Here is a 57136-nt window from a genome sequence, read left to right as displayed (position 1 = left end):
AGTCTATCTCGTTGGTACTTACATACATCGCAATAGTTTATTCGATAATCGCTCAGGTTAACCACTTTCAACCTAACACTGCCCCTCGCTGGCTTCATAAGCCACCAGATCCTTGCCGTCCTCATCTTCGAAATACGTGTCACACAACTCTAGCGAGCGCATGCGGTCTAGGCGGAAATGGCGAAAGTCGTTCCGCGTCTCACACCAAGCCGCCAACACCCAGACCGGGCTGAAGAACACCAATGCTATTGGGCGCAGGGTGCGCGATGTGCTGTGTTTTTCGGCATCCGCATACTCAATGCGTACAAAACGTCTGGCGCGGATACTCTCGCGCAGGTCCGAAAAACTGACAGTCCAGGGGATCATGGATTCGCTGGGTCTGGAGTAGGTGGTGATCTGTTGCATCTCACCTTGCAAGTTGGTGGGCAGCACCGCCAGAATACGCTCAAAGGCGCTGTTGGCCTTGTCGGCAAAGCGCTCATCCGTCCATTGGCGGACCATGTTGATGCCCAGGCCAATCGCCTCCAACTCGTCCGGGTCAAACGCAATCGGTGGCAGGTAATAGCTTTTGTCGATGATGTAACCAACACCGGCCTCGCCACTGATGGGGGCACCCGAATTCATCAACTCCTGAATATCGCGATAGACGGTGCGCATGCTGATATCGAATTCTTCGGCAATCCGCTCGGCGGTGACGGCACGGCGACGACCGCGCAGAAAGTGGACGATTTTCATAAGACGGTCTGCACGTGACATTCGGTGATGATCCTTGGCTTAGGTAAAATCAGTTTGCCGCAACCTTACTGACACAAACTGTCAGCAGGGGGCTTCTAAGCAGAAATCCCAAACACAAATCAAGACAAATACCGGAATAAGGAAACCCTGTTCATGAAGCGTACACCTGTCAATCCCTGGCCCTGGTCCCTGCAACTGGGATATCACCAAGCAGAAATCATCGAAGACACGACGCGTCAGCTGGTCTGCGCGGGACAGACCGCTGTTGATGGCGAAGGCAACCCGCAGCATCCTGATGATATGCGTAAACAGATCGCACTGGCGCTGGATAACCTTGAGGCAGTGTTAAGTGCCGCAGACATGGATCTGACCAATATCACCCGGCTTAGCATTTTCACCACAGATGTCGACGAAGCCATGAAGAACTTCGATCAATTGGGCGCCCGATTTGGACCGGTCAATGCAGCGCCTCCGATGACCCTGGTGGGTGTCACCCGGTTGGCGCTGCCGGGGCTGATGTTCGAGATCGAGGCCACTGCGGCAGACTGAACCGTAGAGCTAAGCCCTGACCGTTCTTTCGGTCAGGGCTGGGTTTGCAACGGTAACACTGCTGACGACTAGAGCTTGCGAGGCAAACCCACAGCCAACCATCACCCCTGGTTTTGCGTAGATGCGGTCAAATCAGCGTATAACTCCTTCAAAACCCGCGTGCCTTCACGTGAGGTGGATATCAAACAAGGATCATCCCGTTCGTTCTGAAATACAAAACGGCTGCCTGCGAAAAAATACTCGGTGCATATAATATGCGGCTTTTCTTCCGGGATGCCATATCGAACAGCAATTGTTGCGGCGACGGTTGGAATGTCCGCCGTCTCAAACTCCAACGAGAATTCGCCATCTTTGATGTCCAGCAATCTGTAGCCCATGCATCTTGGATAGGTGGGCTGCATCGCAGGGTCAACAAATCACACAACTTTGTCGGATGTCTCAAACGAGGCAATGCCCCTGCCTCTCTTTCCCCGGAGCTGCGCTTGCAATTGCAGCAGCCCCCCCGCATATCCTAGGGACAATTCAAGTTGGAGCCAAAATGATCCGCGCAGCCCTTATTGCCCTTGTCGTTGCAACCGCATCGCCACTCACTGCCGAGACCCGCGTGCCGAGCTCGCAGGCTGAAATCAGCCTTGGCTTTGCGCCGCTGGTAAAGGAAGCATCCCCGGCGGTGGTGAACATCTACACAAAAACCGTCACCGAAGCGCGGCAGCGCTCGCCGTTTTCCAATGACCCGTTCTTTGACGATTTCTTTCGCGGGCTCAGCAAGCCGCAGCCCCGGGTGCAGAACTCGTTGGGGTCCGGAGTGATCCTGTCGGCGGATGGTATCGTGGTGTCGAACTATCACGTGGTGGGTATGGCCACCGAAATCAGTGTGGTGACAACAGATCGGCGCGAATACAATGCGCGGGTTATTTTGGCGGACCAGGCCAGCGACTTGGCGATTCTACAGCTGGATGACGCCGCCGATCTGCCGTTTCTGGAACTGCGCAACAGCGATCAGGTTGAGGTGGGCGAATTGACCCTGGCCATCGGCAATCCATTTGGTGTGGGGCAAACCGTCAGCAGTGGCATCATTTCCGGGCTGGCGCGTACGGGCACCGCAACTGGAGAAGGCTTTGGCTATTACTTGCAAACCGATGCAGCGATTAACCCCGGTAACTCAGGCGGGGCTTTGATTGATGTGAATGGGGATCTGATTGGTATCAACACCCGCATCCTTAGCCGTTCGGGCGGATCCAACGGTATTGGCTTTGCCATTCCGGCCAATCTGGTTCGTGAGTTTGTACATCAGGCCGAACGCGGTGCCGAAGCCTTTGAGCGCCCTTGGGCTGGTATGTCTGGTCAGCCGGTAGATGCCGATATGGCAGCATCGCTGGGTATGGACCGTCCCGAAGGCATGCTGATTTCCGACCTCCACACCGAAAGCCCGTTTGTTGCAGCTGGTTTCAAAGTTGGCGATGTGGTGACGTCGGTAGATGGCGAACTGGTCAATTCCCCTTCGGAAATGGCGTTTCGCATGGCTGTGTCCGGGATGGGCGGCAAAGCGCAGATTGCGCGGCTGCGAGGAACCGCGGTTGAGGTTCTGGACGTGCTGATGATGCAGGCCCCTGACAGTCCACCTGCTGCGCCAATCCAATTGAACGAACAGTCGGCACTGCCTGGTTTGACCATCGCCCGTATCAACCCTGCCGTGATCACCCACATGGGGCTGCCGCTGAACGCCGAGGGTGTGGTGGTTACTGATCCAGGTCGCTATGGCGCGCGCGCAGGACTGCGGCCGGGGGATGTGCTGGAAGAGATCAATGGAAGCGCCGTTTCCACAACCACCGATGTGCCCGAGTTCCTGGCCGAGTCTGGCCGACGGGTAAAGATGAACCTGCTGCGCGGTGGCCAGCGCATCAACCTTCGGTTCCGGCTGTAACCATGGCAGATCTGTTCGACAGCGGCATAGCGCAACCTGATCAACCTGAACCGAACCGGCCCCTGGCGGACCGGATGCGGCCCAAGTCATTGGGTGAGGTGATTGGCCAGGCGCAGGTGCTGGGGCCGGATGCACCTCTGGGTGTGATGCTGGCCTCGGGGTCGCTGTCGTCGCTGATTTTCTGGGGTCCGCCGGGCGTGGGGAAAACCACCATCGCCCGGCTATTGGCGGATGAAACCCATCTGCATTTTGTCCAGATCAGTGCGATCTTCAGCGGCGTTGCAGATCTGAAAAAGGTATTTCAGGCCGCCAAGATCCGGCGGCAAAACGGGCAGGGGACGCTGCTGTTCGTGGACGAGGTTCATCGTTTTAACAAAGCGCAGCAAGATGGGTTCCTGCCATATATGGAAGACGGTACCATCTTGCTGGTCGGTGCCACCACTGAAAACCCGAGTTTCGAGCTGAACGCTGCGGTGCTCAGCCGGTCGCAGGTGCTGGTGCTGGAACGCCTGTCGTTGGTAGATCTGGAGTTGATGACCCAGCGCGCCGAGAAAGAGCTGGGTCGCGCGCTGCCTCTGGATGGCGAAGCGCGGGATGCGTTGCATGAGATGGCTGATGGCGATGGTCGCGCCCTGTTGAACCTGATTGAACAGGTCGCCGCTTGGAAGGTGGAAACGCCGTTGAACCAGGACGCACTGGCCACTCGGCTGATGCGGCGCGCGGCCAAGTTCGATAAATCTGGGGATGAGCATTACAACCTGATTTCGGCCCTGCACAAATCCATTCGCGGATCAGACCCAGATGCGGCGTTGTATTGGTTGGGACGGATGTTGGAAGGCGGCGAGGATCCGCGGTTCCTTGCTCGTCGACTGACAATGATGTCGACCGAAGATATCGGCATGGCGGATCCGCAGGCCAACACAGTCTGCCTGAATGCCTGGCAGACCTATGAACGCCTTGGCAGCCCAGAAGGGGAGTTGGCACTGGCCAATGCCGCCGTCTATCTGGCTTTGGCGCCAAAATCGAATGCGGTTTATGTGGGCATCAAGGCGGCGCGGCGATTGGCCAAACAAACCGGCAGTGCGCCACCCCCCAAACACATCCTGAACGCGCCGACATCGTTGATGAAGGATCAGGGCTACGGTGATGGTTATGCCTATGATCACGATGCCGAGGATGGCTTTTCGGGCCAGAACTACTTCCCGGATGGCGTCAAACACCCCGTCTTGTACAAGCCGGTCGAGCGCGGCTTTGAGCGTGAGTTGAAGAGGCGGGTCGACTATTTCGCCAAACTTAGGGCGCAACGCAATTCCTAAGGAGACAGCGTGACATTCTATCCATCTCTTTTCCGACTTTTTCTTCTTTCCCTAACTTTTTTGTTCCCTCTCTCCGGCCCAGGTCCTGCACTTGCCGACATCTATGATGATGCCCGTGAAATTTTGCGCACCAAGGAGGGCAACACGCGAAAGTGGGACTACACGCCGACCATTGCTGTTGTGCATAGTGGCGAATTTGATTTCGACGTGTTGGATGAAATGTTGCGCGACTTACGAACAGCGACCGCCTTGGATTTGCGTTCTCCGTCAACTGCGCGCGTAATAAACCTCTCGGGGGCCTTGGACAGTTACCCGGGCACGATCAAAATGCGCTGGAGAAAGAAACTAAACGATAATCCAGAAGACATCACGGGGCGAATGACCTGGGAGGAGAGGGCCCAGCCGGTGTTTGGAGATATTTTCATTTTTTCGTTGCCGACAAAGGACCTGACCTACTTTGGGGCACTTAGCCATCCAATGTTCAAATCCGGAATCTTGATGCGGCAGTTAGCCGAAGGAGCAGGGCCATGTTTTTTCCTGATGAGATCCAAGCATGACCGGCTGCAACAGGTTCATATATATCTACGTGACGACATCGGACCTGAGGATTTTCGCATCTGTCTGTGGGAGGAGTTGAGCCAGTCAATGGGTTTGCTCAGAGATGCCGAGGGCACTGAATATTTTACCTATGATGACAGAGCAGATGAAAAAGACATAACCAATGATCTGCTGTTGCTGAGAGCGCTTTACGATCCTGACTTACCATCAGGCACCGATGTTGAAACCGTGGTGGGTCGGTTCCAAGAGTTACATCAGACGCAATAGCCCAGAGACCCTGCTACGCTTGACATCCGGCCCCCTACACGCAAAAGACCGCCAATGTTTTATACAGTCCTATATGTTGCCCTAGGGGGCGCGATCGGCGCGACGGGTCGGTATCTGGCAGGTTTGGGGATTATCCGCCTGCTGGGGCACCACCCGTTTCCAGTGGCGGTGCTGACGGTGAATGTTGTTGGCTCGTTCCTGATGGGGGCCTTTGTGATTTTGGCAGCCCATCGTGGGCTGACCCACCTTAGCCCCTTTGTGATGACCGGGATGCTGGGTGGGTTCACCACGTTTTCAGCGTTTTCGCTGGAAACCGTCACCTTGATGGAGCGCGGGGCCTTTGGGTCTGCGGCGCTATATGTGGCGATGTCGGTGATCCTGTCGATTGCTGGACTGTTTCTTGGCCTGATGGCCGCAAAAGGGGTGCTGACATGAGTGGCGTTCAAAAGATTATCGTAGCAGACGACGACACGGACCAGCGCCTGGATCGCTGGCTACGGCGGCTGTTCCCACATGTCAGCCAGGGCCGCATCGAGAAGATGTGCCGCAAGGGTGACCTGCGTGTGGATAGTGGCCGGGTGAAACCCTCGACCCGTGTTATAGCCGGGCAAACTGTGCGGGTGCCGCCATTGCCAGCCAGTGACCACCGTCCCAACGAGACCCAGCGACGGATCTCGGATGCGGATATCAAGATGATCCAGTCCTGTGTGATCTATCGCGACGATCATGTAATTGCGCTGAACAAGCCGCATGGGCTGGCAGTGCAGGGTGGCAGTGGCCAGAGCCGTCATGTGGACGGATTGGCCGAGGCGCTGTGCTTTGAGCTGGATGAGAAGCCTAAGCTGGTGCACCGGTTGGACAAGGATACCTCGGGTGTGCTGCTGCTGGCGCGGACCCGACTGGCGGCCAAGTCGCTGACAGCGGCGTTCCGTCACCGCGAAACCCGCAAGATTTACTGGGCCGTTGTTGCCGGGGTGCCGCATCCCAAGTCTGGTATGATCAAGACCGGGCTTGTTAAGGCACATGGCCACGGACCGGGTGGCGAGGGTGAGAAGATGTACAACATTCACCCGCGCGACATCGACGACACGCCGGGAGCCAAGAAAGCAATAACTGATTACTCGCTGTTGGAGGCCGCCGGTAAACGTGCGGCTTGGATGGCGTTGAGCCCTGTTACAGGGCGCACCCATCAGTTGCGGGCGCATATGGGGGAACTGGGCCATCCAATTGTTGGCGACGGCAAGTACGGTGGCTCCGGTCAGGAAAACCTTGGCGATGGCTGGGGCTCGCAACTCGGCGATGAGATTTCCAAGAAGCTGCACCTGCACGCGCGCAGCATCAAGATTGAGCACCCCGAGAACAAGTCGGTTCTAAACATCACCGCGCCGCTACCCAAGCATATGCAGGATACCTGGGATTATTTCCAGTGGGACCCAAGGGATGTACCCGAAGATCCGTTTGAGGAGCTGGAATGAGCGCAGACCTGCGGCTGATTCTGTTCGATATGGATGGCACCCTGGTGGACAGCCAGGGCGCCATCACGGGTGCCATGGCCGAGGCTTTTGCAAAAGTTGGTCATGTCGCGCCGTCGCGGGACGCTGTCCTGTCGATTATCGGACTCTCGCTGGATCTGGCAATGGCCGAGCTGGCCCCCGATGCGGATGCCGACACACGAGACGCCTTAGTTGAAGGCTACAAGTCTTCTTACATGGTGTCGCGGCAGGCTGCGGGTAAGGCGCATTCACCTCTGTATCCGGGAACACTCGAGATGTTGTTGGCACTGCATGCGGTGCCTGAATATTTGCTGGGTGTCGCCACTGGCAAATCGCAGCGCGGGCTGGATGCGGTGATCGCATCCCATGGCCTGAGCTGTTTTGTGACCCGGCAATCGGCTGACTATCACCCGTCAAAACCACATCCTTCGATGATCCATACCGCAATGGCCGAGACTGGAGTGGCACCAGAACATACGGTGATGATTGGCGATACCTGCTATGACATCGATATGGGGCGAACGGCAGGCGTCAGGACCATTGCGGTGGACTGGGGATACCATCCCGCAGACCAGTTGAACGCGGATCATACCCTCAACAATTTTGCTGAATTGGCACCTTTGTTGCGTGAAATTTGGAAGGCTTGAGACAATGAGCACATGGAAGAATAAACGATTCTGGGAACAGGTCTCGGTGACCGAATCAGATGAGCGATTCGCGGTGGAACTGGACGGTCGGCAGGTCAAAACACCTGCCAAAACGCAGCTGATTCTCCCAACACGTGCCATGGCCGAGGCGATAGCGACGGAATGGCGGGCTCAGGAAGAAATTGTTAATCCAAATACGATGCCCTGCACACGCTCGGCTAATGCCGCTTTGGACAAGGTCCAAACGCAGCACGCCGAGGTGGCTGATATGCTGGCGGACTACGGCGATTCCGACCTGCTGTGCTATCGGGCTGAGACCCCCCGCGAGCTGGTGGCACGTCAGGATGAGCAGTGGGATCCTGCCTTGGATTGGGCCGAATCGGCCCTAGGTGTGCGACTGCATAAACGGCAGGGGCTATTGCATAAGCGGCAGGAGCCTGAAGCGCTGGAAGCTCTGCGCACAAAAGTTCATGCGCTGACGGCGTTCCAATTGGCAGCTTTTCATGACCTAGTCAGCATGTCGGGCTCTCTGATCCTTGGATTTGCGTCCGCCGCCGGTTGGCGTGGTGCTGACGAGATCTGGACCCTCTCGCGTTTGGACGAACTGTGGCAGGAAGAGCAGTGGGGGCCGGATGACGAGGCCCAATCCGAAGCTGAGATCAAAAGGCAGGCCTTTCTGCATGCCAAGCGATTTTATGATTTTTGCTGACCGAAAAAAATCATTGTTTGCAACGCTGGTTGTTGGGCCCTGAAATCGGCTTGCAAGGACTAAGTTCGCATTCCGACCATCGAATTTCATGATCCTGCACTTGACGTCTGCTGATGAATTAGCACAAACTTAGCGACGAATTAGGGATATACCCTTTTTCACTCTCATTTCCGACATTGCTGGTGTCGGGAAAAAAACCGCCATCTAAGGCGGGAATATCAGGAAGAGGTAAAAATGAAAAAAACTGTATTTATGGGCGCGCTCACAGTAGCCGGTCTGGCTGCTGGCGTTGCCGCTGCTGGTACACTTGACGACGTCAAGGCCCGCGGCAAACTGAACTGTGGCGTGACAACTGGTCTGGTTGGTTTTGCTGCTCCCGACGCAAACGGCGAATGGGCTGGCTTTGACGTTTCTGTCTGTCGTGCTGTCGCAGCTGCTGTTCTGGGTGACCCAACGGCTGTTGAGTTTGTTCCGACAACCGGTAAGACACGCTTCACCGCGCTGGCCTCTGGCGAAATCGACATGCTGGCTCGTAACACCACATGGACCTTCTCGCGCGACGTTGACCTGAAGTTCACCTTTGTTGGTGTGAACTACTATGATGGTCAGGGCTTCATGGTTCCAAAAGACCTGGGTGTTTCCTCGGCTAAAGAACTGGACGGCGCGACTGTTTGTATCCAAACCGGTACAACAACCGAGCTGAACCTGGCGGACTTCTTCCGCTCGAACAACATCAGCTACGAGCCGGTTCCAATCGAAACCAATGCTGAAGCTCAGCAGCAGTATCTGGCTGGCGCTTGCGACGTGTACACCACTGACGCATCCGGCTTGGCTGCGACACGTGCAACTTTCGAAGCACCTGCTGACCACGTTCTGCTGCCAGAAATCATCTCCAAAGAGCCTCTGGGCCCATTGGTACGTCATGGCGACAACGAGTGGGGTGACGTTGTTCGCTGGACTCTGAACGCAATGGTTACAGCTGAAGAGCTGGGTGTGACTTCGGCAAACATCGGTGAGATGTCTGCTGGCACAGACAACCCAGAAATCAACCGTCTGCTGGGTACCGAAGGTACTCTGGGCGAGATGCTGGGTCTGTCTGCTGACTGGGGCAAGAACGCCATCATGGCTGGCGGCAACTACGGTGAAGTCTTTGCCAAGAACATTGGTGAAGAAACACCAATCGGTCTGGCCCGTGGTCTGAACGCACAGTGGACTAACGGCGGCCTGCTGTACTCGCCACCGTTCCGCTAAGAACCGCAAGGTTAAGGGCGCAGGTAACCCCTGCGCCCTTTTCCTATCTGCAATGCAAACTCGATCACAGGAAGCAGGGACAAACCTTGCTCAGATAAGATCGAGGGAGTCACGGGGATCATTAAATTATGACCACTATAACCGACCCACCGCAGGGGTCGTTCCGGCTGTCGATGCTGTTGAGCGACACGCGCTACCGGTCTCTGACGCTTCAGGCCATCGCGGCCCTCTGTTTGGCGCTGGCGATCTTGTACCTTGGCAACAACGTTGCTACGAACCTAGCGAAACTAGGTCTGAACATTGACTTTGGGTTCTTAGGCGTACCTGCCGGGTACGACATTAACCAACGACTAATCGAATACAGCAGCCAATCCACCAACTTACGCGCAGCGTTTGTGGGTATTCTGAATACATTGCTGGTGGCTTTCCTTGCTTGTATTCTGGCTACAATATTTGGCGTTCTCGCCGGTGTTTTGCGTCTGTCCAACAACTGGATCGTCTCAAAATTAATGGCGATCTACGTCGAGATCTTCCGCAATATCCCAGTGCTCATCTGGATCGTCATCATCTTTACGATCATGACTGCCGTGTTGCCTGGTCCACGTGCATTCCGCGGCGACGAAGCTACGGCAAGCATGCTGTTTGACTCATTCGCCTTTACCAACCGCGGTATCTATCTGCCTGCTCCGGTTTGGGGTTCCGGGTCGATGGTTGTGGTTGTGACTTTCCTGCTCTCCATCGTTGGCGTCATTGGCTACCGTCGTTACGCGACCAAGCTGCTTTACGATACAGGCCGGTTGCTACCAACTTTCCTGCCAAGCCTCGCGATCTTCTTCCTGCCAACAATCCTGATGTTCTTCATCATGGGCATGCCAATCGGCTTGGAATATCCAGAGCTAAAGGGCTTCAACTTCAAGGGTGGCATCAAGATTGGTGGTCCTCTGATCGCAATCTGGTTTGCTTTGTCTATCTACACCGGCGCTTTCATCGCAGAAAACGTGCGTGCGGGTATTCAGGCTGTATCCAAGGGTCAGACCGAAGCTGCTGCAGCCTTGGGTCTTCGCTCTGGACGGATCATGAGCCTTGTTGTGCTGCCACAGGCACTGCGCGTGATCATTCCGCCGTTGATCTCTAACTATCTGAACATCACCAAGAACTCGTCTCTGGCGATTTTGGTGGGCTATGCCGACGTTACGGCCACGCTGGGCGGGATTACCCTGAACCAGACAGGTCGCGCAATCGAATGTGTTCTGCTGCTGATGTTGTTCTATCTCGTCATCTCGCTGAGCATCTCTGCTGTGATCAACGTCTACAACAATGCAATTAAGTTGAAGGAGCGGTGAGCATGTCTGATCAGACAAATAACTCTATCGCCTTCGTGCGCACCGAAGAAGTGCCTGCTATGCCACCGCCTTATACGGCGTCTGGCCCGGTAAAGTGGGCGCGCGATAACCTGTTCTCGACACCGGCTAACGCGGTTCTGACCCTTGTCGCGGTCTACGTGATCTATGTGATCCTAAGCGGTACGATGCCTTGGATCCTGAACGGGGTTTGGGATTCACCAAGCCTGGCTGTTTGCCGCGAAATTCTTGATGGCAAATCAGCCGCATGTTTCGCGGTGCTCACTGAGCGGTGGAACCAGCTGCTGTTTGGGTTCAAGTACCCCACAGATCTGTACTGGCGCCCGGGGCTTGCCTTTGTGCTGTTTTTCTTTGCAGCTGCACCGGTGTTGTTCTTCGATCTGCCACGCAAGTTGCTGATTTTTACAGGACTGTTCCCGTTCATTGCCTTCTGGCTGATCTGGGGTGGCTCAATCATGACACCATTGCTTGCCTTGGTCGGCATCGTAGCAGGGTATACTGTCTACAGTCGTTTGGTTGCGAGCAATTTTGCCCTTGGCTTCTTTGGTGGCATCATTACAGCCCTAATCATCTGGTGGCTGGGCGGAGCAATCCTGCCTAGTGGAACGATCGAAGAAGGGGCCATGCGGTCTGTGCCATCCCGTGATCTTGGCGGCTTTATGCTGAACATGATGCTGGGTGTAACCTGTGTGTCTTTGTCGGTGCCAATCGGCATTGCGCTGGCGCTTGGACGTCAATCGGACATGCCGCTGATCAAATACATCTGCGTTGTATTCATTGAATTCATTCGCGGTGTGCCCTTGATCACCTTGCTGTTCGTGGCAAGTGTTATGCTGGCGTATTTCTTCCCGCCAGAGGCCACGGTTGATCTGTTCCTGCGTGTGGTGATCATGATCACATTGTTCTCGGCGGCCTATATCGCCGAGGTGGTCCGTGGTGGTTTGGCGGCATTGCCCAAAGGCCAGTACGAAGCGGCTGACTCTCTTGGGTTGGACTATGCTCAAAGCATCCGGCTTATCATTCTGCCACAGGCGCTGAAAATCTCCATTCCTGGCATCGTGAATGTGGCTGTTGGCCTGTTCAAGGATACAACGCTGGTTTCGGTCATTTCGATGTTCGATCTGGTGGGTATGATCCGTGGTCCGATCCTGGCGTCTACCGACTGGAATGGCGTCTACTGGGAGCTCTTTGGCTTCGCCGCACTTCTCTTCTTTGTCGTCTGTTACGGCATCTCACAATATTCGCAGTGGCTGGAACGCCGTCTTGCGACAGATCACCGATAAGGGGGCCGCACCATGGCTGAACAATCAAAATTGAAGGTGCACGACGAAGTCGCGATCACCATTCAAAACATGAACAAGTGGTACGGCTCATTTCATGTGCTACGTGACATCAACCTGACCGTTAATCGGGGTGAGCGGATCGTAGTATGTGGGCCGTCGGGATCTGGTAAGTCGACGCTGATCCGCTGCGTCAATGCGTTGGAAGAGCATCAGCAGGGTAGTATCGAAGTTGACGGTACCCTGTTGTCATCTGATCTAAAGAACATCGACAAGATCCGATCTGAGGTTGGCATGTGCTTCCAGCACTTCAACCTGTTCCCGCATCTTTCGATCCTGGAAAACTGTACACTGGCTCCGATCTGGGTTCGTAAGACACCTAAGAAAGAAGCCGAAGAGCGTGCGATGCACTTCCTGGAGAAGGTGAAAATCCCTGATCAGGCCAATAAGTACCCTGGTCAGCTTTCCGGTGGTCAGCAGCAGCGTGTGGCGATTGCCCGTAGCTTGTGCATGATGCCTCGTATCATGTTGTTTGATGAGCCGACCTCGGCGCTGGACCCTGAGATGATCAAAGAGGTGCTCGACACCATGATCGAACTCGCGGAAGAGGGCATGACCATGATCTGCGTAACCCACGAGATGGGCTTTGCCCGTCAGGTGGCGAACCGCGTGATCTTTATGGATGCGGGCCAGATTGTGGAGCAGAACGAACCAGAAGAGTTCTTCAACAACCCACAAAGCGAACGTACTCAGCTGTTCCTGAGCCAGATCCTGGGTCACTGATCCAAGTTTTGCAGGAATAAGAATTGGCCCCCGGAATTCCGGGGGCCTTTTTCGTTTTAGGGTGTGAAACTTAACTCTAGTACCGGGTGCCCAAAGAAGGGATCCATTTTCTCGATCCCCTCAACGAAGCCATAAGAATTATAAAACTTGCGACCGATGGAATTATCAGTGAAGACCTCGAGGCTCAGAGATCCTTTGGCTTTGACTGCGCGGTCCATCAGGGCTGTTCCAATGCCACGACCATGCAAGGATGGCCGTAGAAACAGCCCGCCAACCTGGTTACCAATTAGAGCAACAAACCCAACCGGCTCGTCGTGTAGTTCTGCAACGTAGATTTCAGCCATATCCAGGAACTGGTCCCGGATCATGGCTTCGGCCTGATCCAATTGCTCGGCTGTGAGAAAGGGATGTGCCAGTTCACTGGCATCGCGCCAGATAGATAAAACAGCCTGTTTGTCTGTTGAAGTATAAGGTCTGATCATTGTCAGGAGATCCTGTGTGTGCCGCACACATGCGGCGAGTTGTCTGTATAGAATGGTCACGCCGATCAAATCACCTGCCTAGTGAGCTAGACGGTGTTAGGTAGATGCGGGGTGAAGGAGCCAAGGGACGGCTCCGCTCTTAACGGGACATAAAATCTCCAGATCAGTCACGCGCAGCCTATCCATGACCGGTTAGATTGGCAATCGAAGAGCCGTTAAAGGAGGAGGCTGATTGACAAGCCCAGAAAGTTTAGTCGACCAGTAATTCCCTCGGAACAATGAAATCAACAAGTTTCCCACTGCCCCATTGTAGGTCTCGCCAGCGGGCAATGTCGAATTCAAGCACCAGTGTGGCTCCGGTTGGATAGTTGAAGAAACGTGGATTATCTGGCGTTTTGGCGGCGATCGCCCGGGCAAATGTACCGATGCCAGGGTTATGGCCAAGGATCATGGTGCGTGGCTGTTCTGCCTCGCTGAGCACCTGGAAAATGATGTCTGCATGGGCGTGGTACAGCCGTTCGACAAACACAGCCGGGGCCGCAAGGTTCATACGTTCATAGGTTTCACGTGTGCGCTGGGACGGGGACGAGATTACCTGGTCGGGCAGGTGGTCTCGTTCTCGTAACCAGTGCCCCAGAGCGGTGGCCGAATGGCGGCCGCGCCTGTTCAAAGGGCGTGCATGGTCGCTGGGTGCATTGCTGTCCCAAGCGGATTTGGCGTGGCGGGTCAGAATCAATGTGTGGGTCATGGGGAATGAAAATAGTGCATATGATGCGAAGATTGAGATTTTTTTCGATTAGCCCCCGCACTAAGCGGACAAGCGCGCCTTGCTTTGCAGCCTGCCTCCATACAATTGGCGCCGTCTGGCGTATCCAAGAAATCGTGACAGGCGTTTAAATCGTAGGGGTTAGCCGCCGTTAGGGCCGCAACCGGACAGGCGGTCAGGCAGGGTTTATCTGGGCATATCTCACAGGGAGATTTTTTACGGTAAAGGGAGGGAATGTCGATTTCCTGGTCGAAATGCAGTGCCCCGCGGAACGAAATCATCAATCCCACCTGATCATGTACCATCATGCCCGATGGTGATGAAAACGCCCGCCCCGAAGCCAGTGCCCAATTGATAAACGGCGCATAGGGCGGGCCGCCAAAGGGAAAATAGGGGGATGCCGAGAGGTGTTCGGCCAAGGCGCCAACTACGCGTATCGACCAGCGATCTATTGGATCATGATTGCCGTCATTGGCCTCGGGCGAGGCCTTGAAAACCGGCCAAAATGCCCCGGTGGTGCCTAGCAGGACCAGTGTGCCGTTGTTCACCTCCTTAACAGGTGTGAGGCGGGGATGCAGTGTGCCCTGTACCTCAAGCCCCTGTGCCTGCACCGCTGTTGCGATCTGATCCAGTGTCATTGTCGTCTAAATGGCAGCAGCAGGCTCCATCCCAGTTTGCTTGGGCGTTTATCCTGCCAGCGCAGACCGACGGTCATGTCGTCGTGGCCTAGGCTGGGCTGAGCGACATAGGTTCCAAACAGACGGTCCCAGATCGCCAGGGCAAAGCCATAGTTGCTGTCATGCTCTTCACGCAAGGTAGAATGGTGGACACGGTGCATGTCAGGCGTGACCAGCACCAAACGAATGATGCGATCCACCTTGGCTGGGATACGCAGGTTGGCGTGGTTGAACAGGGCGGTGCCGTTCAACAGCACCTCGAACAGAACCACAGCCACAGCTGAGGGGCCGAGCAGATAGACAAGCCCGATTTTCAACAGCATCGACAAGGCCACTTCGAAGGGGTGGAACCGCACGGCGGTGGTGACATCCATGTCGCGATCGGCGTGATGCACCCGGTGCAGACGCCATAGGATCGGAATTTTGTGGGTCAGCATATGTTGCAGCCAGATGGCAAAGTCGAGCACCAACACCGCCATTACCAGTTCGACCCAGCTAGGCAGGGTGACGGCGTTCAACAGCCCCCAGCCCGTGGCTTGGGCATCCAGTGCCGCGCCAACAGCCAGCAGAGGCAAGCCAATGGCCATAGCGCGCAGGGTCAGGGTGTTGAGCACCGTGATAGCCATATTGGTGGTCCAGCGCCGTGGGCGGGACAAGCGGCGCGCCCGGCGCGGGGCTAGATGCTCGACAACGGCGAACAGGGCAAACAGGCCAAGGAAGATGGTCAGGCGGAGGAGGGCTTCGTGTTCCATGCATTCAGAAATGCGCATGTGAAAGGCAAACGCAAGTCTGTTGGCAACAGGATTAAGGCTGAAAACGGCAGATGGCGGGAAAATCCCCGCCAGTTCCACTTAATCGGGTCGGATCATCGAACCGGCACCGTGATCGGTGAACAGCTCCAGCAGGACCGAGTTCTGCACCCGACCGTCGACGATGGTACAGGCCCGCACACCACTACGCACCGCCTGCAGCGCGGTTTCGGTCTTGGGAATCATACCGCCAGCAATCACGCCTGTACGGGTCATCTCTTCGACATCTGCGGCCTTTAGCTCGGTCACCACTTCGCCGCTGTCGTTCTTGACCCCGGCTACATCCGTCAGCAACAGCAGGCGGTCGGCCTGAAGGGCCGAGGCTATGGCACCGGCGGCGGTGTCACCGTTGATGTTGAAGGTCTCGCCGTTGCGGCCTGACCCGATGGGGGCAATCACCGGGATGATATCCTTGGCGAACAGATCGTGCAGCACGGCTGGGTCCATATCGGCAGGGGTGCCGACAAAGCCCAGTTCCGGGTTGGTCTGGTCACAGGTGATCAGGTTAGCGTCTTTGCCCGACAGGCCAACGCTGCGCCCGCCCTGGCGGTTGATTGCCTGTACGATGCGTTTGTTCACAACACCCGACAGCACCATTTCCACCACTTCCATGGTGGCCTGATCGGTGACGCGTTTGCCATTCACAAACTCGGATTGGATGGCCAGCTTGTCCAGCATGGCGTTGATCATCGGGCCGCCGCCATGCACGATCACCGGGTTTACGCCGACTTGTCGCATCAGAACCATGTCTCGGGCAAAGGTATCCATGGCCTCGTCGCTGCCCATGGCGTGACCGCCAAGTTTGATGACAACAATGGCCCCATCATAGCGCTGCAAATACGGCAGTGCGCTCGACAGGGTGGCGGCAGTGGCAATCCAATCGCGGTTCATGTTCTGTTTCTTCATCGCTGGTCCCTCTGTCTGCCCGTGTTACGCGGTTATCGGCGTGGTGCCAAGAGTGCCATTGCAGCCAGCGGTGCTGGTGATAGGGTCGGGCCAAAGAAACCTGATGAGGGCAGAAAAATGAGCCAGAAAACCCTGTTGCTGACTGGCGCTAGCCGCGGCATTGGCCATGCAACTGTTCGGCGGTTTCATGAGGAAGGCTGGCGGGTCATCACCTGTTCGCGCAATCCTTTGCCGGAAGGCTGCCCATGGGGAGGTGAAGACCATGTGGAATTGGATCTGTCTGACCCGTCTGACACCATCAATGCGGTTGGAGCGATCCAGGAAAAACTGGGTGGCAAGCTGGATGCGCTGGTCAATAACGCAGGAGTTTCGCCCAAAGGCCCCGATGGCGAGCGGCTCAGCACGCTGAACACGGATCTGATGCAGTGGGGCAAGGTGTTCCATGTCAACTTTTTTGCTTCGGTGGTGCTGGCGCGTGGGCTTAAGGATGAACTGGCGGCTGCCAAAGGCTCAGTTGTCAACGTGACGTCGATTGCGGGCAGTCGGGTGCATCCATTTGCCGGGGCGGCTTATGCCACCTCTAAGGCTGCCCTGGCGGCGCTGACGCGTGAAATGGCGCATGACTTTGGCCCTTTGGGGGTGCGGGTCAACGCGATTGCGCCGGGAGAGGTGGAAACCGCGATTCTGAGCCCCGGAACGGACAAGATTGTCGAGAAGTTGCCGATGCAGCGTTTGGGCCAGCCCGAAGAAGTCGCAGCTGCAATCTATTTCCTATGCTCAGGGGACAGCTCGTACATCTCGGGGGCCGAGATCGAGGTCAATGGCGCGCAGCACGTTTAGTGCGGCATGCCTGAAAATGGTGTGTGCCGCACAGTGGACGCATAGCGCCACACACCTTGGGCCCCGGAAATGTAGGAAAACCGGGGCCCAATTCTGCGCTTATGAAAGCGCGCGTTTGATGACTGGGATGTTGCCCAAGATCAGCACGTCAAAGGCCAGCACGGCCAGCAGAGTCAGCCCAACCAGCGGGAAGGCCAGCGAAGTCAGCACGCAGATTAGCGCAGCGCCTTTCCACAGCGGTTGATCCTGGATCACTGGCGGGGCGGCCAGACGTAGCGAACCCGCGGGGCGGCGCTTGAGCCATATCACGGCACCGGACACACACACAAAGATCACCGCCAGGCAGAACACCAGGTTCAGGATAAAGCTCCAGGTGCCCATCAGGCCCATGTGGAAGGGGATACCAACAGCCATGGCCTTACCCATCCACGAGTAGTCATCATATTTGACGTCCGCCAAAATCTTGCCGGTGTATTGGTCCACGTGAATGGTGCGGTCGACAAACGGGTCATTGCTGTCGCCACTCATGCTGTCACGATTGATGGTCCAGACACCGTCTTCTCCACGTGGGAAGGCAACACGGAAACGGCCGTCCATACCCAGCACACGGCCCAGGATCACAACGCTGTGCAGGTTGATTGCGGTGTCACCGGGAATGCCGTTCACGCCGGCATCCGAACCGGAGGCTGGCATTGGGGTCTGCTCCAGCGCCCAGGGCACATCGTTGGTGTGGCCGTGGTTCATGCTGGCATGGGTTTTGTCCGACAGAGGGACGTTGTCCCATTTCTCCGCCGGGAAACTGGACCAAGGCTGGACGATCTTACCGCCCCAGACACCAGCCCAGGACAGACCGGAAATCAGGAAGACAACCAGCAGGGCTGAGATCCAGAAACCGGTGACGGCATGCAGGCTCTTCCACAGGGCGCGGCCGCGGGCTTTGAAGTTGGGGATCAACATGCCCAGGCTGTTGCCACGCGGCCACCACAGGTAGACGCCGGTCAGCACCAGAACCAGCCCAAGGCCAGCGGCGATCTCTAGAATTCGGTCGCCGGTATCACCGATCAGCAAGGTGGAGTGTATGTTGTCGGCAAAGTCGTACCAGCCTGCGCGACGGTCCCAGCTTTCGATCACTTCGCCGGTGTACTGGTTCAGTGCGACCAGGCGCTGGCCTTCTTCGGTTTTGATACGGAACACTGTGGCCAGATCTGGCGCCTTGGGGCCGATCCATTCAACCAGAGTACCGGGCACAGTGTCTAACGCGGCTTGGGATTGTTCGGTGATTGTCAGGGCGCTGTCCTGCATGGTTACAGGGATCTTTTCCCCATCACGACCATCGGTCTGGGCGATCAGCATCATCATGAGGCCGGTGACGGCCAGAATAATCAGGAACGGAATCACAAATAGTCCGGCATAAAAATGCCAGCGCCATACGGCGAAATAGAATTTCTCAGATAGCGAGCGGGAAACACCCGCAGTTTGGCTGTCGGTGGCCATTGTTCTCTCCATATCGGAACAGGTCCGGACGCAGGAGCGCCGGTGTCAAAAGTTTGGGAATGTTCAGAAAGTCAGGAGAGTGCGGGCGGGCCGCGAGCATCATAGCGCCAGTGGAAGCCGGCAGTATGATGGGTAAAAGCCTCTTGGTCCCAGCGGGCGGTCATCGAGGCATCAAGGGGCAGGGTGGTGAATGATCCTGCCAGCAAAGCAACGGTCGCCACCGCTGCAAAGGGGCAGCTGCGATCATTCATTTGTTCAACTGGGGCAGTGTCTCCGCCCATGTCGACCCACTGTTCCTGCAGGCCTTCGGTGGTACAGATCACCAGCAGCACCTTGCCATCTGCATTGGTCGCAGGCATCCAACCCGCCGGGATCAACCCGGCCAGCACAATGGCCAGCAGCACCAGATATGAGGCAACGTGTCTGATCATTAAGTCAGATTGCAGATGATCGAACGCAGGGTTGCAATACCATCGCCCTTTTCAGACGAGGTCAGCACCATTTCGGGATAGGCCGCAGGGTGGTTGGCCAGTTTGCTGCGCACCTGATCCAGCATCCGGGCCATGTCTTTTTCTTTGACCTTGTCGGCCTTAGTCAGCACGCACTGAAAGGTCACAGCAGAGCTGTCGAGTAGTGACATGATTTCCTCGTCGACGGGTTTTACCCCGTGGCGCGCGTCAATCAGCACAAAGGCCCGGCGCAGGGTCTGGCGACCGGACAGGTATTGTTTCAGCAGGCGTTGCCATTTTTCCACCACCGGCAGCGGCGCGTTGGCAAAGCCATAGCCCGGAAGGTCGACCAGATAGTGATCGGGACCTTGGGTGAAATAGTTGATTTCCTGGGTGCGGCCCGGTGTGTTCGATGCCCGCGCCAGACCTTTGGTGCCGGTCAGCGCGTTGATCAGGCTGGACTTGCCGACGTTGGACCGACCCGCAAAGCAGACTTCCATTCGGTCAGCAGGTGGCAGGCCAGACATCGCCACCACACCTTTGACAAACTCGGACTGGCCGGCAAACATTTTGCGGCCTTTCTCGGTTGAGAAGTCATCAGGCGTTTCCGCCAAGGTAAATTGCATTTGCATCAGAGCACCTCGAGTGTGTCGCCAACAGCGACATCACCATCATTTTGGACAACGGCCAGAATGCCGAAATCGGTGTGGCCCCAATGGTCACGCAGGGCCTTGAGCGTGTTTGCGTCGCGTTCGCCGGTGTCCGGGTTGGCCTCGGTGGCGCGGCAGCGGGTGATCCGGTCGATCACCTTTAGGCGCACGTCACCAATTTGCAGCTCGCGGTCAATCCAGTTGAACTCTTCGAACGAAGTACCGCCATCGATCCAGAGGTTGCCTCGGAAACGGCGTGGGTCAAGGGATTGTCCCAGTTTTTCACCCAGTGCATCAAGCGAGCTGAGCGACATGATTGAGATAGCAGAAGTCTCAGCATCGGCCATGCCGCCCTCGGGCGACTTGATCAGTGTATGTGGCGCCGGACGTTCGGCAGGATAGATAGCGCTGATCCAGTCTACCAGCTTGGCGCTGTCAGATGCTGGATCAATGGTGATTGGGTCCTGCTTGGGATGCTTCAGCGTGATTAGCCCGTCATTGGTGCTAGCAGTCACACCCATCAGTTCGGGGCCAAAACAGCCACGGGCAAAATTGCGGCAATGCTGCCATTCACCAGTGTCAGTCGACTTGCCTGTCAGCAAGGCCCAGGCGCGGTCCAACGGCAAAGGCCCGCCTGCATTCAGGCGGACCTCTGTTAGTGGCTCGGCCCCGATCGCTTTGATCGGGTGCCGCCATATTTGTTTAACTTGGTTGGTCATTCTTTGTCCGTTTTCGGGGTCTTCTTGAAACCGGATTTGATGTTGCCAAACACGTCAGGTTTATAGCCCTGACTGCGCATGATCAGATACTGCTGAGTGAATGTGATCGTGTTGTTGGCGATCCAGTACACCACCAGTCCCGAGGCAAAGCCGCCCAGCATGAACATGAACACCCAAGGCATCCAGGCAAAGATCATCTGCTGGGTTGGATCTGTCGGTGCCGGGTTCAGCTTTTGCTGCAAGAACATCGAGATGCCCAACAACAGCGGCAGAATACCGATGAAGACCAGTGCCATCATTGATCCTGCTTCAGGGCCAGCCCAAGGCAGGGCGCCAAACAGGTTCATGATCGAGGTTGGATCAGGCAGGCTGAGATCCTGGAACGGGCCAAAGAACGGAGCCTGACGCAGTTCGAAGCTAACAAAAATCACCTTGTACAGCGAGAAGAAGATCGGGATCTGCATCAAGATTGGCAAACAGCCCGCGGCGGGGTTCACCTTTTCCTTCTTGTACAGCTCCATCATGCCCTTTTGCATCGCTTGACGGTCTTCGCCGGCCTTTTTCTTCAGCTCTTCCATCTGCGGCTGCAGTTCCTTCATCTTGGCCATCGAGACGTAGGATTTATAAGCCAGAGGGAACAACACCGCCTTGATGATCAACGTCAGAGCGATGATCGCAACGCCCATGTTGCCGATCAACTGGTTGATATGGTGCAGTAGCCAGAAAATTGGCTTGGTCAAAATTTCGAACCAACCCCAATCGATACTGTCGATAAAGCCGTCGACGCCTGCCGCTTCGTAGGCGCGTAGTGTTTCCCATTCCTTGGCACCCGCAAATAGCTGAGTTGTGACCTCGGAGGTCTGGCCTGGGGCAACGTCCATGGTCGGCAGTACGATGTCGGTTTGATAGATGTCACGACGCTCGTCATATTTGGCGCTGGAGCGGAAGGGGTGACCGTTCGCCGGGATCAGTGCCGACATCCAATAGTGGTCGGTGAAGCCGATCCAGCCAGTTTTCTCTGCCTCATAGACCTCGGCTGGTACGCGCTCACGTTCGTGAACATCCAGATCAGGCATTTTGCTGTACTTGATCTGGTCCAAGATGCCGTCGGTCTTGCTGATGGCGCCTTCGTGCAGGATGAAGAAGTTCTTGAGGTCTGCGGGTTCACCATGGCGGGCAAGGGTGCCGTAGGGCGCCAGTGAAACAGTTTCCCCAGTGGTGTTCTCGACAGACTGTGTGACCTCGAACATATAGTTGTCGTCCACCGCGATGGTACGGGTGAAGATCAAACCGTTGCCGTTGTCCCAAGTCATCGAAACCGGTGTTTCCGGTGTCAGAATGCCACTCCCCTGCGCCTGCCAGATGGTATTTGCTCCGGGAACCTGCTCGGGGGCGACACCCGCACTGGGCGCCCAGCCATATAGGGCGTAATAGGCGCCGTTGTCTCCGACAGGAGACAGCATTTTGACGATCTCGGCCTCAGGATCAATCGAAACCCGATAATCTTTCAGCGAGAGGTCGTCGATCCGGCCACCCTGCAGCGAGATGCTGCCGGTCAAACGGGGCGAGTCGATTTCAACGCGTGCGGCCTGCGGGACCTCGGCCTCGGCGGCCTGAGCAGTTGCGGTTGCATCTGCTGTGGCTCCGGCGGCCGATGGGGCAGAGGCGGAATCGCCTTCAACCACGGCTTCAGCTACCGCGGGATCGACCTCGGGCAGCGGCTCTGGCTGCGGGACCAAGGCATACCAACCGATGATCACCAGGAAGCTGAGTACGGTTGCGAGTATTAAATTTTTGTTCTGATCGTCCATTTGGGACTGCCACCTTGTGCATGGAATGACAGGGTGTGGTTCAACAGAGGTGTGCCCCAAAGGTCAAGTGGAATCGGGACACTTGGGGCGGCAATACGCCCTAAGTGGTAAATTCGCGTGTGCTTAGTGTCGCTGAGTGCCGATCTTTGGAGCGTCTTGCAGTTTGGCCAGATGCGCGGTGATCCAGTCCAGTGTCTGGTCAAATGGCATTGGGCGGCCAATTCCAAAGCCCTGCACGTGGTCACAGCCTAGCTGTGCCAACAGCGCGTGTTCGCCTACGGTTTCTACGCCTTCGGCCAATGTTTCCAGATCCAGCCGTTCAGCCATGGTCAAAATGGCACCTATCAGTTTCTGTTGTTCCGGGTCACGATCAGCCTTCATCACAAAAGATCGGTCGATCTTGATGCGCGAAATATTAAAGCGGCGGACCGAGGCGATAGAGGCATGACCTGTGCCAAAGTCATCCAGGTCGACCTGACATCCCAACGCGCCAAGTCCAAAGATGTTCCGGGTGATAACGTCATCCGGAGAATCGCTGACAACAGTTTCCAGGATTTCGACCGAAAGACGTTCGGGGGGCAATTCGAACCGTTCCATTTCCCATTTGATGCGGTCGACCAAGCCTGGGTTTTGCAACTCGTCCGTCGCAAAGTTTACTCCAACGGTTGGGACTTCGACACCGGCGGCATCCCATGCCTTAAGTGCCGTCAGCGCGTGATAGAGCATCACCTGGCTGAGTTGTTCCATCAAGCCAGCCTCTTCGAGGGCGGGCAGGAAAGTTGCAGGCGGGATCATTCCATGTACAGGGTGGGACCAACGGGCCAAAGCTTCGAAGCCGGTGACCTTGCCGGTGTCAGTTGAAATCTGCGGTTGGAACCAGGGTTGGATTTGTCCCGCTTCCAATGCCGCTGCTGCGTCTTCGCGCAGATCACAGCGGGCCTTGGTACGGCGGTGAATGTCGTTTGAGTAAGCGCGGATACCGGATGGGCCGTTGTGCTGTGCTTCGCCTAAAGCGGCATTGGCTGCAGTCAGCCAGTCGGCCGCACTTTGACCAGGGGAACGACTACGCATGCAGAAGCCGACCGAGCAGGACTGATAGACCGAAGCCCCATCGAGAGAAATTGGTTCTTCGATTGCGGATTGCAGTCGTCCTGCAAGTTGTACAGTTAGCTCAAGATCCAGTTGTTGAACTGGCGTCAGGCAAATTGCAAATTTACTGTCACCGATTCGGGCAACTGTGTCCTTGTCACGCAGAGTCGCGACGATCCGTTCGCCACATCGCTGCATTACAGTGTCACCGGCGGACTGACCATGCCGTGTAACAAGCTCTTTGTAGTCGTCGACTTCTAGGATGAGTGCCGCTGATCGCAGGCCGGTATCGTCGGTTTCGTCGTAAACGCTTTCCAGCACCATTTCGAAACCTTCGCGCAGCAACATGCCTGTTACACTATCGCGTGGCACATAGGACATCTTGGAATTACCAAAGGCACCCATGGCGGCAAACAGCACTGGCAGGCCCAAGGCAATTGTGAGCAACGCAACCTCGCCACCCAACCAGAAGGTTGCAAGTGTCAGCGCAGGCAAAAAGGCAAGGATCGGCGGCCCAAGCAGGACCGGAGTGACCTTGTTTCGAATTCGCATCAGCAGATCTGAATTCGGTTTGAGCATGAAATGACCTTTCGCCTAGACGCACCTAACGCGCTGACGTGAGAATAAGGTCGTGGGTCTGACTCGAGAGTTAACGCAGAACGGGAATCTTGTCAGAATCTGGCTCGGATTTCATTTTTTTACGCTCTAGCCCTGAAAAATCGAACAGTTTCGGGTCCAGCAGGTGCGAAGGACGGGCATTCATCAGCGCGCGGAACATGACTTGGCGTCGTCCTGGGCTGTTTGATTCCCACCCGTCGAGAATCTGTTTTACCTGCTGACGTTGTAATCCGTCTTGGCTGCCACATAAATCGCAGGGGATGATTGGATAGTTCATCGCCTTGGCGAATTTCTCGCAGTCGGCCTCGGCCACATGGGCAAGGGGGCGATACACAAAAAGATCGCCTTCTTCGTTCACCAGCTTGGGTGGCATGGTGGCCAAACGCCCACCATGGAACAGGTTCATAAAGAAGGTTTCCAAGATATCGTCACGGTGATGGCCCAGCACCACAGCCGAGCAGCCTTCTTCGCGAGCGACGCGATAGAGGTTGCCACGGCGCAGGCGGGAACAGAGTGCACAGAAGGTGCGGCCTTCTGGCACCTTATCCATCACGATGCTGTAGGTGTCCTGATATTCGATCCGGTGGGGAACGCCCATTTTCTCCAGGAATTCTGGTAAGACAGTCGCGGGAAACCCGGGTTGCCCTTGATCCAAGTTGCAAGCCAACAGATCTACCGGCAGCAATCCGCGCCACTTGAGTTCGTACAGGACCGCAAGCAGGGTGTAGCTATCCTTGCCTCCGGACAGGCACACCAGCCATTTCTGGGGTTTTGCATCAGGACCACGTGCCCCTTGCTCGATCATGCCGTATTGCTCGATCGCTTCACGGGTGTAGCGCACAATACGCTTGCGCAGCTTTTTGAACTCGGTGGTCGAGGGCGCGCCGGCAAACAGCGGATGGATATCGTCAAGGTCTGTATCAAGCATGTCGGCCCACTAGCGGCTGTCGCGCAATTTGCCAAGGAAAAACGGCGGGGGACCGGAGTGTCAGCCTTGCTATATTGGCGCAGGGGGCCGTCTATAGCTGAATCGTGTTGCCCGTGATTTAGGTGTTCGGTGAATCTTCATTGTCGGGCACTGGATCGTAACCGTCCCTGCCAAGCGGATGACAACGACCTATACGTTTGGCAGCCAGCCAACTGCCTTTGATCGCGCCGTGTTTTTCAAGCGCTTCCAGGGCATAAGCCGAGCACGTTGGCTGATAGCGACAGTTGAACCCGACCCAGGGACTGAAGATCAGCCGGTAGGCGCGCACGGGTAGAGCAACGATATGTGCCAGTGGGTTCATATTTGGCTAGATAGGGCGCCGGGCGAAGGTCTGCAACAATCGCCTCAGGTATGGTGGGAGTGAAGCTGGCGAAGTGATCCGGAATTTTCGAAAATTCTGGTCCGTAAGATTTGTACTTTCCAGCTATAGCGACTTAGGGTTTTGCGTGGATCTTTTTCAGCGCGTAGATCAGGTCGCTTTGCAATTGATCAAACGGGCGTTGCGCCGTTTCATTGGCACGGCCGATCAGAACGTAATCCCAGCCGGGTTTCCCGTGGAGGGCCAGAACGATCCGCGCCACTTCGCGCAGGCGGCGTTTGGCACGGTTGCGGGCCACGGCATTGCCGACTTTCTTGGAACAGGTGAAGCCAACACGGACGCCGCCGTCGTCCTGACGGTTGCGTCCCTGAATCATCATGGCCTTGGTGCCCTGCCTGCGGGCGCGGGCTGCGGCCAGAAATTCGCTGCGCTTGGAAAGAACTTGCATTTTGACCTGTTGATACAATCAAGGGCTACGCAAACGGAAACCGCCGGAGGTATGTCCCCAAGGCGGCAATGCCATCCATGGGGGCCTCCGGCGGTGTCAAATCCGTCAGAAAACTGAGTGCGCTCTTATGCGCTCAGTTCTTTGCGGCCGTGTGCACGACGTGCATTCAGGATCTTGCGGCCTGCCTTGGTGGCCATGCGCGCACGGAAGCCGTGGCGACGTTTACGAACCAGGTTCGAAGGCTGAAAGGTGCGTTTCATCGCTCCGGTCTCCATCTATTTGTGTCGAAGGCATACACAAGCCCTCGAAGTGTCTATCTCGAAGCCCGGTCATTAGAAGGGATTTGCAACCGAGTCAAACCCTGTAGGGCTGGTTTTCGGCCAGAATACAAAATTTTTCGCAACTAATTCCAGTTGCGCGTCGTCATAGGTTGCCAGACTAGACCCGTTGTGGCGGATTTGAAACCAATCTCACGATTAGGCTCCAGCTGATCAAGGCAACGTGATCTGTATGGGGCATGTCTCGCCTAAATCATATTTTCTGCGTAGCAAAGGGAACCAGACAAAGACAGAAGCGACATGACAGAAACACCAGATTCCCCGAAACATCCTGTGCTTAGGCATCTTCCATTGCTTGTCGTGTTGTGTGTAGCGCTGATAGGGACCTTCACGCTGCGCGATTATCTGAGTTTTGAAACCCTGCGAGACAATCGCGAATCGCTTTTGGAGTTTCGAGACCAGAATTTCATCGGCATCGCCTCACTGTTTATCGGGATCTATATCGTCATTGTGGCCTTTTCGCTGCCAGGCGCTGCGGTGGCCTCGGTTACTGGCGGGTTCTTGTTCGGGTTGGTTGCAGGTACGCTGTTCAACATTACGGCAGCCACCATTGGTGCGGCGGCGATATTCTTGGCGGCGCGTTGGGGGCTGGGAGAGATGCTGACAGTCAAGCTGGAGGCCTCTGAAGGGCGGATGCAGGCCTTTAAGAACGGTCTGCGCGAAAACGAAGTGTCGGTGCTGCTGTTGATGCGACTGGTGCCTGCGGTGCCGTTCTTTGTTGCGAACCTGCTGCCTGCGCTGGTGGGCGTTAAATTCCGTACATTTTTGTGGACCACGGCGCTGGGCATCATTCCGGGCGGCATTGTGTTTACCTGGATTGGCGTCGGGTTGGGCGAAGTGTTTGATCGGGGGGAAGACCCGGATCTGTCACTGTTATGGGAACCACATATCATCGGCCCGATTTTGGCGCTGTGTGCCCTTGCAACACTACCGATCATCCTTAATTCAGTTCGAAGCAGGAAAGAGGCGCGGGAATGAGTGACATTAAATGTGACTTGCTGGTCATTGGCGCTGGGTCCGGTGGGTTGTCGGTGGCCGCTGGGGCAAGCCAGATGGGCGCCGATGTTGTGCTGCTCGAAGGGCACAAAATGGGCGGCGACTGCCTGAACTATGGCTGTGTGCCCTCCAAGGCTTTGCTTGCCAGTGCCAAGGCTGCACATGCGAAACAGCACACAGGCGATTTTGGCGTGGCCAATGCCGAGCCTGACATTGATTACGCGGCAGCGATGGATCACGTGCGTGATGTCATTGCAAGCATTGAACCGATGGACAGCCAAGGCCGGTTCGAAGGTTTTGGTGTGCGGGTGATCCGCGAGTTTGGCAGTTTTATTTCCCCGACACAGGTGAAGGCAGGTGAGCATCTGATCACGGCGCGCCGGGTTGTTGTTGCAACCGGGTCCTCCCCCTTGGTGCCTGCGATCCCCGGCCTGAACACGGCGCCCTATGTCACCAACGAAACCCTGTTTGATCAGCGCGAAAGGCCGGATCACCTGTTGATCATAGGCGGTGGGCCCATTGGCATGGAGATGGCGCAAGCCCATGTACGGCTGGGCAGCAAAGTGACGGTGATCGAAGGACTACGGGCGTTGGGCCAGGATGACCCTGAGCTGGCGTCGGTTGTACTGGGCAGCCTGCGGGATGAAGGCGTGGAGATTGCCGAAGGCGCCATGGTCAGCGCGGTGCGTGGACATGCCGGGGCTATCGAAGTCGAGACCACGGATGGCAGTATATTTAAAGGCTCTCATCTGTTGATGGCGGTGGGGCGTAAGGCGAATACGGGGCGGTTGAACCTGGATGCCGCCGGTATTGCCACCCATCGGGCCGGTATTCAGGTGGACGACAGTCTGCGCACCAGCAACAAACAGGTTTATGCCATTGGCGATGTGGCCGGGGGCATGCAGTTCACACATGTGGCGGGGTATCAGGCTGGCGTGATCATCAAGTCTGCTCTGTTTGGACTGCCTTCTAAAGCCAAGAGTAACCACATCCCCTGGACGACTTATACCGATCCCGAGCTGGCACAGGTGGGGATGACCGAGCTTCAGGCGCGCGATATCTACGGCGCCAAGTTAGAGGTGGTGCGGTTTGACTATCACCACAACGACCGTGCGTTGGCGGAACGTAAAACCAAAGGGTTTATCAAGGTTATGGTGGTCAAGGGCCGCCCGGTTGGGGCCTCGATTGTGGGGCATCAAGCCGGTGAGCTGATCAGCACATGGTCACTGGCGCTGGCCAATGGGCTGAAAATGGGCCAGATTGCAGCCATGGTCGCGCCTTACCCAACCATTGGCGAGATCAATAAACGTGTGGCCGGGGCCTATTTCTCGCCTCGGCTTTTTGATAGTCAATTTGTTAAACGCACAGTGCGGCTTGTGCAGCGCTGGACCCCCTGAGCCGGAAAGGGCGTAATGCTAAACTCGCTTTCAGGCCGTTTCCTGATCCTGACCACGGTGTTCGTGATGTTGGCCGAAGTTCTGATCTTTGTGCCGTCGATTGCGCGTTTCCGCGAGGATTACCTGCTGGCGCGGCTGGAGCGGGCGCAGATCGCATCGCTGGTGCTGTTGGCCGATGACATGCTGGAGACCGAGCTGGAAGCAGAGCTGCTAGAGAATGCAGGGGTGTTCAACGTGGTGCTGCGGCGGGACGAGATGCGCCAGTTGATGCTGTCGTCACCGATCCCAAGCCCGATTGAAAACACCTATGATCTACGTGACGCAAGCGCCTTTGTGTTGATTGCAGATGCGATGCGGCGGTTTGTGACGCCGGGCAATCAGATCATCCGGGTGATTGGCGCACCTGTGCGGGAAGCCGGATTGCTGATCGAGGTCACAATGGAAACCGCGCCGTTGCGGATGGCGATGATCGACTATGGATTGCGCATTCTGGTGCTATCGGCGGTGATCTCGATTTTCACCGCTGTTTTATTGTTTGTGGCTGTACGGGCGTTTCTGGTGAAGCCGATCAAAGGTGTGGTGGGCTATATGCAGCGCTATGCCACAGCACCGGAAGACGCTCGAGGCATCATTCACCCCAGTGCAGGCGTGACCGAGCTGCGCGAGGCCGAAGAGGCCTTGTTTCAGTTGCAGACTGAATTGACACAGGCGTTGAAACAGAAGCAACGATTGGCACAACTGGGTGAGGCGGTGGCCAAGGTGAGCCATGATCTGCGCAATATCCTGACCTCTGCCCAGCTGTTCACCGACCGGATCGAGATGAGCGAAGACCCGGTGGTGCGCCGACTGGCACCCAAGCTGGTGAATTCGATGACCCGTGCGATTTCTCTTTGTGAGGGAACACTGGCCTTTGGCCGTGCAGAAGAGCCCGCACCAACTCTGACCATGATGAATTTGGCTGAGGTGGTAGAGGATCTGATTTCTGCCGAGCAGATTGCAGACAGCAATGATCTGGTCAAGTTTGTCAGCGATGTACCCGCCGAACTGATGCTGCGGGCTGATCCCGAGCAGATTTATCGTATTGTTATGAACCTTGCACGCAACGCCCGACAAGCTGTTGCAGGGGCGGGCCAAGAGGGCAGGGTGACGATTTCCTCGCACGAGGATGCCGAGGCCTGGTGGATTTCAGTCAGCGACACAGGTCCAGGCTTGCCGAAGCGAGCGCAAGAGAACCTGTTCACCCCGTTTCAGGGTGGCGCACGTAAGGGCGGCTCGGGTCTGGGGCTGGCGATTGCCGCCGAACTGGCACGTGGCCACGGCGGATCAGTCAACCTGCGCAGCACCGGCTCTGAGGGTACAGTTTTTGACGTCTGCCTGCCCAAAGGCGATGGTACGATTTAAATGCGTTTTTGGGGTTGCGACTCTTCGGTCTTAGGCTTACATCCCGCCCTCAGTGGACCGATAGCTCAGCTGGATAGAGTACCTGACTACGAATCAGGGGGTCGGGGGTTCGAATCCTCCTCGGTCCGCCACTTCCATACATAAAGTGTTGAAATCACACCCTAATATCTTGACGTGAATTTTCTGCCCGCCAAACAACCAGCCTAAAATCAAGTGTTGTTTTTTTGGCGGGGTTGCCCTGTCCCTTAAGTGGTCAAAACATTGCTTTGCAGTGCAAAAATCGTGGTATGTTTCGATTCATCAAGCACAGGGAGAACCTTTGCATGTCGGATATTGCTATCAAAGCTCGGATCACAGGACGTGTACAGCGTGTGGCGTTCCGTGCATGGACGCAATCAGAAGCGCAACGACGTGGTCTTACGGGTTGGGTCCGCAACGAGCCTGATGGGTCTGTCCTTGCTTTGCTCATTGGGCCAGCTAACGGTGTAACGGAAATGGTGCGAGTCTTGAACCAAGGTCCTCCTGTCGCATGTGTCTCCGATGTCATCACTGAGGTGGTCGAACCTGTTTCCGAACTGACTGATTTTCAGATCATCCGATAGCAGCTCAACACTTCAGGGCGATTGAATTTGTCGTCGTTGCGACGGGCATAACCGTGCAGGATTGCTCGGGAAGGATGGTTGCTCGGATTGGCCAGCGGTTTTGGCCAAGCCCTATCTTGTTCAAGAAGTGAAAGTCGATATCCACCATCTGTCTGACAACCCGCCTAAACGTAACGGTATCATAGCGAATTAGGCTTAGGTTTGGTTGCTGGTCCAGCGTATATGCCCTTAACCCTAGTGCGCCTTCAAGTGCACGAAGATCTGATCCGATTAAAATTCGAACGGCATCAACATATTCAGCGGGGTAAACGGCGCGATAAGTGGCTTCATCAGGTTTCTGGTGCGTGGCAACCATATAGCCGGCCCCGTCTCCCCACAGCCTTGAACCAAGAGTGCCATCGCCCAAATTGCGCCAAACACCTGTATTCTTTGTGGAAGACCATCCAAGACTAAAATCTGCCGTATTCCGATAACCTAGTTTGTGTAAGTTTTGTAGGTGGGCTGCCAACATTACACCGGTCATGTACTTCTTCTCATCCAGGTGCGGATAGTTGTCCATTTTTGTCCAAGTTAAATCCCCCTTAAGAGCCCGCATCGCCCAATTTCGCACGATAATCAGGTTCACAGCATCTGTAGGGTTCTCTGAAAATCCTTGCTCCTTGGCCAAGTCCTCGAGGAAACGCTCCGTTTCGGGGGAAGGGCGTCTTGTTCCAGTGCCCGTGAAGAACGCAATGTCTGTCACGACTGGGTTTCCAGGCGAACTCGTCGAAGGGCGTGAAGTCCTTTGGTCAAAGAACCCGGGGGCAATATTAGCGAGGGCTATGAAGCTAAAGAAAAATATTGGCCACACTATGCCCCAGTTTATCCCTGACTTTGTTTGCGCCGGTGGTGGCGACATGCGCCGTTTTCCCATGAAAGTGGCAGCAAAAAGGAACCGGTCAAAACCGAGAAAGCGGTTCTGCATGCGCACTTGGTCTGACATCCAACCGAACGCATCATCCAGTTTGTCGATCAGCTCGGGCAAGCGCGGCGAGTCTGGTGGGTTTCTTGCGGCCCCGGTTGTTCCGCGCAGGAAAAAACCAGGGTAGTCGCAATCTTCGTCTTCAATCCGCTCAAACAGAAAATAGTAGATTTCCTGCTCGATGGCTTCTGCGGTCATGGGATCAGATACAAGCGGGTCCTCTAGGATGGAAATCAACCGATCAACATCTGATTCTGGAGAACTAAGCTTCGTTACTCTTTCCAAAAGCTTACTTGCTGACTGCGTTAAGTGGTGGTGATCGGCATCAAACTCTTGATTGGTCAATGCATCTTTGACCAGTTCACTATCGATATCCGCATATGGTTGGTTGAATTCGGCATTGAATTGGTCCGCGGTATCCGCTTCTTGAGCGCTCAAATGTGGGGCATCACATATTGTTAATGCCATTTCATAGGCTTGGCGCAGACGCTGGAATCCTTCACGATCGTTGTTTTGGTCGATCTTTTTCAACGCCTTGGCGTAGGTCCTTTTGATTTCAGCCTTGGTGGCTTTCGAGTCTGCTATGCCAAGTACACCGTAGGGCCAATCAGTACTATCGGACATAACTGTTCTCAAAATGATCCAGTTGCTCAGTGACCTGGGTAGAAAGGGCTTCAATTTCGCTGAGGTTCTGTCGATCCAGCGCAACTTGGAACGTCAGCAGAAGGTCCTGGATGTGGCTCCGGTCTTCGGCCAGGGCCATCGCATAACACCGTTCAAGCCTTGCGATCGTCGCTATGTTCTTCTCTTGATCTTTGGGATGCACTTTTAACGCTGCCAGCGCCTTCTTTCTGGACGCAATATCTTTCTTCGTCAGTCCGCCTGTCAGGTCGGTTATGACAACCGATTTTGTCTGCTGCGTGGAAAGTACGGTTGTATCAATTTCCAAAAGCCCCGATGTATCGTAGCTGAGGCGTACCGCGATTGCCTCGTACTCTTTGGTGTTTCTAGGTACCTGTACAGCCATCGTCCCAAGTTTGACATTGTCTAGAACGCGCGGCGATTCCCCCTGGTAGAGTTCAAACACAACTTCTGTCTGACCAAGTTCCATCGTTGAGAAAATGTGTTCTCTGGAGGCCGGAATAACGGTGTTGCGCTCGATCACGGGCTCAAAGAATCCATGTTCAGCTCGATTCCCGAATTGTCGACTAATGGCAAACCCAAGAGAGAAGGCTGACACATCGGTCATCACCACGTCTTCGAGGGCGGCGTCATTTGCGGTGAGGGCAGCCTGAATTGAGGCTCCCAAGGCAACAACATGATCTGGATCGATGCCCGACTCTGGAAGCTTGCCAATCATCCGCGAAATTTGACTGCGCACAAGCGGCATTCGGGTCGCGCCTCCCACCAGAACCACTCTGTCAATCTGTTCGCGGGTCAGCCCAGAATCATAAAGAGCGCGTTCAACTGGCAGACGCAGTTTCCGTACAAGGGAGGCGGTAATCTCGGCAAATTTGTCGCGCGTTACAGAGAGTTTGGCAGTCTGGTCTGACCAGGCAAAGTCGCACTCGGCTTCATGCGAAGACGAAAGGCGCAGTTTTAGCGCTTCGGCTGCGGTCCAAAGTCTGGCCTTGATGTCTGGAATATCGGGCGGAGTTCCATGTTCCTTGGCTAGATGATCGAATAGGGCCTGCGTAAAGTCCTCTCCGCCCAAGAATGCGTCGCCACTGGTTGCCTTGACTTCCAATACCCCCTCGAACACCTCGATAATCGAAACGTCAAAGGTCCCGCCTCCGAGGTCGAAAACCAGAATGTGACCTTGCTCGTCTATGTCCTGAAGACCATAAGCAATTGCCGCGGCTGTGGGTTCGTTGATCAAACGCAGTGGATTCAAATCTGCAGCCAGCGCAGCGGCTTTGACAGCATCTCTCTGCAACTGATTAAAATAGGCGGGCACCGAAATGACCACGTCGGACACATCAGCGCCAGTTTCCTCCTGCGCCATGGTCTTCAAGTGAGACAGCACCATCGCCGACAGATCAATGACCGACAAGCGCTTTCGGCCCAGTACAAAAGTCTTTTCGGCCCCCATTGCGCGTTTGAACGCCGCTACAGTATCCTTGGGATGGGTTGTACGTCTGTCACGGGCAATATTGCCAACTACAGGTGATCCCCCCAATAAAGATACTACAGAGGGAACCAGCGGCTCTCTTCCTATGAGTTGAGCTTTTCCATCCTTAAAGACGCTGATTAGGGAGTTGGTTGTTCCTAAATCGATTCCAAAATGCACTTTTATTCCAATCGTTTAACTATCAGTAGTCTTGGTAAGGATAAATCGGAAATATTCTCAACATAAATAAGCACTTGCACATATAGTTCGCTACTGGATTCTAACAAAATTGTCGAGCTATCAACAAACTCTAGCCAGATCATTGCTCCAAATCGTCAATAAGTTCAGTGCTCTGGGGGAAATGTAGTTGAGCGGAGGCTTGGCGTCAGCAATCATTTTCCGCTCGAAAAGCTTACGGGGAGGCTGAAATCTCTAAAGGCTAATTTTCCCACGACATTCATTCATCTGGAAATGGCGTCGGGTGAGCGTATTCTCCAAGAAGAAAATCTCCGGACATCGGGATTCTCGATGAAGCCTAGAAATGGTACGTTACAGATTTGCACGCAAAGAAGGCACTGATTTGTGCGGGCCTTGGCCGGGGGTGGCGTCCGCATCACTTTGCCGAGCCGGAAATATCCAATGGAAAACTCGCGGAGCTTAGCACCTCGGGTGTGATCCCTGTCCGCACACACTGATTAACCGCGTTGCAAAGAGCGGGGCTTGACATGTGGAATAATTATATCCTATTTAGTTATTACCATTATGGATATAAGATATGAATGAACTCGAGAAATATTCCGAGCCTAGCGTCGCCGTTGATCTTGCAATCATGACCATCATCAACGGCCAGCTGAAAGTCTTGCTGATCAAGCGCGCGGTGGGTGACATCCCTGGTTGGGCCTTGCCTGGTGGGTTTGTACACATCGACGCCACGCTTGAGGCAGCGGTTGAACGGGTGCTGATAGAAAAAGTCGGATTGAGCAACGTGCATTTCGAACAACTCGCAACCTATGGTGCGCTGGATCGAGACCCCCGTGGGCGGGTCATAAGCGTTGTGTACTTGGCGCTTTGTCCGGCAGAAGTTCTGGCTGACATTCCGCTCGCAAGCGTGGTCGTGGACTGGCCCGGTGAGACAGGGGGTAGTGCAGTGGCTGTGCAAAACGACGAACCCTTGCCGCTTGCTTTTGATCACGCCGCGATCCTTGGAGATGTGGTTAAGCGGTTACGGGGCAAGTTGGACTATTCCCGCCTGGCGTTTGCGTTTCTTCCCGACCGTTTCACCCTTCGCGAAGTGCAAGAGGTGCATGAAGCGATCCTTGGTCGACCGCTGAAAAAGCCGCCGTTCCGGCGCAAGTTGCTGGATCGTGGAATGATTGCCCCAACAGGTGAATTTGAAACCGGGGGCGCATACCGTCCCGCTGAATTATATCAATTAAAGCCAGAGGAAAGGACATGGCACAGATCAAAAAATATTTAGTCCTCAATCAATTGCGGGCTGAGGCATCGCAGCACATTCATTACTTTCGCAAAGGAACCCTTGCAAAGTCGGGTCGTGGTTTGTCGTTCTGGTTTGATCCAAATGGCGCCTCGTTGACTGAGATCCCAATGAACGACCGCGAATTGATTTTTATGATCAAGGGGCAGTCTGCGGATTTTCAGGACCTTGCAGTCCAAGGCTCTGTCATCTGGCGGGTCGGCGATGCGGATCGTCTTGGGGAGCGCGTGGACTTTGGGATAGACGTCAAAAAAGGCGTTCAGTTGGGGAAACCTGAAGAACAAATCAAATCTGTCCTGACTGGCCTCGTTCGTGAGTTCGCCGACGTCTACTTGAAAGACAAAGGCGTGCTTGAACTGTTGGAGGCAGGTTTGTCGCCAATACAGGCTGCTATTTCGACTGGTTTCGGCGCTGATCCGACTTTGGAGGCAATGGGGCTTGAGGTTGTGAGCATTCGTGTGTCTGCCCTTTCCCCTAGTTCCGAATTGTACCGCGCTTTGCAGGCGCCAACTTTCGAAAGCTTGCAGCAAAAGGCGGATGAGGCGACATTCTCGCGCCGCGCTTTGGCGGTGGATAAGGAAAGGGCGATTGCAGAAAATGAGTTGCAGAACCAGATCGAGTTGGCCTCCCGGCGGAAGGATCTGATTGCGCGGGATGATGCAAACGCCCGGTCTGAGGCTGAAGCCAAGGCCGCAGCGAAGCGGATCATGGTAGAAGCTGACAGTGAGGACAAAATCATTGGAGCCGAAGCGGAAGCCAAGCGTATCCGTTCGGTTGAGCAGGCCGCGGCGGATATGGAAAAGGCCCGGATGGCTGCAATCGCGGATGTGCCACCTGCTGTGATGTTTGCGTTGGCCGCGCAGGAGTTTGCCGGCAAATTGGAAAAGATCGATAGCTTGAATGTCAGCCCTGACATGCTGGCCGGTATTGTGCAGCAAGCCAAGTTGCTGATGGCTCCACAGGCGATGGAAAAGTAATATGAGCTTGAACCCGCGTGTCGTCTTGGTCAGTCGTGAAACTGAGTTTGCCACCCTTTTGGCCAAGCATGGCACGCGGGGGCAGGCTGAGTTCTTCCTGTCGACACGCGGCCAATACATTGCAGACCTAGAGGTCAGGGATGCTTTGCAGGCCCAAGCCTTAGCTGCCGCAAAAGTGGCGGTTCCTGGCGAATGGTCGTTTGTGCATGTCATGCGCGAAGATCTGAACAGGTTCTTGTTTGGTCCTGAAGATATCGTTGTGGCCATTGGGCAAGATGGATTGGTCGCAAACCTAGCGAAGTATCTTAGTGGGCAGCCGGTGATCGGTGTCTCCCCAGACTTGGCATCGTCCGAAGGTGTGCTGACCCGGCATGGCGTTAATCACTTGCCTGGTTTGCTCAGGGCTGCCGCCAGCGGAGAGGCCGACTTGCAAGGGCGCGCAATGGTCGAAGCCACTGCTGGCGAAGGGCTGTCTTTGCTCGCACTCAACGAGCTTTTTATTGGCCATCGGTCACACCAATCGGCTCGCTATGTTGTTCAAGCTGGCGGAGTGGAGGAGTATCAATCGTCCAGCGGGATGATTGTTACCACGGGCACTGGTATGACAGGCTGGGCCAAGTCGATTATGGCGGCGACGCATCGAAATTTTGACATCCCACCTGAAAGTAGGAGGGCGGCGTTCTTTGCCCGTGAGCCTTGGCCGAGTCGAACATCGGGGTGCGAAATTGCGGCCGGAGAGATTGCACAGGATTCCAGCATCACGCTTTTGTCGCGGATCAACGAGGGTGGGGTGATCTTCGCTGATGGTATCGAGCAGGATTTTCTGCCCTTCGACTGGGGCGTCTCGGCAGAGATTAGAGTTGCCAAAACGCGGCTGTCTCTGGTGGTCTAGGAGCCAGTAGTCATACCGAGGCAAACTGGTTCATAGGGGCAGCGTAGCGCTGGCTCGCTTAGTTTTGGTCGTGCAGGAAAAGTGGCGCGTGTTCCCGCGCCACTGATTTTAGTTTGGAAATGGGGCCAAACTTGCGATTGTCTGCCAGGGCTTTCTAAGCCAGCAAATCAAACACATCGCCACCGATCTTCAGATTGATCTCATCCTGACCGCCGCCATCCACCAGGGCCCAGATGATTTGCCCTGTGGGGCGGTAGATCACAAAAGCCTCGATCACATCATCGTCGCCCGATCGTTCACCGGCATCATTTGCCGTGTGCGCGAAGTTGACCTGGAAATCATCAGCGCTGGCCGCGCTGTTGCCAAACAGCAGTACATCACCCTCAGCCGCATTATAATCCTGGATCCAGTCCGAGCCGTGATCAAAGATGCCGAGGTGATAGAACTTGTCGGCACCCGAGCCGCCATTGATGCGGTCATGGCCAAAGCCGCCGTTGACAAAGTCACTACCCGCACCGCCAAACACCAGATCTGATAGGGCGGACCCGGTGATCACATCATCGCCGCCTTGCCCCTGCAGCTCATCGGAGCCAAAGCCGCCGGCGATGTGATCATGACCCTCTTGGCCATAGACCAGATCATTGCCGCCCGCTGCATTGATGGTGTCATTGCCCGCGCCGCCAAAAATCACGTCGCGCAGATCACCTTCTTCGGGGCCGCCATTCAGACTGTCATTGCCAGCGCCACCATTCAGGGTGTCATTGCCCAGCCCCCCCAACAGGGTGTCATCACCCTGATTGCCCACCAGCCGGTCATTACCCGCCAAGGCGTCCAGGATATCCGCCGCTGCGCCGCCTTGTAGGACATCATCTCCGGGGGTTCCGGTCAGATGCAGCCCGCCATCCCCAGGATCAAAGATCTGCGCTCGGATCGCCGCCCCCGAAAGATCACTGCCGCTTTGGCTTTGATCCTGCCAGGAAATGACAAAGCGCCCATCGCTCAGGGCTGTGATCGAGGGGCGTTCCTGCGATCCCAGAGTGGTGGAGTTCACCAGAAACGCCTCGCCAACCGCGCTGCCATCCGTTGTGAAGACCTGAGCCTTGACCGCCCCCTGGGCGCTGTCACTGCCAATCGCATTATGATCCGCCCAGACCACCACAAAGCGGCCGCCGGTCAGGCCAGCGATGGCAAGCTGATCCTGTTCATGCAGCAGAGAAGAGACCGAGACCTCGGCCCCTGACCGGCTGCCATCGGCATTGAACACCTGCGCCTTGAGCAGCAACCCAAGGGTGGCGCTTTCGCCGCTGTCCTGCCAGGCCACCACAAACCGCCCATCAGACAGCGCGGTGATTACCGGCAGGGTCTGGCTGCCTGCGGTGGCGGTGTTCACCAGCCGCTCGGCCCCGGATTTGCTGCCATCCGCGTTGAACATCTGGGCGCGGACCGCCCATTCGGAACTATCCCCACCTGTTGCGCTTGAATCATACCAGGTCACCACAAACCGCCCATCGGCCAGGGCCGTGACATCCGCGCCAAGCTGATCGCCGATGGTGGTGGTATTGACCAGCAGTTCAGCGCCGGATTTGCTGCCATCTGCCTGAAAGACCTGTGCCCGAACCGCATTGGGAACCCCGTCCCCTGCTAGACCACTGCCATCACTCCAGGCTACCACAAACCGCCCATCAGACAGGGCTGTGATTGCCGGGGTGCCCTGGCTGCCCGACGTGGTGCTGTTGACCAGAAACTCTGGTCCGGATTTACTGCCATCTGAGGCAAAGATCTGCGCCCGGACTGCGGAACCCGAAGCGTCATCAGCACTTTGGCTGCCATCATTCCAGGCAATGACAAAGCTGCCATCCGTCAGCCCAGCACTGACTGGTGCTACCTGGTCACTGTGCTCGGTTGTGTTAACAACAAATTCCGCCCCGGATTTGCTGCCATCCGCGTTAAAAATCTGCGCCCGGATTTCCGGACTGCCCGGATCCGCGCCCAAGGGGCTGTGATCTTCCCAGGTGACCAAGAAACGGCCATCCGACAAGGCAGACACCGAGGGTGCCAATTGGTCATTCAAGATGGTTGTATTGACAAGAAATTCTACGCCAACGGGGAGGGGCGCTCCACTTGCGATAACCATGTCACTCTCCATAAAACACTTACATAGGAGCAGGGGGTAGGTTGAAACATAGGGCGATCCGGTGGTGCCTCAATTGCCACCGAGGTCAGACCTCGGCTTGAAATTTGTATTCACTGCCCTCTTGAAACAGAGACAACCCCGGCCAACTGGCCGGGGTTGTCTCTGTACCGCTCTCAAGATCCCAGGTCAGGCCAGCAGGTCAAACACCTCGCCACCGATCCGCAGGTTGATCTCATCCTGGCCAGCGCCATCTATCAGCGCCCAGATGATCTGACCCGTGGGCTGATAGACCACAAAGGCCTCGTCTGTGGCTGCGTCGCCAGCGTTATCTGTGTTGGCAAAAATGACCTGGAAATCATCCACGCTGGCACTGGAGTTGCCAAATAGCAGTACATCGCCTTCGGATGCTGTGTAGTCCTGGATCCAGTCTGAACCGTGGCCTTCGACGCCAGTATGGAAAAACCTGTCGGCGCCGCTGCCACCGTTGATACGGTCGTGACCAAATCCGCCGTTGATGAAGTCATCACCCTGGCCGCCATAAATGAGGTCGGAAAAGGAACCGCCAGATATCACATCGTTGCCGCCCTGGCCAACAAGATGATCCACCCCGTCACCGCCTAAAATGGTGTCATCACCGCCCTGGCCATAGACAAGATCATTGCCTTCACCCGCATAGATTTCGTCATTTCCGGTGCCGCCGGTGATTTCATCACGCTGGGCGCCACCAGCAATCAGGTCGTTTCCAGCTCCGCCGTGCAGCTTGTTGTAACCGTCGCCGCCCCAAATCCTGTCATCGCCATCCTGACCAAACAGGATGTCGTTGCCAGCCCCGCCTTGCAAGGTGTCGTGACCGTCGCCGCCCTGGATCACATCGTTACCGCCCAGTCCCACAACCAAGTCGTCTGTCGCCTGGCCGAGGAATTCGTCGCCATCTTCGGTGCCAACATGGCGATACTCGGTTTCATAACTCTGCAGCAACAGATGAGTCCATTGGGTGACCTCGCCACCCGGCCACCAATAGTCGCGGTCTTGAACTTCCAGGGTAGTCAAGGTGCCATCGGTCAGGCCGATCGTAGAATAGTCGTCTGGTCGATAGTGGCTATCAAGTATTGTCTGTGGTCCGAGCACAGATCCATCTTGGTCAAACAGCCGTCCCATGATCTGGAAGTCTCCTGTTCGGCCAGCCTCTCTGCTTGCCCAAATAACGGCAAGTTCGCCACTGGCCAGATACACCAAACTGGCATCAGTTTGGGTGCCCGAAGGGTCATCATGGGCCAGAGTGGCGTCAGTGCGAGGGCTGCCATCTGCGTTATAAATCCGGACATAAACCCCACGGCCATCAGCGTCTGGGCCGCTCCAACTGACGGCAAAGCCGCCGGCGGGTAAGGCCACAACATCCGCTAGGCCTCCGGCCTCGCCGGTAACGGTGCTGCTGATGACGATCTTTTCGCTGGGGTTTGTGCCGTCCTCGTTATAAATGACGGCTTGCAGGGTGCCGCCAGCGGATTGCACCGCTACGACGCGTCCATCGGACAGTGACGCGGTTTCCTGTCCATCCCATATTGTTGGTGGCGGGGTGGGCACAAAGCTAACAGCATCTCCGATCGCTGTTCCGGAGATATCAAATGTCTGAGAGAAGTAACCATTTATTGCTCCGGGAGAGAGCCTGAAACCTGTCCCCTCGGTGTCGTGCTCGGTCCAGCTGATCGAAAAGGAGCCGTTATCTGAAAATGAAAAGTCGTGCAGCTGAGGCCAATGCGCAGCATCCGTGTTAACTTGCATCAACGTGGTTTCTGCACTTCCCAACGCGTCAAACAGCTGTACTTGGATGTGGTAGTCTTCCTTAAATTCTTTGAATGAAAAGCCGTCCCAGGCTGAGGTCGTATCAAGCAAAAGCAGGTAGCCACCGTCTGGACGGGCGGCAATTTCAACGTCATCCGGGAGCGCGTTTGTGTAATAGCTGATGACATTTTCGTCGGTGTGCGGAGAAAGTGTAACGTGGGTAGTGAACATGAATAATCTCAATTTTGTGCAGCTCAAATACTAGCTTACTCTAGCATTTCGCTACGATGGCGCAACTACCTTGGGTTGTTTGGTTGCGTCCAGATCATCCTGGGTGAGCAGCGTGCTTGAGTGTATATTATGAAGGGGGTGCAACGCTGTCCCTTAAGTACCTGAGGGGTAACTTCTATAAATCAACGCTTAGGAGAGGGCGTTGACTAGATAAGCACGTGACGTGATTGATTATGTTACTTCAGTTGAGTAACTAAATTGGCAGGGGGCGAGTTGCGCCCCCCCCATATTTAGCTTAGTGCAAACCTCACGCCAGCAGATCAAACACCTCACTGCCAATCTTAATGTTAATCTCATCCTGACCCCCCCCATCCACAAGAGCCCAGACAATCTGGCCGGTTGGTCGATAAGTCACAAAGGCCTCTTCGATGGAACTGTCGCCAGCGCCCGAGTGAACCAGGTTGACCTGGAAGTCATCCGCCGTGGCGCCAGAATTGCCAAACAGCAGTACATCGCCCTCGGCAGCGTTATAGTCCTGGATCCAGTCAGAGCCGTGATCCGCAATGCCCAAATGATAAAACCTGTCGGCGCCTGAGCCGCCGTTGATGCGGTCATGGCCAAAACCGCCGTTGACAAAATCATTGCCCGCACCGCCATAGACCAGATCTGACAGGGCGGACCCGGTGATCACATCATCGCCGTCTTGCCCCTGCAGCTCATCGGCGCCAAAGCCGCCGGCGATGCTGTCATTGCCGTCCATGCCATAGATCAGGTCGTTGCCATGGCCCCCGTCGATGCTGTCGTTGCCCGCGCCGGCATAGATGATATCGCGCAGATCAGCCGAAGTTGCACCGCCAAAAATAAAGTCGTCTCCGTCACCGCCATTAATAGTATCGTACCCGTCTCCGCCGTACAGGCTGTCAGCCCCATCTTCACCGCGCAGAATGTCATTACCAGCGCCTGCATCAATGAGATTGTCGGCGGAGTTTCCTGTGATCGTGTCGTTTCCAGAACTGGTAAAGAGATTTTCGAGCACGGTGCCGCGAGCGATACCGACGTTGCCGATCAGGCCAGCAACGTCGGAGAAGCTGTCATCGTGCATGTCGATCCGGTTATTAGTATTAAACGTAGTCAGGTTCAGGGTGTCGATGCCACCTTGATCGTAGATTGTGAACGCAATGTCGCCACCGTTATAAGTGCTTGAAGAGCTTGTAAAACTATCAAACAGCTGGCCAAGCGAACCTCCGAGATTGGAGTTCACTCCCCAAACGGTGTCACCGGCGGTTTCACTGCTGGCATCTGCAACGCCGTACAGGTTATGGATGGCAACAATGTCGGCCATCATTGGCGTCAGCAACGCAGCCAGGCTGGCATTGACCGAGGTGTTTTGGGTCTGGTTGAAATAGGACATGACCGACATTTGCCAACTGTCGTTGATAAATGTGTTGTCGGTACCATAAGCTCCACCGCCGTTGTAGTTCCCTTGGTGCCCCAAGCCCAGAGCGTGGCCAATTTCATGGATATAGGTCGACATCGAATAGCTTTCGATGGACGTGCCATAGTTGTTAATCCAGGCCGTGGACACATTGACAATAGAATAGTCGATGGTGCCGCCAGTGAGATAGCCACCACCGGAGTTGTGAGAGCTTGAATAGGCTCCTGAATCGTGGTCCTGGAACCGCATATCAGCGCTGCCGCTGCTGGTTTCCTGGAAATTGATATCAGCAACGGCTTCCCAGGCTTCCAGCGCCCAGCGGGCTAGCTGCTGACCTTCGGCGGTCAGGCCTGTCAGGTTTACTGTGATGGTGTTGTCTGTGGATGTGTCAAAGCTACGACGATACCGGCTGGTGTCTGTCCAATACCCGTCAGTCAGGTAATTCGCCAGGTCATCAAGTGTGCCCATTACCGCGTCACTAGGAGGTGGTGGCGGCGGTGGTGGAGGGGGGCCGTTAGAGGTTACTGACAATGAGTATGTGCCGCTATACCTGTCGTTCCAGCTGCCTGCTGCAAGATAGTAGGTGCCGCTGGTGGTGACAGAGCCGGTTAGAAGAGAATCAAGACCGGGGCCACTGTCGTCATTGCTGGCGATCAATGTGCCTGAAGGATTATAGAGCCTAAGATAAGTGTCGCGAAGCGACCCGCCACCACCACCGCTACCGCTCAGGCTGAAGGAATGGACCTGCCCAGCGGTCAGCTCGATGGCGACCCAGTCTCGATCACCAGCATAGGACAGTCGGCCTGCAAAGGTATCGCCTGCGGACATGGTATAGCGGGTGCTAGTGGATGCAGACGCGTCTGACGTTTCGACAATCCGAGCTGACGAAGATACTGAGTCGGAACCAATGGGTTGGATTGAGGTCGTAATAAAAGGCGTAAGAATACTCATTTGGTCTTTCCGGTTCAATTCGATTGGCTCTAACGCGTTGGAGCTGTGTGAAAGTTCCGTCCTGAGCACAAACTCTTTTCAAATTCACTTCGAAGGGCAGGTCAAAAACGCGACACCGTTAACAGTTCCTTAACAATCGTGGCACTGTTAACAGTCTCACTCATTTTGACAACCCGGTTTTCCCTACCTTGCACGGGTGCAGTGGGGGCGGTACGGCGCAAATCCGTTCGCGACATGATTCGACATACGTGGTGGCCATCCTGCTGGTTTGGTCGTTACGATGGGGGCGTGGTTTCTCTCTGACCGGACCGATCTCTGATGTTGCGTATACTAATCCTGATTTCTTTGGTGCTGACTTTTGCCAGCGCATCGACTGCACAAGATCGCGGGGCGGTGGAAGCGCAGTTTCAGGTCTGGCTGAAGCAGACCGTTTGGCCGCAAGCCAAGGCCAAGGGGGTTTCGCGCAAAACGTTCAAGAACGCGTTTTCTGGTGTGACGCTGAACTGGAAACTGCCAGATCTGGTACCTCCTGGAACCACCCCACAAACACCGAAGGCGCAGCGCCAGGCCGAATTTGGATCGCCGGGCAAGTACTTTGCGCGGGGGAGTGTGGATGGTGCGACCTCGGTAGGGCAGAAAATGGCCAAGAGCCACGCTCAGGCACTTGCGGCAGTTGAGCGGCGCACGGGTGTCCCGGGGCGGATTATTTTGGCGGTTTGGGGACGTGAAAGCGCCTATGGCCGCGCCGCTATCCCTCACGATGTGTTCCAAGTTCTGGGCACCAAAGGGTTCATGAGCACGCGCGCTGAGTATTTCACTAAGGAGCTGATTGCTGCATTGCAGATTGCTCAGGCGGGACATGCGTCACAGGGCGCGATGAAAAGCAGCTGGGCGGGCGCGCTGGGGCAGCCGCAGTTCATGCCCACAAGTTTTCTGAAATACGCCGCCGATGGCAATGGCGACGGCAAGGCCGATATCTGGGGCTCCGAAGCCGACACCATCGCGTCCATTGGCAATTATCTGGCGCTACATGGTTGGGTGGCAGGCCGCGATTGGGGGTTTGAGGTCAAAGTGCCAAGCTCGGTGTCCTGCGCGTTGGAGGGGCCGGATCAAGGGCGGCTGGTTTCTGCCTGGGAGGACATGGGGATAACACGCGTTTCCCGTCGGGCGTTCCCTGCACAGGAGCGAGGGCAAGAAGGCTTCTTGTTGATGCCTGCTGGACGCAATGGTCCGGCCTTTATCGTGACGCCGAATTTCTATGTGCTCAAGGATTACAACATGAGCGATTTATACGCCTTGTTTGTCGGGCATGTGGGGGATCGCATTCAGTTTGGCGTTGGCGATTTCTCGGCCCAATGGGGCAAAGTTGGCGGGCTGTATCGGTCAGATGTTGCCGCCATGCAGCGCGCCCTCGAAGGCATGGGTCATGATGTTGGCGGGGCGGATGGATTGGTGGGCTTTAAGACTCGAAGGTCAATCGGTCGCTGGCAAGAGTCCACAGGACAGGCCCCAACCTGTTTCCCGGATGCGGGTATGAAGACGCGTTTGGCCAGGTAGTTGGCGGGTTTTGCACAAAACCGGTTCCTGTTTGGGCTACCCTGATGAAAATAAGTTTTGACCGTGTTTTGGGGCGTATCAGCATTGAAAACCAGCAGTCTGACGGATCTTGATCAACAGCATGTGGATGTGGCCATCATTGGCGCAGGCATCAATGGGGCCAGTGCGGCGCAGCACCTGAGTGCGGCGGGCTACCGGGTGCTGGTTGTGGATCAGGGCGATTTTGCCAATGGGGCCACCAGCCGGTCAAGCCGTCTGTTGCATTGTGGCCTACGGCATTTGGCCAGCGGATCCAGCTTTTGGAAGACCCTGATGCACCCAGGCCGGATTGCCATGTCGATGCGCACGGCGCGGGCGGATATGCTGGCGCGCGATGAAATCGTGCGCAGTATTCCGAACCGGGTGAAGCCGATCAATTTCTGCCTGCCGATCTATTCAGATGATCAGTACGCGCCTTGGCAGTTGGACGCGGCCTTTGCCGCCCTGCGGATGACCAGCCCGACTGGCGAGTCTCTCGATTATCGTCGCTATAGCGCGAAGCAATTTGACCAAGTGCCAGTTCAGGGCTGGCTGCGTGACCCTGACAAACTGCGCAGTGTCGCCGTGTTTCGCGAGTATGTTTTTGACTGGCCCGAACGGATCGCGCTGGATGCACTGTTTGATGCCCGGCGCATGGGGGCGATGGTCCGCAACTACACGCGGGTTGAAGGGCTGACGCGACGCAATGGCGAGAAGGGGTGGCGATTGTCATTGTCGCCCCAAGGTTCAGGTGGGGACGGTGACAGTGAAATCGCTAACGTGACTGCAGACCTGGTGCTGAACCTGGCGGGGGCCTGGGTCGATGATGTCATTCAAACTTCAGGTTCAAACATCGCACCCAAATGTACGGGAATGAAAGGCATCCACATTGCGCTGCGCCTGCCCGAAGCGTTCGCCGACTGGGGGGTATTTAACTATAATAGTCTGGGAGAGCCACTGTATTGCCTGCCGTTCCGGGGCATTCACTACATCGGTCTGACCCGCACCCCGTTCGAAGGTGACATCGCAGGGGTTTCTGCCAGCGATCAGGAGATTGACTGGATGATAGCTGAGACCAATCGCTGCCTGCCGAAACTTGCGGTGACACGGGATGATATCCTTTTCACCTGGGCCGGGGTGAACCCTTTGACCCGTGATCCCAAAGAGCCATTGGGTAGTCGGGACATAAAGATCTATGATCTGGAAGACTGTGGAGTTCCCGACATGATGGCGCTGACCGGCGGGCCGATTATGACCCACCGATGGGTGGCGCGATCTCTGGTGGAAAAGGTGTCGGCTCGGCTACCCGCCAGTAGAGAGCGGCAGGAACTGTGGTATGGTTCCGATGTGGTGGGCACTAGTGAAGCCGTGTTGACAGGTGCCAAAGTCCTGCATTCAGTCCGCCATGAGATGCCAGGTGGTTTGACCGATCTAATGACCCGGCGGCTGGGGTTGGGATGGGAACCGGATCAAGGGCTGGATCAGGTGCAAAGAGTGGCCGGGATTGCGGCCAAGGAGCTGGGCTGGTCAGCCGATCGAGTTGAGGCCGAGGTGGGTCAGTACGCCGAATTTTTAGGCGCTAAACGTCGCAAGCCCGGATGCTAGCGGTTCAATAAAGCTTCAAGCCCAGCAGAACGACTTCGGTATAAAGATGATCGATGTCCTCGGGCGGCATGCGGCCCGGTGTATAGAAGCGCGGGATGGCAAAATCTTCGACAGCATCTGGCTCAGCAGAAGAGGGCAGCAGTCGACGGTCGACTGACAAGATGGCGCGATCAGCTGGCAGTAGGCTGTCGGCAATGGCCCGGGCATGGTGCGCAAAGAGATCGCGATTACCGAGATACATCACCTCGTGGGTGACATATTGGTCGTGCTTTTGCTTGATTGACAGGATCACTACAACGGGGCCGTCGGGGGTCTTAATGGCCAGCGGTGTCAGGGGCAGGTTTGCGTGATCCTGCAGAACTTGACGGTCCCTGGCGCTGATCCGATTGCCTAGTTCCAGCGGGTTATCGTGGACCGGCAGGATTTGTGTCGGAGATGTGCGGGGTTTCCAGATCAGCCGCTGGGTGTCGAGCTCAACCAAGCCTGCGCGTTTAACTGCATGGACCGCGCCCGGGGAGCTGGTGAAATCAGTTACGGTGATGCTGGGGTCTGCGGTGGCCAGCTCAATCATTTTCCGACCAACACCAGTCCCGCGATAAGGTTTCAGCAGATACCACGAGGTCATGTTGGCGGTGACACAGGGGCCATTGTCGGTGGGGCGCTGGGCGGTGACCAGTCCCAATACACCAACCAGCTTGCCTTGATCGCGAACGGTGATGGCGTAACTGTCATCTGGGCGGGCCCAGCGGCCATCAAGGATCGCGCGCCAGCCCTCCATGGACCACTTGGCCCGAGGAAAAACCTCGGCCATAAACTGGGCGATCTCTTCGCGCTCGGATGGCTGGGCGTGGCTGATCTCTACCATGTGGTTTTCCTTTAGAGCAATGAGGCCAGGCGAACCCATTCGGTGGCGCCCTTGTGGGTGAGCCGTTCCAGCAGTTGATCGACAAAGTCCCAGACAATTCCCTCAGTTTGAAGGTGGTGAGTGGACAGGCCGGTAGGTTACGATGGGTCCACCACCCCAAGCCTTCGCTGTTCCAGATGCTCTACGACCCCGGCCAGCGTTGCCTCGGTGCCTCGGAATTGTGGGCCCTGTTTCCAGCGGATTGGGTCGAAGTGGATGTTGACCTGGGTAACGCCGGGCACCGGATGGGCGGACTTGCGGGCGTGGCAGGCCGAAACCAGTCGGTAGCCAAGGTTTGGGAACTGGGCGATGGTCTTATCTGCGATGCGATTCCACGGGGCCGCAAATCCGGGCAAGAGATTGGGCAACTTTGCCTGCTGCAGACACCGCCAGCCGGCACGAAGGTCTTGCAGCTGCAGGCCAATGTCGCGGTTTTCGCCAACTTCAGAGGCGCGCGCCCCGGCGGGCTCGTTGTTCACATGTGCAAACCCATGTTGCAGCACATAGGCATCTGGCGATCTCGCCAGTCGCGGAGCCAAACCACGGCAGATGTTTTGGGGGATAACAGCCAGGTGAATTGGCAGGTGGTGCTTTTCTGCCAGCGACAGAAGCTGATCCAGAGCAGGCGTCGGGGATTCGGTGTCGTCGTCGCGCCACCAAAACGTGGGAGTGACCCCGGTAGCGTGCCAAAGTTTGAGCTCGTTATCTAAATCGGACCATGTTGCCATGGATAGAATTCATTTCCTATTTGCCGCCTGATCGCAACCACATAGGTGCGGTCATCCAGATCGGCGAGGTGTGATTTAGTGACCGGAATTTGGATGAATTTAAAATTGCCCGATTTGGGGGTTGCGCCTTGGAGCGGGTAGCACTAAACCCCGCCCTCAGTGGACCGATAGCTCAGCTGGATAGAGTACCTGACTACGAATCAGGGGGTCGGGGGTTCGAATCCTCCTCGGTCCGCCACTTCCCTAAAAACACGTCGCAGGCAGCTTTGACACTGTAGTGTAGGCATGGTCGATGGCTTGAATTTGCATGCTAATAGGCGGGGCCGCCAGATCTGGATTTTTACAGAAAAATCCGGTACACTGTTGGGGTCATGTTTCCAGGTTCTACCAAAAAACAAAAGGGCGGCGTTTCGATTGCGTTTCCGGATGTCTGCAAAGTTCCGGCACCTCCAGCCCCGTTTGTCCCGGTCCCATTCCCCAACATCGCGCTTGCGTCGAAAAACCTGAAAACAGCGTCGGTCAAGATAAAGAAGTTCGACATAGAGTTTAAGAAATCATCGGGGGATAAAGCGGGCACTTTAAAGGGCGTGACTGCTTCTATTGCCAAGATGGCGGGTATTTTCTCGAAGCATTCTGCCACGGTTAAGGCCACCGGAAAGAAAGCGTCAAAGCTGATGTTGCCAAACCAGGCGGCCAAGGTCTTTCAGCAGGCGCAGAAGCAGCAGAAAACCTTTGAAACCCAGATTAAAAAGGAATGCGATAAGCTGCTGAAGGTCTGCAAGGACGATAAAGAGCAGCAGAAGCTTGCAAAAACGCTGGTTTCGATCGTGGGGAGCGCCGCACGCGGCCATCCTGTATAGTCAGTATTCGCTGCAGTTTGTACGGCATTCGAACTCTTCTCTAGCAATCCCGTGATCTGCCCATTTGTCGCCGTTTCCCGTGTTGACACTGCGGGTGTTGCATCGCAACGCTGGCACTGAACGATGGGGGTGCAGATGAGCGATCAGGGGCTACCGAAATTTCCGGTGATACGGACGGCTGGCTTGCAGGGGATGCTGGTCACCTTTGCAGATGCGCTAAGCGAGGCATCCAACCGGGCGACGCTGGCTTTTAAGGGCGCGCTGGAGCTGCAAGCAATAGCAGGGGTGATTGAAATCTCGCCGTCACTGGCGTCGGTCTTTGTTCGATTTGATCCTGACCAGATGTCGCATGATGCGCTGCGGGCCAAGCTGGAAGAGTTGCTGGAACGGCGCGACTGGTACGCGGCCGACTTGCCCAAAGGGCGTCGGTTTTGGCGGGTTCCGACTGTTTACGGCACGGAATTGGCGCCACAACTGGGTGAGGCGGCGGATGCGGCTGGGATGACCGAGGCGCAGGCGGTCGAAAGCTTGGGTTCAGCGCGGGTGCGGGTTTTGACCATCGGTTTTGCGGCCTCGCAGCCCTATTTGGGAACATTGGGCGAGGAATGGGACCTGCCACGGCAGACAGCGCTGACGCCAATGGTGCCGTCAGGTGCCTTGGTGCAGGCGATCCGGCAGTTTGTGTTGTTCACCGCTCCGGCGCCCACAGGATGGCGGCATGTTGGACAGACGGGTATACGGTTGTTTCGGCCAGAAATGGATGCCCCCTTTGCGCTGCGGGCAGGGGACGAGATGATATTTGAGCCGGTTGCTAAGGCCGATTTCCTACGCCTGCGGGAAGGTGATCCGAACAATGGCGGCGCGGTTGTGACGGAGATCACTCCATGAGTGGGTTAAAGGTGTTGCGCGCGGGGCCTGTGATGTCTGTGCAGGACATGGGGCGGCCAGGATTGCTGGAGCGTGGCATTTCGCAGGGCGGAGCGGCGGATACGCTGGCCTTGGCCGAAGGGGCAGCGCTGTTACGGCAGGATGCTGGGCTGGCAGCCCTGGAGATGGGTGGCCTTGGTGGTTTGTTTGAGGCGGTCGGGCAGGTGCGCATTGCTCTGACGGGCGCGCCGATGATGGTGACTTTGGATGGAGATTCGCTGGCCTGGAATGCGTCGCATTTGGTTGAAGCAGGGCAGAAACTAGAGATCGGTGCCGCGCGTAAAGGGGTTTACGGCTATCTGCATCTCGGCGGTGGCGTAAATACCGAATGCCTGCTGGGATCCCGTGCGGCGCATCTGATGGGCGGGATCGGGCAAGCAATACGGGCGGGGGATATTCTGTCTGCGGGGCCGGATGGCAACAGTGAGACAGGTTTGGGGCTGGAGGCCGAAGACCGGTTTTCTGGTGGAGCCCTGCGTATCGTTGCGAGTTTTCAGTCAGCTTTGTTCCCGGACGAAGTGCGGGTGCGGTTTGGTGAAACGGAATTCACGCGTGGCAGTCGCGCCAACCGGATGGGCATTGAAATGGTCTCGGATGGTGAGGGGTTTTCGGCTGCGGGGCAGTTGAATATCTTGTCCGAGGTGATTGTGCCCGGTGATGTGCAGATGACCGGAGACGGTAAGCCGTTTGTGTTGCTGCGTGAGTGCCAGACGACGGGTGGCTATCCGCGAATTGGCACAGTACTGCCCTGTGATCTGGCACGAATTGCGCAGGCGCCCGCTAGGGCGTCAGTCCGGTTTGACTGGGTGACGCTGGAGCAAGGGCTGGAAATTCAGTCCAAGTATGATGCCGCCGTGCGGTCGCTGCCGTCACGCTGTGCCCCGTTGATCCGTGATCCGGCGGATATGGCGGATCTATTATCTTTTCAATTGATCGGCGGAGCCATCTCGGCAGAAGCTGACCCCTTTGACAGTGGAGACTATGCATGACGAAATCGGTCGATCTGAACGCCGACATGGGTGAAAGCTTTGGCCCGTGGACTATGGGCGATGATGCCTCGCTGCTGGATATCGTGTCTTCGGCCAATATTGCCTGTGGGTTTCATGGTGGTGATCCAGACGTGATGGCGGCAACAATGACACAGGCAATGGAGTGCAACGTTGGGATTGGCTCGCACCCCGGATTTGCTGACTTGCAGGGGTTTGGCCGTCGCAAGATGCAGCTGCCCAATGAGAGCCTGAAAAACCTGGTACGTTACCAGTTAGGCGCGTCACGCGGGATGGCTTCGGCGCTGGGCGGTCAGGTGCGACACCTCAAACTGCACGGGGCGTTGTCTAATATGTGCAGCGTGGACGCCGACATGGCGCGTACCTGCTACGAGGCGGCGCTGGATGTGGATCCGGATATCATCATAATGGTGTTGGCGGCGACCGCGATGGAAGACGTGGTGCGCGATTTGGGTTGCAATTGGGCGGGCGAGATCTTTGCCGACCGGGCCTATAACGATGATGCCACGCTGGTGGATCGGTCATTACCCGGAGCGGTGATCCATGACCCGGCAGTGGCAGGGCCGCGCATTTTGCAGATGGTGCAAGAGGGGGCAATCATCACCGAAAGTGGCAAACGCATCCCAACGGCCATTGATACCATTTGCCTGCATGGGGATACACCAACGGCTGTGGCTCTGGCTGGGTCGGTGCGCGACAGTCTGACTGGCGGTGGAATCCAAATAGCGCAGTTTACGGGTCGAAAAGGCTGATGTGTTCAATATTGTCTGGTTTAAAAACAGTGATATAGGATGTTAATGAAAATATTGTATATTGGATGCTATTCAGGTGATTGCTTTGTGTAGTACAAGGCTGGAGTTCAGTAACTCATCGCCAGGATACCCAGTATGACTTTCCAGCTTTTCTCGGATAAGAAACGCCCTGTTCATTTGGGGCCTTATCCGTTGGAGCGGCTGGCGCGTGGGCCGATGCCGGATCTGCGGGCCGTACCGGGATTTCAGCCGCTGAATTTTCGTCGACCTGGCCTGCCGGCCTCGATCGTCAACGCGATGGGCGAATATCAGGCGATGATGGACGCAATTCGTGACGGGATGGTAAATAAGGCGCGAGCAGAATGTCCCAGCGATCCGCAAGAACGGGCGGAGCATATCAAGGGCTTTGGCTATTTCTCAGATGCGGCGATGGTTGGCATCGGGCCGATGCCTGCCTCGGCGCGGTTGGATGAACCTTATCGCAACCCTGATATTGACCGGCTGTCAGAGGATCTCAAGACACGGCAGACCAAGACGCTGGCGGCCGGGATCGACTTGATCATGGCGGACCTGAAAGAGGCGATGATCGCACCGCCGACCACAATTGGCGATCATTCGCGGGCAATTGTGTTTCTGTACGACATGCAGCGCGATCCCAAGGCGGATGAGGATGGCTGCGAGTGGCTGACGGATGCGCAAGAGCATCGTGCCTGTCTGCGCGCCAGTGAAACGGCGGTCGTGCTAGCGAACTACATCCGGTTGTTGGGCTGGGATGCCAAGGCGCATACCGGCACTTCGTCGGATGTGGATCTGAACCAACTGGTGATCGCAGCAGGTCTCGCTACGGTCGAGGATGGCCAGTTGGTGAACCCTTATCTGGGTAGTCGCTTTGGAGTTGCGGTTGTCACAACCGATTTTGACTTGGCTATGGACCGGCCACTATTGCCGCAAAGCCAGCAGCCGATGTTCAAGGTAAAAGGTCCACGTTGGTGGGTTGGGCTGGGCTCGCAGAAATCTGCGTTGAACATTGATCCGTTCCGCAAGCGAGATTTCAAGGATGGCCCGCATCCGTTTGAGACCCTGAAGCGGGTGGATGATCCGACAACATATATAGATGAGGCCCATGTGGCGCGGGTGCCCAAGCGGGCCGACATGTTTGCCCGAGCGCAGTTTGGCGACATGGGTAAGACCAACCAGCAGGCCGCCACCGGTGGGTTCTATGTGCGCAAGGCTGCGCCTTCGATGGCGCAACGGCGGATGCTTGGGGCCTTTGTTCTGTTGCAGGACGGAGAAGCCGTCAGCGGTCCGCGCCCAAGTGATGCGGAGCGCAATGCTGCCAATATCAAAGCGGCAAGCTATTGGCTGGGGATTGATGCGGTGGGGATCAGCCGTTGCCCGGACTGGACGTGGTACAGCCATGACGCTACCGGAGCCGAGATCCACCCCGAGCATGATCAGGCGATCAGCATGATCGTAGATCAGGGTTTTGAAACCACCGATGGGACCTCGGGCGATGATTGGATCGCAGTGGCGCAGTCGATGCGCGCCTATCTGCGGTTCTCTCTGCTGGGGGGCGTGATCGCGCGGCAGATTCGCAATCTGGGGTATAAGGCCAAGGCGCATACAGTGATGGATGGCGAGGTGTTGCAGCCGCCGTTGTTGCTGTTGGCGGGACTGGGAGAGGTGAGCCGGATTGGTGAGGTGATCTTGAACCCCTTCTTAGGTCCGCGCCTGAAATCAGGTGTTGTGACCACCGATATGCCACTGGCCCATGACAAGCCGATTGATTTTGGCCTACAGAAGTTTTGCGAGAGCTGCAACAAATGTGCACGGGAATGTCCGTCGGGGGCAATTACAGCCGGCCCTAAGAAGATGTTCAACGGCTATGAAATCTGGAAGAGCGACAGTCAGAAATGCACCACCTACCGGATCACCACGCCAGGTGGCGCGATGTGTGGCCGCTGCATGAAGACCTGCCCCTGGAACCTCGAAGGCTTGTTCCGCGAAAAGCCGTTCCGCCATGCAGCGATGAACTGGCCCACGGCTGCGCCTGCGCTGGCTAAGCTGGATGACTTTGTGGGCAATGGTGAAATGAACCCGGTCAAGAAGTGGTGGTGGGATCTGGAGATGGAAGAGGACGGCGGATACCGCCCAACCCGCCATCCGGTGAATGCCCGTGCGCTGCAAAAAGACTTGAAGTTGAAGCATGAGGACCAGACGCTGGCGGTTTACCCGGCCAATCTGGCGCCGCATCCCTGGCCCTATCCATTCCCCATGGATCGCGAGGCGGGGATTGAGGCTTATCAGGCGATGGTCACGGCGGAGGAATATAGAGAACGCCGCGCCAAGGGGGAGACTGGTGACTGGGATCACGTCTACACCAGTGATGCCGATAGTCCTGTATTACAGGTCGTCGTTTCCAACGCCGAGGCTATGAGTCCGGATGTGACCAAGTATGAGTTCCGTAGCGCTGACGGGACGGACTTGCCGGAATGGACCGCCGGCGCCCATTTGGACATCGTTGTAGCACCAGAGTATCTGCGGCAATATTCTATGTCCGGTGATCCTGCAGACCGTAGCAGGTACCAGATCGGAGTGCTGCGCGAGGATCAGGGCAGGGGGGGCTCAGCCCTGTTGCACCGGATCTTTGCCGAAGGGCGCAAGATCTTCATCTCAAAACCGATCAATCATTTTCCGCTGGATGAGAGTGCCAGTAAGAGCTTCTTGATGGGCGGCGGAATCGGAGTGACACCGATGATCGCTATGGCACATCAGCTCCATGCGCTGGGCAAGGAGTTTGAGCTGCACTATTCGGTTTCAAGCCGTGATGGTGCGGGCTATTTGCCCGATCTGGCGGCAATGCCTTGGGCAGATCGGGTCACGGTGCATGTTTCGGATGAAGGAACACGAGCAGATCTGGATGTGGTGCTAAGCGATTATCGTGACGGTTGGCACGTCTATACCTGTGGGCCGGATCGTTTCATGGATGGCGTGATGCAGGCGGCTGAGCGGCAGGGGTTCACCGAACAGGCGCGCCATCTGGAATATTTCTCGGTTCCGGAGGTGCCTGAGTATGAGAACCACGATTTTACCGTGAGGTTGGCAAAATCAGGTCGTGAAATATTTGTTCCCGCAGATCAGACCGCGACAGATGTGCTAGCTCAAAACGGCGTGCATGTAGATGTCAAATGTTCGGACGGTATTTGCGGAGTTTGCAAATGTGATTTGATTTCAGGTGAGGTCGAGCACCGCGACTTTGTACTGTCCAAGGCGCAGCGGCAGAAGTCTGTGATCCTTTGCCAGTCCCGTGCAGCTGAAAAAGGTGGGGTGGTTGTCGTTGATCTCTAGTCCGGCGGACCTAGGAGTAAAAGTGGCGGTTTATCAGACTTGACAGGTTCGGTGCGAGCAATAATGGTTGATCAAATGAATTTTCGTTTGAGTTAGAACCGTAACCTGTTTTTTGAGAGTATCATGGATTTATTTTTGGCCGGTTCACGCCCTGGCACAAAAGGTGACCCCAATTGGTTTACGGGGCAGGTCTGGATTGAGCCGATCAATACCCCACCTTCCCCAGCGCGTAGCCGTTCCATTCGGGTCATGTTCGAACCCGGAGCACGTACCGCCTGGCACAGTCATCCGTTGGGGCAAACCCTGTATGTGATTTCGGGTGTTGGTATGGTTGGCACCCGTAACGCGCCACCTCGGGTGATGCGGGTCGGCGATACGGTCTGGATCGGACCGGGCGAAGAGCATTGGCACGGAGCTGTCCCGGATAGCGAGATGGAACATATTGCTATTCAGGAAGCTGAAAGCGGTTTTGTCACCACTTGGATGGAACATGTCTCAGATGAAGACTGTTTGCTGTCGGTTGACTAACCAAAAAGGCAGTTTTGAACGGATGTGGAGCCAACTAGGGTTGGGGTGACTTAAGCTCGAAGCGGGGAGTCGTGGCCATTGACCAATTGTCTGGCCTCATGCGCATTCTTTCGAACCTCGTTCCAGCGTTCGTTTCTGAGCATTTCGGCGAATGCCATCCAGTTGCCGCCAATGCAGGCCACATTTGAAAGCGAAAGATAGTCTTGGGCGGTGGTCTGGGAAATTCCACCCACCGGGCAAAAATGTACATGTGGGAACGGAGCGCTAAGGGAGCGTAGGGCCTGCACGCCACCAGATGCCTCGGCGGGAAAGAACTTTATCAGATCAAACCCACGGCCCAGAAGGGCAATGATTTCGGTGGCTGTGACGGCGCCTGGCAACAAGGGTAGTCCCAGATCTTCGCAGCAATCAATCAGTGAATGGGATGTTCCTGGCGACGCAGCAAAGACAGCGCCTGCGTCTTGAGCAGCTTTGGCGTGTTTTGGGCTAAGTACGGTTCCGGCACCAATGGTTGCACCTGGCACTCGGGCCATCAGCGAAATCGCTTGTAAGGCAACGGGGGTCCGCAACGTGACCTCAAGCACCGGCAGTCCCCCAGCGATGAGTGCCTCGGCAAGTGGTACGGCGTGAGCAAGGTCTTCAACCGTTAGCATTGGAATCACCGGCGCCTGGCGGCAAAGCATGTGCATAGAAGGACTGTTTTCCTGGAGAGCGGGAAAAGAAGGCTGTGGTTGTCCTGATGGCGTACGGGTGCTCATGGTGAACCTCGAAGTCGCGCAATAGGCTCGTGAGGGAGCCGTGAGGTAGTGCTTGGGTGGGACCCTATCAAAGTTGCAGTTTTTGTTGTCATGCTTCTACCCGCCTTGAAACAGAAATTAGGGCTTGGTGGCAAAAGGCAAATGATTGGAACTTGAGCCGAGACGAACAGGTTGATGATTTGCTCCTGTGGAGCGCGGAGGCTGTGACCGGGGACATTAGGAGGCAAGCCGGGCAGTTGGTGTTCTGTTGCGAGGGCAGCATTTTACATGATGTGCCTCCACCTACCGACGCTACCAGATGTGGTGACTCGGTGTTGATCTGTTGTTGGTTGATGGTTGTTAACTGTGTTTTGGGCTGGTGTTTGGGTCGGGACCCTTCGGTATTCGATTGATTTTGCAGGCTTTTCGAAGTTTCTTCACAAAAAGTTGGATTTATTGAATTTAGGTGTTGCGGACCTTGAGAGGTAACACTAGAACCCCCCTTACCGGCGGCGCTGAGGCGCT

General features: G+C 56.0%; 52 protein-coding genes, 2 tRNA genes and 1 pseudogene. 30 read left to right on the top strand and 25 right to left on the bottom strand.

Going from position 1 to position 57136, the window contains the following annotated elements:
- Positions 1 to 72 precede the first annotated feature (72 nt).
- Positions 73 to 756: a helix-turn-helix transcriptional regulator gene (locus AC2T28_RS20980; RefSeq protein WP_486750603.1), complete on the bottom strand. Its 684-nt coding sequence runs from the start codon at positions 754 to 756 to the stop codon at positions 73 to 75.
- A 132-nt stretch (positions 757 to 888) separates the two neighbouring features.
- Here AC2T28_RS20980 and AC2T28_RS20975 point away from each other — a divergent pair, with 132 nt between their 5' ends.
- Positions 889 to 1284 (top strand): RidA family protein, encoded by a 396-nt coding sequence (locus tag AC2T28_RS20975; protein ID WP_486750602.1) that lies wholly within the window; start codon positions 889 to 891, stop codon positions 1282 to 1284.
- Between the two features lie 101 nt (positions 1285 to 1385).
- On the opposite strand, the gene AC2T28_RS20970 is transcribed toward AC2T28_RS20975, so the two are convergent.
- Positions 1386 to 1661, bottom strand: a complete 276-nt coding sequence (locus AC2T28_RS20970; protein WP_486750601.1) for a hypothetical protein — start codon at positions 1659 to 1661, stop codon at positions 1386 to 1388.
- A 161-nt stretch (positions 1662 to 1822) separates the two neighbouring features.
- Here AC2T28_RS20970 and AC2T28_RS20965 point away from each other — a divergent pair, with 161 nt between their 5' ends.
- From AC2T28_RS20965 to AC2T28_RS20915, 11 genes are all read left to right on the top strand, one after another.
- Positions 1823 to 3208 (top strand): trypsin-like peptidase domain-containing protein, encoded by a 1386-nt coding sequence (locus tag AC2T28_RS20965; RefSeq protein ID WP_486750600.1) that lies wholly within the window; start codon positions 1823 to 1825, stop codon positions 3206 to 3208.
- Positions 3209 to 3210: 2 nt separating this feature from the next.
- On the top strand, positions 3211 to 4524 hold the full coding sequence (locus AC2T28_RS20960) for a replication-associated recombination protein A (protein WP_486750599.1): 1314 nt from the start codon (positions 3211 to 3213) through the stop codon (positions 4522 to 4524).
- Positions 4525 to 4533: 9 nt separating this feature from the next.
- The gene (locus AC2T28_RS20955; protein ID WP_486750598.1) at positions 4534 to 5349 is read left to right on the top strand and encodes a DUF2927 domain-containing protein; all 816 of its coding nucleotides are present in this window, start codon (positions 4534 to 4536) and stop codon (positions 5347 to 5349) included.
- 54 nt (positions 5350 to 5403) lie between these two features.
- A complete protein-coding gene (gene crcB / locus AC2T28_RS20950) occupies positions 5404 to 5784 on the top strand; it encodes a fluoride efflux transporter CrcB (RefSeq protein WP_486750597.1) in 381 nt (126 codons plus the stop codon).
- A complete protein-coding gene (locus AC2T28_RS20945) occupies positions 5781 to 6824 on the top strand; it encodes an RluA family pseudouridine synthase (RefSeq protein WP_486750596.1) in 1044 nt (347 codons plus the stop codon). Before crcB ends, AC2T28_RS20945 begins: the two co-directional genes overlap by 4 nt.
- Positions 6821 to 7489 (top strand): HAD-IA family hydrolase, encoded by a 669-nt coding sequence (locus AC2T28_RS20940; protein ID WP_486750595.1) that lies wholly within the window; start codon positions 6821 to 6823, stop codon positions 7487 to 7489. The genes AC2T28_RS20945 and AC2T28_RS20940 overlap by 4 nt, the downstream gene beginning before the upstream one ends.
- Positions 7490 to 7493: 4 nt before the next feature.
- A complete protein-coding gene (locus tag AC2T28_RS20935) occupies positions 7494 to 8198 on the top strand; it encodes an ATP12 family chaperone protein (protein ID WP_486750594.1) in 705 nt (234 codons plus the stop codon).
- Between the two features lie 234 nt (positions 8199 to 8432).
- Positions 8433 to 9449 carry an amino acid ABC transporter substrate-binding protein gene (locus tag AC2T28_RS20930; RefSeq protein WP_486750593.1) on the top strand — a complete coding sequence of 339 codons (1017 nt, stop codon included), beginning with the start codon at positions 8433 to 8435 and terminating at the stop codon, positions 9447 to 9449.
- Positions 9450 to 9577: 128 nt separating this feature from the next.
- A complete protein-coding gene (locus tag AC2T28_RS20925) occupies positions 9578 to 10792 on the top strand; it encodes an amino acid ABC transporter permease (RefSeq protein ID WP_486750592.1) in 1215 nt (404 codons plus the stop codon).
- Between the two features lie 2 nt (positions 10793 to 10794).
- Positions 10795 to 12093 (top strand): amino acid ABC transporter permease, encoded by a 1299-nt coding sequence (locus tag AC2T28_RS20920; RefSeq protein WP_486750591.1) that lies wholly within the window; start codon positions 10795 to 10797, stop codon positions 12091 to 12093.
- 12 nt (positions 12094 to 12105) lie between these two features.
- A complete protein-coding gene (locus tag AC2T28_RS20915; protein ID WP_486750590.1) occupies positions 12106 to 12873 on the top strand; it encodes an amino acid ABC transporter ATP-binding protein in 768 nt (255 codons plus the stop codon).
- Positions 12874 to 12929: 56 nt separating this feature from the next.
- Here the strand turns inward: AC2T28_RS20915 and AC2T28_RS20910 are convergent, their stop codons facing one another.
- The 5 genes from AC2T28_RS20910 to argB form a co-directional block, all read right to left on the bottom strand.
- The gene (locus AC2T28_RS20910) at positions 12930 to 13355 is read right to left on the bottom strand and encodes a GNAT family N-acetyltransferase (RefSeq protein ID WP_486750589.1); all 426 of its coding nucleotides are present in this window, start codon (positions 13353 to 13355) and stop codon (positions 12930 to 12932) included.
- A 250-nt stretch (positions 13356 to 13605) separates the two neighbouring features.
- Positions 13606 to 14103, bottom strand: coding sequence for a SixA phosphatase family protein (locus AC2T28_RS20905; RefSeq protein WP_486750588.1), 498 nt, complete (start codon positions 14101 to 14103; stop codon positions 13606 to 13608).
- Positions 14100 to 14759, bottom strand: a complete 660-nt coding sequence (locus AC2T28_RS20900; RefSeq protein ID WP_486750587.1) for a ferredoxin — start codon at positions 14757 to 14759, stop codon at positions 14100 to 14102. The genes AC2T28_RS20905 and AC2T28_RS20900 overlap by 4 nt, the downstream gene beginning before the upstream one ends.
- Positions 14756 to 15550 carry a sterol desaturase family protein gene (locus AC2T28_RS20895; RefSeq protein WP_486750653.1) on the bottom strand — a complete coding sequence of 265 codons (795 nt, stop codon included), beginning with the start codon at positions 15548 to 15550 and terminating at the stop codon, positions 14756 to 14758. Before AC2T28_RS20895 ends, AC2T28_RS20900 begins: the two co-directional genes overlap by 4 nt.
- A gap of 99 nt (positions 15551 to 15649) precedes the next feature.
- Positions 15650 to 16513: an acetylglutamate kinase gene (gene argB, locus AC2T28_RS20890; protein ID WP_486750586.1), complete on the bottom strand. Its 864-nt coding sequence runs from the start codon at positions 16511 to 16513 to the stop codon at positions 15650 to 15652.
- Positions 16514 to 16630: 117 nt separating this feature from the next.
- Here argB and AC2T28_RS20885 point away from each other — a divergent pair, with 117 nt between their 5' ends.
- Positions 16631 to 17353 carry an SDR family NAD(P)-dependent oxidoreductase gene (locus AC2T28_RS20885; protein ID WP_486750585.1) on the top strand — a complete coding sequence of 241 codons (723 nt, stop codon included), beginning with the start codon at positions 16631 to 16633 and terminating at the stop codon, positions 17351 to 17353.
- Positions 17354 to 17452: 99 nt separating this feature from the next.
- On the opposite strand, the gene AC2T28_RS20880 is transcribed toward AC2T28_RS20885, so the two are convergent.
- The 10 genes and pseudogenes from AC2T28_RS20880 to rpmH form a co-directional block, all read right to left on the bottom strand.
- Positions 17453 to 18847 (bottom strand): PepSY-associated TM helix domain-containing protein, encoded by a 1395-nt coding sequence (locus AC2T28_RS20880; RefSeq protein ID WP_486750584.1) that lies wholly within the window; start codon positions 18845 to 18847, stop codon positions 17453 to 17455.
- A gap of 71 nt (positions 18848 to 18918) precedes the next feature.
- The gene (locus AC2T28_RS20875) at positions 18919 to 19278 is read right to left on the bottom strand and encodes a DUF2946 family protein (protein ID WP_486750583.1); all 360 of its coding nucleotides are present in this window, start codon (positions 19276 to 19278) and stop codon (positions 18919 to 18921) included.
- Complete coding sequence (gene yihA, locus AC2T28_RS20870) at positions 19278 to 19928, bottom strand: ribosome biogenesis GTP-binding protein YihA/YsxC (protein ID WP_486750582.1); 651 nt, start codon at positions 19926 to 19928, stop codon at positions 19278 to 19280. Before yihA ends, AC2T28_RS20875 begins: the two co-directional genes overlap by 1 nt.
- Positions 19928 to 20665, bottom strand: coding sequence for an MOSC domain-containing protein (locus AC2T28_RS20865; RefSeq protein WP_486750581.1), 738 nt, complete (start codon positions 20663 to 20665; stop codon positions 19928 to 19930). Before AC2T28_RS20865 ends, yihA begins: the two co-directional genes overlap by 1 nt.
- Positions 20662 to 22476: a membrane protein insertase YidC gene (gene yidC, locus AC2T28_RS20860; protein ID WP_486750580.1), complete on the bottom strand. Its 1815-nt coding sequence runs from the start codon at positions 22474 to 22476 to the stop codon at positions 20662 to 20664. Before yidC ends, AC2T28_RS20865 begins: the two co-directional genes overlap by 4 nt.
- 123 nt (positions 22477 to 22599) lie before the next feature.
- Positions 22600 to 24144, bottom strand: a complete 1545-nt coding sequence (locus AC2T28_RS20855) for a putative bifunctional diguanylate cyclase/phosphodiesterase (RefSeq protein WP_486750579.1) — start codon at positions 24142 to 24144, stop codon at positions 22600 to 22602.
- Between the two features lie 70 nt (positions 24145 to 24214).
- Entirely contained in the window at positions 24215 to 25111 is an 897-nt protein-coding gene (gene ttcA / locus AC2T28_RS20850) for a tRNA 2-thiocytidine(32) synthetase TtcA (RefSeq protein ID WP_486750578.1), read from the bottom strand.
- A 118-nt stretch (positions 25112 to 25229) separates the two neighbouring features.
- A complete protein-coding gene (gene yidD, locus AC2T28_RS20845; protein ID WP_486750577.1) occupies positions 25230 to 25472 on the bottom strand; it encodes a membrane protein insertion efficiency factor YidD in 243 nt (80 codons plus the stop codon).
- A 133-nt stretch (positions 25473 to 25605) separates the two neighbouring features.
- Positions 25606 to 26038: pseudogene (gene rnpA / locus AC2T28_RS20840) on the bottom strand (ribonuclease P protein component).
- Positions 26039 to 26063: 25 nt separating this feature from the next.
- A complete protein-coding gene (gene rpmH / locus AC2T28_RS20835) occupies positions 26064 to 26198 on the bottom strand; it encodes a 50S ribosomal protein L34 (RefSeq protein WP_127747158.1) in 135 nt (44 codons plus the stop codon).
- A gap of 318 nt (positions 26199 to 26516) precedes the next feature.
- Between rpmH and AC2T28_RS20830 the strand changes: the two genes are divergently transcribed.
- The 5 genes from AC2T28_RS20830 to AC2T28_RS20810 all read left to right on the top strand — a co-directional run bounded on the left by AC2T28_RS20830 (position 26517) and on the right by AC2T28_RS20810 (position 30672).
- Positions 26517 to 27254 carry a TVP38/TMEM64 family protein gene (locus AC2T28_RS20830; protein ID WP_486750576.1) on the top strand — a complete coding sequence of 246 codons (738 nt, stop codon included), beginning with the start codon at positions 26517 to 26519 and terminating at the stop codon, positions 27252 to 27254.
- Positions 27251 to 28669 carry a dihydrolipoyl dehydrogenase family protein gene (locus AC2T28_RS20825; RefSeq protein ID WP_486750575.1) on the top strand — a complete coding sequence of 473 codons (1419 nt, stop codon included), beginning with the start codon at positions 27251 to 27253 and terminating at the stop codon, positions 28667 to 28669. The genes AC2T28_RS20830 and AC2T28_RS20825 overlap by 4 nt, the downstream gene beginning before the upstream one ends.
- A gap of 15 nt (positions 28670 to 28684) precedes the next feature.
- Complete coding sequence (locus tag AC2T28_RS20820; protein ID WP_486750574.1) at positions 28685 to 30070, top strand: sensor histidine kinase; 1386 nt, start codon at positions 28685 to 28687, stop codon at positions 30068 to 30070.
- 54 nt (positions 30071 to 30124) lie between these two features.
- Positions 30125 to 30201 (top strand) — tRNA-Arg (locus AC2T28_RS20815).
- Positions 30202 to 30393: 192 nt separating this feature from the next.
- Positions 30394 to 30672 carry an acylphosphatase gene (locus tag AC2T28_RS20810; RefSeq protein ID WP_486750573.1) on the top strand — a complete coding sequence of 93 codons (279 nt, stop codon included), beginning with the start codon at positions 30394 to 30396 and terminating at the stop codon, positions 30670 to 30672.
- 4 nt (positions 30673 to 30676) lie between these two features.
- Here AC2T28_RS20810 and AC2T28_RS20805 read toward each other — a convergent pair whose 3' ends face one another.
- Both AC2T28_RS20805 and AC2T28_RS20800 read right to left on the bottom strand, forming a co-directional pair.
- Positions 30677 to 32257 carry a hypothetical protein gene (locus AC2T28_RS20805; protein ID WP_486750572.1) on the bottom strand — a complete coding sequence of 527 codons (1581 nt, stop codon included), beginning with the start codon at positions 32255 to 32257 and terminating at the stop codon, positions 30677 to 30679.
- Entirely contained in the window at positions 32247 to 33923 is a 1677-nt protein-coding gene (locus AC2T28_RS20800) for an Hsp70 family protein (protein WP_486750571.1), read from the bottom strand. The genes AC2T28_RS20805 and AC2T28_RS20800 overlap by 11 nt, the downstream gene beginning before the upstream one ends.
- 595 nt (positions 33924 to 34518) lie before the next feature.
- Between AC2T28_RS20800 and AC2T28_RS20795 the strand changes: the two genes are divergently transcribed.
- Genes AC2T28_RS20795 through AC2T28_RS20785 form a run of 3 tightly spaced genes read left to right on the top strand, consistent with a single transcriptional unit; the run spans position 34519 to position 37107 of the window.
- Complete coding sequence (locus AC2T28_RS20795) at positions 34519 to 35220, top strand: NUDIX hydrolase (RefSeq protein WP_486750570.1); 702 nt, start codon at positions 34519 to 34521, stop codon at positions 35218 to 35220.
- Complete coding sequence (locus AC2T28_RS20790) at positions 35196 to 36215, top strand: SPFH domain-containing protein (RefSeq protein WP_486750569.1); 1020 nt, start codon at positions 35196 to 35198, stop codon at positions 36213 to 36215. The genes AC2T28_RS20795 and AC2T28_RS20790 overlap by 25 nt, the downstream gene beginning before the upstream one ends.
- 1 nt (position 36216) lies before the next feature.
- Positions 36217 to 37107, top strand: coding sequence for an NAD(+)/NADH kinase (locus tag AC2T28_RS20785; protein WP_486750568.1), 891 nt, complete (start codon positions 36217 to 36219; stop codon positions 37105 to 37107).
- 154 nt (positions 37108 to 37261) lie between these two features.
- Here the strand turns inward: AC2T28_RS20785 and AC2T28_RS20780 are convergent, their stop codons facing one another.
- From AC2T28_RS20780 to AC2T28_RS20770, 3 genes are all read right to left on the bottom strand, one after another.
- Positions 37262 to 39241 carry a calcium-binding protein gene (locus tag AC2T28_RS20780; RefSeq protein ID WP_486750567.1) on the bottom strand — a complete coding sequence of 660 codons (1980 nt, stop codon included), beginning with the start codon at positions 39239 to 39241 and terminating at the stop codon, positions 37262 to 37264.
- 186 nt (positions 39242 to 39427) lie between these two features.
- Positions 39428 to 41254, bottom strand: a complete 1827-nt coding sequence (locus tag AC2T28_RS20775; RefSeq protein WP_486750566.1) for a calcium-binding protein — start codon at positions 41252 to 41254, stop codon at positions 39428 to 39430.
- A gap of 307 nt (positions 41255 to 41561) precedes the next feature.
- Positions 41562 to 43640 carry a M10 family metallopeptidase C-terminal domain-containing protein gene (locus AC2T28_RS20770; RefSeq protein ID WP_486750565.1) on the bottom strand — a complete coding sequence of 693 codons (2079 nt, stop codon included), beginning with the start codon at positions 43638 to 43640 and terminating at the stop codon, positions 41562 to 41564.
- A 318-nt stretch (positions 43641 to 43958) separates the two neighbouring features.
- On the opposite strand from AC2T28_RS20770, the gene AC2T28_RS20765 reads away from it, so the two are divergent.
- Together AC2T28_RS20765 and AC2T28_RS20760 are read left to right on the top strand one after the other, a co-directional pair.
- Positions 43959 to 45197 carry a lytic murein transglycosylase gene (locus AC2T28_RS20765; protein WP_486750564.1) on the top strand — a complete coding sequence of 413 codons (1239 nt, stop codon included), beginning with the start codon at positions 43959 to 43961 and terminating at the stop codon, positions 45195 to 45197.
- Positions 45198 to 45281: 84 nt separating this feature from the next.
- On the top strand, positions 45282 to 46820 hold the full coding sequence (locus tag AC2T28_RS20760) for an FAD-dependent oxidoreductase (RefSeq protein WP_486750563.1): 1539 nt from the start codon (positions 45282 to 45284) through the stop codon (positions 46818 to 46820).
- Between the two features lie 4 nt (positions 46821 to 46824).
- On the opposite strand, the gene AC2T28_RS20755 is transcribed toward AC2T28_RS20760, so the two are convergent.
- Both AC2T28_RS20755 and AC2T28_RS20750 read right to left on the bottom strand, forming a co-directional pair.
- A complete protein-coding gene (locus tag AC2T28_RS20755; RefSeq protein ID WP_486750562.1) occupies positions 46825 to 47685 on the bottom strand; it encodes a GNAT family N-acetyltransferase in 861 nt (286 codons plus the stop codon).
- A gap of 137 nt (positions 47686 to 47822) precedes the next feature.
- Positions 47823 to 48452: a polysaccharide deacetylase family protein gene (locus AC2T28_RS20750; RefSeq protein ID WP_486750561.1), complete on the bottom strand. Its 630-nt coding sequence runs from the start codon at positions 48450 to 48452 to the stop codon at positions 47823 to 47825.
- Positions 48453 to 48613: 161 nt separating this feature from the next.
- On the opposite strand from AC2T28_RS20750, the gene AC2T28_RS20745 reads away from it, so the two are divergent.
- The 7 genes from AC2T28_RS20745 to AC2T28_RS20715 all read left to right on the top strand — a co-directional run bounded on the left by AC2T28_RS20745 (position 48614) and on the right by AC2T28_RS20715 (position 55874).
- Positions 48614 to 48690, top strand: a tRNA-Arg gene (locus tag AC2T28_RS20745).
- 133 nt (positions 48691 to 48823) lie between these two features.
- Positions 48824 to 49312: a PAAR-like domain-containing protein gene (locus tag AC2T28_RS20740; protein WP_486750560.1), complete on the top strand. Its 489-nt coding sequence runs from the start codon at positions 48824 to 48826 to the stop codon at positions 49310 to 49312.
- Between the two features lie 135 nt (positions 49313 to 49447).
- A complete protein-coding gene (locus AC2T28_RS20735; protein WP_486750559.1) occupies positions 49448 to 50200 on the top strand; it encodes a 5-oxoprolinase subunit B family protein in 753 nt (250 codons plus the stop codon).
- Positions 50197 to 51228 (top strand): 5-oxoprolinase subunit C family protein, encoded by a 1032-nt coding sequence (locus AC2T28_RS20730; protein WP_486750558.1) that lies wholly within the window; start codon positions 50197 to 50199, stop codon positions 51226 to 51228. The genes AC2T28_RS20735 and AC2T28_RS20730 overlap by 4 nt, the downstream gene beginning before the upstream one ends.
- Complete coding sequence (locus tag AC2T28_RS20725; protein WP_486750557.1) at positions 51225 to 51998, top strand: LamB/YcsF family protein; 774 nt, start codon at positions 51225 to 51227, stop codon at positions 51996 to 51998. Before AC2T28_RS20730 ends, AC2T28_RS20725 begins: the two co-directional genes overlap by 4 nt.
- A gap of 135 nt (positions 51999 to 52133) precedes the next feature.
- Complete coding sequence (locus AC2T28_RS20720; protein ID WP_486750556.1) at positions 52134 to 55346, top strand: reductive dehalogenase; 3213 nt, start codon at positions 52134 to 52136, stop codon at positions 55344 to 55346.
- A gap of 123 nt (positions 55347 to 55469) precedes the next feature.
- Complete coding sequence (locus tag AC2T28_RS20715) at positions 55470 to 55874, top strand: (R)-mandelonitrile lyase (protein ID WP_486750555.1); 405 nt, start codon at positions 55470 to 55472, stop codon at positions 55872 to 55874.
- Positions 55875 to 55924: 50 nt separating this feature from the next.
- Here the strand turns inward: AC2T28_RS20715 and eda are convergent, their stop codons facing one another.
- On the bottom strand, positions 55925 to 56557 hold the full coding sequence (eda, locus tag AC2T28_RS20710; RefSeq protein ID WP_486750554.1) for a bifunctional 4-hydroxy-2-oxoglutarate aldolase/2-dehydro-3-deoxy-phosphogluconate aldolase: 633 nt from the start codon (positions 56555 to 56557) through the stop codon (positions 55925 to 55927).
- Positions 56558 to 57136 lie beyond the last annotated feature (579 nt).

It is taken from the genome of Parasedimentitalea nitratireducens, assembly GCF_057444295.1.
Note: the sequence above shows the minus strand (reverse complement) of the source record. Positions and strands in the feature narration are given on the sequence as shown.

Coding starts and splice junctions, on each gene's coding strand:
- AC2T28_RS20980 (WP_486750603.1), bottom strand. CDS start 756: ATGTCACGTGCAGACCGTCTTATGAAAATCGTCCACTTTCTGCGCGGT.
- AC2T28_RS20975 (WP_486750602.1), top strand. CDS start 889: ATGAAGCGTACACCTGTCAATCCCTGGCCCTGGTCCCTGCAACTGGGA.
- AC2T28_RS20970 (WP_486750601.1), bottom strand. CDS start 1,661: ATGGGCTACAGATTGCTGGACATCAAAGATGGCGAATTCTCGTTGGAG.
- AC2T28_RS20965 (WP_486750600.1), top strand. CDS start 1,823: ATGATCCGCGCAGCCCTTATTGCCCTTGTCGTTGCAACCGCATCGCCA.
- AC2T28_RS20960 (WP_486750599.1), top strand. CDS start 3,211: ATGGCAGATCTGTTCGACAGCGGCATAGCGCAACCTGATCAACCTGAA.
- crcB (WP_486750597.1), top strand. CDS start 5,404: ATGTTTTATACAGTCCTATATGTTGCCCTAGGGGGCGCGATCGGCGCG.
- AC2T28_RS20945 (WP_486750596.1), top strand. CDS start 5,781: ATGAGTGGCGTTCAAAAGATTATCGTAGCAGACGACGACACGGACCAG.
- AC2T28_RS20940 (WP_486750595.1), top strand. CDS start 6,821: ATGAGCGCAGACCTGCGGCTGATTCTGTTCGATATGGATGGCACCCTG.
- AC2T28_RS20935 (WP_486750594.1), top strand. CDS start 7,494: ATGAGCACATGGAAGAATAAACGATTCTGGGAACAGGTCTCGGTGACC.
- AC2T28_RS20930 (WP_486750593.1), top strand. CDS start 8,433: ATGAAAAAAACTGTATTTATGGGCGCGCTCACAGTAGCCGGTCTGGCT.
- AC2T28_RS20925 (WP_486750592.1), top strand. CDS start 9,578: ATGACCACTATAACCGACCCACCGCAGGGGTCGTTCCGGCTGTCGATG.
- AC2T28_RS20920 (WP_486750591.1), top strand. CDS start 10,795: ATGTCTGATCAGACAAATAACTCTATCGCCTTCGTGCGCACCGAAGAA.
- AC2T28_RS20915 (WP_486750590.1), top strand. CDS start 12,106: ATGGCTGAACAATCAAAATTGAAGGTGCACGACGAAGTCGCGATCACC.
- AC2T28_RS20910 (WP_486750589.1), bottom strand. CDS start 13,355: ATGATCAGACCTTATACTTCAACAGACAAACAGGCTGTTTTATCTATC.
- AC2T28_RS20905 (WP_486750588.1), bottom strand. CDS start 14,103: ATGACCCACACATTGATTCTGACCCGCCACGCCAAATCCGCTTGGGAC.
- AC2T28_RS20900 (WP_486750587.1), bottom strand. CDS start 14,759: ATGACACTGGATCAGATCGCAACAGCGGTGCAGGCACAGGGGCTTGAG.
- AC2T28_RS20895 (WP_486750653.1), bottom strand. CDS start 15,550: ATGGAACACGAAGCCCTCCTCCGCCTGACCATCTTCCTTGGCCTGTTT.
- argB (WP_486750586.1), bottom strand. CDS start 16,513: ATGAAGAAACAGAACATGAACCGCGATTGGATTGCCACTGCCGCCACC.
- AC2T28_RS20885 (WP_486750585.1), top strand. CDS start 16,631: ATGAGCCAGAAAACCCTGTTGCTGACTGGCGCTAGCCGCGGCATTGGC.
- AC2T28_RS20880 (WP_486750584.1), bottom strand. CDS start 18,847: ATGGCCACCGACAGCCAAACTGCGGGTGTTTCCCGCTCGCTATCTGAG.
- AC2T28_RS20875 (WP_486750583.1), bottom strand. CDS start 19,278: ATGATCAGACACGTTGCCTCATATCTGGTGCTGCTGGCCATTGTGCTG.
- yihA (WP_486750582.1), bottom strand. CDS start 19,928: ATGCAAATGCAATTTACCTTGGCGGAAACGCCTGATGACTTCTCAACC.
- AC2T28_RS20865 (WP_486750581.1), bottom strand. CDS start 20,665: ATGACCAACCAAGTTAAACAAATATGGCGGCACCCGATCAAAGCGATC.
- yidC (WP_486750580.1), bottom strand. CDS start 22,476: ATGGACGATCAGAACAAAAATTTAATACTCGCAACCGTACTCAGCTTC.
- AC2T28_RS20855 (WP_486750579.1), bottom strand. CDS start 24,144: ATGCTCAAACCGAATTCAGATCTGCTGATGCGAATTCGAAACAAGGTC.
- ttcA (WP_486750578.1), bottom strand. CDS start 25,111: ATGCTTGATACAGACCTTGACGATATCCATCCGCTGTTTGCCGGCGCG.
- yidD (WP_486750577.1), bottom strand. CDS start 25,472: ATGAACCCACTGGCACATATCGTTGCTCTACCCGTGCGCGCCTACCGG.
- rpmH (WP_127747158.1), bottom strand. CDS start 26,198: ATGAAACGCACCTTTCAGCCTTCGAACCTGGTTCGTAAACGTCGCCAC.
- AC2T28_RS20830 (WP_486750576.1), top strand. CDS start 26,517: ATGACAGAAACACCAGATTCCCCGAAACATCCTGTGCTTAGGCATCTT.
- AC2T28_RS20825 (WP_486750575.1), top strand. CDS start 27,251: ATGAGTGACATTAAATGTGACTTGCTGGTCATTGGCGCTGGGTCCGGT.
- AC2T28_RS20820 (WP_486750574.1), top strand. CDS start 28,685: ATGCTAAACTCGCTTTCAGGCCGTTTCCTGATCCTGACCACGGTGTTC.
- AC2T28_RS20810 (WP_486750573.1), top strand. CDS start 30,394: ATGTCGGATATTGCTATCAAAGCTCGGATCACAGGACGTGTACAGCGT.
- AC2T28_RS20805 (WP_486750572.1), bottom strand. CDS start 32,257: ATGTCCGATAGTACTGATTGGCCCTACGGTGTACTTGGCATAGCAGAC.
- AC2T28_RS20795 (WP_486750570.1), top strand. CDS start 34,519: ATGAATGAACTCGAGAAATATTCCGAGCCTAGCGTCGCCGTTGATCTT.
- AC2T28_RS20790 (WP_486750569.1), top strand. CDS start 35,196: ATGGCACAGATCAAAAAATATTTAGTCCTCAATCAATTGCGGGCTGAG.
- AC2T28_RS20785 (WP_486750568.1), top strand. CDS start 36,217: ATGAGCTTGAACCCGCGTGTCGTCTTGGTCAGTCGTGAAACTGAGTTT.
- AC2T28_RS20780 (WP_486750567.1), bottom strand. CDS start 39,241: ATGGTTATCGCAAGTGGAGCGCCCCTCCCCGTTGGCGTAGAATTTCTT.
- AC2T28_RS20775 (WP_486750566.1), bottom strand. CDS start 41,254: ATGTTCACTACCCACGTTACACTTTCTCCGCACACCGACGAAAATGTC.
- AC2T28_RS20770 (WP_486750565.1), bottom strand. CDS start 43,640: ATGAGTATTCTTACGCCTTTTATTACGACCTCAATCCAACCCATTGGT.
- AC2T28_RS20765 (WP_486750564.1), top strand. CDS start 43,959: ATGTTGCGTATACTAATCCTGATTTCTTTGGTGCTGACTTTTGCCAGC.
- AC2T28_RS20755 (WP_486750562.1), bottom strand. CDS start 47,685: ATGGTAGAGATCAGCCACGCCCAGCCATCCGAGCGCGAAGAGATCGCC.
- AC2T28_RS20750 (WP_486750561.1), bottom strand. CDS start 48,452: ATGGCAACATGGTCCGATTTAGATAACGAGCTCAAACTTTGGCACGCT.
- AC2T28_RS20740 (WP_486750560.1), top strand. CDS start 48,824: ATGTTTCCAGGTTCTACCAAAAAACAAAAGGGCGGCGTTTCGATTGCG.
- AC2T28_RS20735 (WP_486750559.1), top strand. CDS start 49,448: ATGAGCGATCAGGGGCTACCGAAATTTCCGGTGATACGGACGGCTGGC.
- AC2T28_RS20730 (WP_486750558.1), top strand. CDS start 50,197: ATGAGTGGGTTAAAGGTGTTGCGCGCGGGGCCTGTGATGTCTGTGCAG.
- AC2T28_RS20725 (WP_486750557.1), top strand. CDS start 51,225: ATGACGAAATCGGTCGATCTGAACGCCGACATGGGTGAAAGCTTTGGC.
- AC2T28_RS20720 (WP_486750556.1), top strand. CDS start 52,134: ATGACTTTCCAGCTTTTCTCGGATAAGAAACGCCCTGTTCATTTGGGG.
- AC2T28_RS20715 (WP_486750555.1), top strand. CDS start 55,470: ATGGATTTATTTTTGGCCGGTTCACGCCCTGGCACAAAAGGTGACCCC.
- eda (WP_486750554.1), bottom strand. CDS start 56,557: ATGCTTTGCCGCCAGGCGCCGGTGATTCCAATGCTAACGGTTGAAGAC.